Here is a 57671-nt window from a genome sequence, read left to right on the forward strand (position 1 = left end):
ATTAGGTATCCGGACTATTTTTACAAAGGTCACTGTGAAAATCTTGCATTAAGATTAAGCCAGCACAATTCGTTTCATACCAAATCAAATAAGTATTATGCCCCTTTTAAAATAGTACAGTACGAGTGTTTTGATTCCAGGGACGAAGCAATAATCAAAGAGAAATATTGGAAGACGGCTGCTGGCCGGAGATCTCTGAATAAAATTTTGATGTCAAATTCTGTCAATTCAAAGTAAAAACTAATTTTATCAACCGAAATATTGGAAAACTGCGCCAGGAACGAGATATTTGCAATCCAAATTTGGTCCCGTAGTTCAATGCCTGCCCGACTGACGTCATTCAGGCGGGGATAGAATAGAAGTTTCCTAAACCACCTAAACCAATATTCATATGTTCTTCGCGTATGTTCTTCAAAGCATTAGGTATCCGGACTATTTTTACAAAGGTCACTGTGAAAATCTTGAAGTAAGATTAAGCCAGCACAATTCGTTTCATACCAAATCAAATAAGTATTATGCCCCTTTTAAAATAGTACACTACGAGTGTTTTGATTCCAGGGACGAAGCAATAATCAAAGAGAAATATTGGAAGACTGCTGCTGGCCGGAGATCTCTGAATAAAATTTTGATGTCAAATTCTGTCAATTCAAAGTAAAAACTAATTTTATCAACCGAAATATTGGAAAACTGCGCCAGGAACGAGATATTTGCAATCCAAATTTGGTCCCGTAGTTCAATGGATAGAATAGAAGTTTCCTAAACTTTAGATACAAGTTCGATTCTTGTCGGGACTACCTCACCGGAAAGGCACAAATTCTTGTTGCTTTTCCGGTTTTTTATTACTCGCCAAAAGACAACCGGCCAGTTAAAGCGATAATTCAACTCACCCCCCGAATTCCTCAAATTTCCTATCTTTCTATATGCATCAAGAATTCCAACCTCCAGAAGAGCTACAGGATGCCATAAAATGCTTTTGGTACGAGCGAAGAGACTACGGAAAAGAACCGTCTGGTTTTGAGGTAACACCTGACGGCTATGCGGAAATTATTTTTTACTTCGGGAGTCTTTATATTTCTGATCATGAAGGCTTGCAATCATTGCCATCTCCATTTATGATGGGGCTGCTCAATCAGCCCGTTCATTTTTATACGGAAAACCGGTTAGAGATCATTGCTATCAGGTGCTTTCCGTGGACAGTATTCGATTTGCTCGGATTACCGGCAGGAAAAAAGGCGGTGCATGTATTCGAGCATCCTATCGCCCAACTTCATCCAAAGTTGGATAAATTGATCAGGGCAGATAAGATAGATGAGGCGGTGAACGAGGTAAAACAATACTTCATTAATGCGCGGTTACATGTTGCTGTTGATAGTATGCTTTTTAAAGCAGGAGCGGCCATGAGAAAAGCAAATGGCACTATGCAGGTCAGTCAGGTTGCAATGGCGGCTCATGCGACGGTTCGTACATTAGAAAGGAATTTCAAGCAATCTTCTGGTCACACTGTTAAGGACGTTTCCGCACTGATGCGCTTTGAGCAGGTGCGAAATCAATTGTGGAATTATCCGGATACCAATCTTGCCGGCCTGGCGCTGGAGTTAAATTATGCAGATCAATCACATCTAAGCAGGGAATTCAAACGTTATAGTGGTACAACACCCGGCGCATTCGCGCGAAAAGCAAAGAAAAGACAAGCTGCCGTCAGCAATGATTTTGTCGCGTTTGTACAATCCTAAGGAAGCAGCCTCGCCGAATTTTGCGTTTCAATCATTATATATGAACGAAATACGTGAAAGCAAGAAATCCTTAGAAAATCATTCTATTTACGATGTCATCATTTCCGGCGCAGGACCTGTAGGGCTATTCCTGGCCTGTGAACTGGCGTTGGCCAACTGTTCTGTCCTGATACTTGAAAAGGCTGAAAGCCCGGACTCTCCTCTGAAAAAACTTCCATTCGGAATGCGGGGATTATCTGCGCCCTCTATTGAAGCCCTTTACCGCCGTGGGTTATTAAACGAACTTGAAATACATAAATATCTCAAAAATCCTCATCAGAATGCTAAACAAGGTCCGCGTCGCCAGGTGGGACATTTCGCCGGCATTCCATTTTACGACAGTGATATAGATACTTCACAATGGAAATACCGGCTGTCCAGCTCAACAGACACCGGTTTGATCTCTGAAATAGAAGAGCTTGAAACTTTACTCACCCGTCGGGCAAAATCTCTGGGTGTGGTAATCAAACGCGGGTTTGCTGTTACGGACTTTGATCAAACCGAAGACGAAGTGGTTGTTCAGTCAAATAATCAACCTTTCAAAAGTAAATGGCTGGTGGGTTGTGATGGAAGCCGCAGTATTGTTCGCAAGATTGGCGGGTTTGAGTTCGCGGGCACAGAGCCGGAATTTACCGGGTACACGGCTAAAGTGGATATCGCAGATCCGGAAAAGCTTAGTCCGGGCCGGAACATGACACCAACAGGCATGTATTTACAATCTCAACCTGGTTATATCATGATCCAGGATTTTGATGGTGGGGCTTTTCATAATTCAGAAAAGCCGGTAACTCTCGAACACATTCAGAAAGTGCTGCGGTATATTTCGAATACCGACGTTACAATCAGCTCTCTGCATATCGCGACCACGTGGACGGACCGCGCAAGACAGGCAACAACTTACCGCAAAAGGCGCGTATTGCTGGCTGGCGATGCGGCGCACATTCATTCACCGCTGGGAGGTCAGGGACTTAATCTTGGTTTGGGCGATGCTATGAATCTTGGCTGGAAGCTCGCCGCAACCATACAAGGGAAAGCGCCTGAAGGTTTGCTGGACAGTTATCAGACTGAACGGCATCCGGTTGGAGCAAAAGTGCTGGAATGGTCGCGCGCCCAGGTTGCGATCATGCGGCCAAACCCACATGCCCGTGCACTGAATGCGATCGTCTGCGATCTGATGAATACGCGGGACGGTGCTACTTATTTTGCCGGACGGGTCTGGGGAATTTATACTCACTACGATCTCGGTAGTGATCACTCTCTTGTAGGACACAGCGTGCCCAACTTTGAGCTGGAAGACGGTACAACCATTGGTGAGTTAATGCATAATGGTAAGGGGATATTGCTTGATTTTAATTGGAATACATCACTGAGATCCGTGGCAAATAAATATGGCGGCCAGATGAAGTATGTTTCAGGCTATCCGAAAGAACAATTAGGGTTGAGCGCCCTATTGATACGCCCTGATGGAGTAGTTGCGTGGGCTACTGAAAATGATTATGATGAACTGCAAAATGCTGCCGGGCGTTGGTTCACAGCCCCGGTTTGCCAGCTCCTTAAATTAACATTAAAAAATTCAAGAAAAGATAACCTGTAAGCGTTTGGCAATAGTGACATCTCGGATAATTTCGGGTTTTATCTCTAATAATATATAGTAAATTATGTCACTGAAAAAGATGCTTTGTATTGCTGCCCTGCTGCTGGGTGCAAGACCTGGATGGGCACAAGATATTAATTCGGTTGAACGCAACAGGGTGAAATTACCCAATGGATGGTCGCTCACTCCAGTGGGCAAAAGCCTACCACTGGGAGATCTTCCCTTAAATATCGCCGTGAGTAAAAATCACCGGTATGCCGCCGTTACCAACAATGGACAGAGTACGCAAAGCATTCAACTGTTGGATGCAAAGAATGACAAAGAACTGGACAACGTGATGATCAGCAAGGCCTGGGGTGGTCTGGCCTTCAGCGATGACGAGAAAAGCCTTTATGCTTCAGGAGGCGACAATAACTGGATCATTCGTTATTCAATTATCAGTGACAAACTTGTCGCCAGCGATACTATCAGGTTAGGGGATGCATGGAGCAAGCAAAAAAATGCGGTTTCTATTTCTCCTACAGGTCTGGCTCTGAATGATCGGAAAGGAATCTTATACGTCGTGACTAAAGAAGATAACAGCCTTTATCTCATTGATGTGAAAACGAAAACTATTCAACAGAAAATTGCACTGGGTACAGATGCCTACACCTGTCTGTTGAACGCTGATCAGTCAAAGCTGTACATCAGCCTTTGGGGCGCGGATAAAGTAGCTGTATTTGATACAAAAAAGAATGCGCTGACAGATTCTATTGCGGTCGGCGACAATCCCAACGACCTGTGTCTCTCCAAAAACGGGCGATACCTGTATGTCGCCAATGCCAATGATAACACAGTCTCCCTGGTCGATCTGAAAAAGAACAAGGTGCTTGAAACATTGAATACAGCCGTATATCCGACGGAATTGAGCGGAACAACAAGTAACTCTGTTGCCTTGTCTGACGACAGCAAAACATTATACGTCGCCAATGCCGATAACAACTGTCTCGCCGTATTCGATGTGAGCAATCCCGGATCAAGCCGGTCACGCGGTTTTGTGCCCACGGGCTGGTACCCGAGTGTTGTCCGGGTTATAGATCACAAACTATACGTTGCCAATGCCAAAGGCTTTTCGTCGTTACCCAATCCTCATGGTCCTAATCCGGTAGCAAAAAAACAAGCGGTTCTTCTTCACGAAGGTGACAGCACAAAGCCGCAGAAAGTTCAGTATATCGGTGGTGGATGGATGATGGGTTCCTTGAGCATCATTCCTGCCCCTACAGAAAAAGACCTGTCTGTTTACTCGCAGGCAGTCTATCACAATACTCCTTATCACAAAGAACAGGAGGTTACTGCTGACGGGGAGGCGGGTAACCCTGTCCCCAACAAAACCGGCGGAAGCTCTCCTGTCAAATATGTTTTCTATATTCTGCAGGAGAACCGGACCTACGACCAGGTATTGTCAGACATGCCGCATGGTAATGGAGATACCAGTCTCCTGTTATTCGGAAGAAAAGTAACGCCAAACCACCATGCACTTGCTGATGAGTTTGTGCTGCTGGATAATTTTTATGTTGACGGAGAAGTAAGCGCTGATGGACATAACTGGAGCATGGGTGCTTATGCAACGGACTACAACGAAAAGAACTGGCCTACCAGCTATGGTGGCAGGGGAAAAGGAGCAGTAAGCAACACAGCCGGAAACAAATTATATATTTGGGATCAGGCTAACCGGTATAATGTTTCTTATCGCACTTACGGAGAGTTTGTGAACGCCGATAATACAGCCAGGCTTCCTGTGTTGAAAGACCATTACACCCCTGAGTATCCCACACGTGATCTAAGAGATCCGGATACCATGCGCTACAGGATCTGGGAAAAGGATTTCGATTCCCTGCTGGCTCAGAATGCGTTGCCGAGGATCTCTACCTTGCGTATGCTTTCCGATCATACAGAAGGGACAGCTCCGGGCAGGCCAACACCGTTTGCGCATGTGGCAGATAATGACCTTGCTGTGGGGAAACTGGTAGAACACATCAGCAAAAGCCCAATATGGGAGAACAGCGTGATATTTATCGTAGAAGATGATGCGCAGAACGGTCCGGATCATGTGGATGCACACCGTACTACAGCATATCTTGCGGGTGGTTACGTGAAGCGTAATTATATAGATCATACCATGTATTCAACATCATCCATGCTACGGACGATGGAACTGATCCTTGGCCTTCCGCCAATGACGCAATATGATGCTGCCGCTACTCCCATGTGGCGTTGTTTCAGCAAAACACCAAACAATACTCCTTTCAAAAGCCTGCCTTCCAATATTGATCTCAATGAGGTTAACCCGAAGGGCACCAAACTGGCAGCTATGTCAAGGGGATTGAATCTGTCGGAAATAGACAGCGCTCCCGACGAACTCATGAATGCGATGATTTGGAAGTCTGTTAAGGGTGAACATGTTACCGTGCCTACACCGGTACGTGCTGCATTTGTAAATACTATTAAAGAAGACAGGGACGACGATTAATGATTCTTAGTCTCTTCTTCAAAGACAATAAATTCCCACAGGTGCTAATACCTGTGGGATTTTTTTTGCAATCGAAAAATGCTTTCAGCAATCACCAGACTATCTGTCCCGGGCTGCTTCACCTATCCCGCCTCTTTTAGTTGACAATAAAACGCAGCGCCATTTGCCGTTCTTACTTTAATTTTTGATATTTTACTTGTCAATTGTTTGTTCAATTGTTCAATGATACGTAACAATCACTCATATGAAAAGACGAAATTTTCTACGCGCATCGGGTTTATTTCCTTTTGTAGCCGGAAATCTTGCAAATAGTTTTCCTTCTAATGGCGCAGAATTACAAAACGGATTAAAGAGTCCCCAACCTGTTTCGCGCGATTTCTTTTACAAACCGGAAGATGCGTGGGCCGCAGATTTCATTCCCATGTATGCCGAAGGAAAATTTCAGTTGTTTTATTTGCTCGATTGGAGGAATGGCGAAAAGTACGGAGAAGGAACGCCCTGGTACAGATTATCAACAACGGATTTTGTTTCGTTTGAAGAGCACGGACAGGTACTTCCACGAGGTACAAAAGAACAACAGGATCTGTATGTTTTTACGGGAAGCGCGTTGAAAGGCCATGATAACAAATACCATATATTTTATACGGGGCACAATCATCACCTTGCCGAGTCAGGGAAACCTGCGCAGGGAGTAATGCACGCTGTGAGTGATGATTTGCAGCACTGGACAAAAATTCCTGAACAAACATTTTTTGCTCCGTCTGATAACTATGAGAAAAACGACTGGCGCGATCCCTTTGTTTTTTTTAATGAGGAGACAAAAGAATACAACATGTTGCTGGCCGCGAGATTGAATAAAGGAATGCCACGTCGCCGCGGCATTACAGGGCTTTGCACTTCTAAGGACCTGGTAAAGTGGGAAGTGAAAGAACCTTTTTATATGCCTAACCAGTTTATTACGCATGAATGTCCTGACCTGTTTAAAATAGGTGATTGGTGGTATCTTCTCTTCTCGGAGTATTGCGATGTGTATGCTACAAGATATCGCATGAGCCGTTCTTTGAAAGGGCCATGGCTAACACCCAAACAGGACACCTTCGATGGCCACGCTTTTTATGCAGCTAAAACTGCTTCGGATGGCAATAACAGATTCATTTTTGGATGGAATCCGACGCGTAGCGACAACGCGGACAATGGGGATTGGAACTGGGGCGGAAATCTTGTCGTGCACCAGGTTATTCAACAACCCAATGGCGAACTGACGGTTCGCGCGCCTGAGACCGTTCGCAAAGCATTTAGTAAGCCTGTACAACAGGAATTTAAATCTGGTACTGGCGAAGTAATTGGCGCGAAGAAAGAAATAGAGATTAAAGCTGATGGAATATTTAATGCCGTTGCAGCAGGTAAAATGCCAGCTACCTGCAGAATAAGTACCAACGTTGTATTTGATAAAGCACCGAGGAGCTTTGGTTGCATACTTCGCGGTAGTGATGATTTTGATAAGGGCTATTATATTCGCCTGGAGCCAGATAGAAGCAGACTTGTGTTTGATGTGTGGCCGAGACGGGTCGCAACAACGCCTTATATGGCCGATTTGGAGCGGCTGGTAACATTTGAGCAGGGCTCGCCCGTTTCTATTGAAATATTTATTGACGGCAACAAGGGAGTTGTATATGTGAACAATCAGGTTGCGATGAATTTCCGGGCTTATGATCTTCCGGAAGGTAATTGGGGATTTTTTGTAACGGAAGGAACTGCGAGGTTTAAGGATATTGAATTGTCGACGTTGTAGTAAAAATTAAATCTAAATAAGATCTCTCAATTCGCAGTACTGATTAATGCAATCCCGGAGGGATGAAATTATTATAGAAAATATATGGAATCGTTCAAAAACCCCGAAGGGGTGACACCTCAAAAATGCCACCCCTTCGGGGTTTTAATAATTTGTTTTACTCATTGCTATAATAATTTCATCCCTTCGGGATTGGGTCACAGTACAACCTGGTTTTCCAGCTTATGAATTCTTTATTCGTAAAATTGAATATTTTCATAATGTGGTTCATCCTTACTCCATCATCTCACTCAACTCAAGCCAGCGCATTTCTTTTTCAGCTAACAGGTTTTCAATTTCACTCATCCTGTTGCCGAGTTTTGTTATTTCCTCAAAGCTGATGTTGCCACCCATTTTCTCGGTGATTGTTTTTTTCTCTTCTTCCAGCGCGGGTAGCTCTTTTTCCAGGTCTTCGAATTCACGCTTTTCTTTGTAAGATAGCTTTTTCTTTGCCGGAGCGCTGGTTTGCGTTTTGGGAGCTACTGTTTCTTCTGCCTTAACGGTGATGGCTTGCTGTTTCTTTTCCTCTTCTTTTTGCCACAAGCGGTATTGCGTGTAGTTCCCCGGAAAATCGCGCACTTCACCTTCTCCTTCAAACACAAATAAGTGATCAACCAGTCTGTCCATAAAATAACGGTCGTGTGATACAATCAGCACACATCCCTGGTATTCGCTTAAAAAGTTTTCGAGCACCGCCAGCGTAGGAAGATCAAGATCATTGGTGGGCTCATCCAATATTAAGAAGTTGGGATTTCTGAAAAGTATAGTCAGCAATTGCAAGCGTTTCTTTTCACCGCCACTTAATGCACTTAGATAAGTGTACTGTTTTTCCGGCGCAAATAGAAACAATTCCAGGAACTGCGCCGCACTTAAGCTGCCTCCCCTGGCTAATGGAAAACTTTCGGCAAAAGATTTCACATATTCAATTACCCGCATATCTTCTTTTATCTCTAAACCCTGTTGGGAGAAATTACCGAAGATGATGGTATCACCAACGTTTATTTTGCCGCTGTCAGCGGGCTCTAATCCCTGCAAAATATTCAGGAATGTACTCTTACCCACACCATTTTTTCCAATAACACCAATGCGCTCTCCTTTGCTGAAAGTATAATCGAAGCCTTTAAGAATAGTTTTATCTCCGTAGCTTTTATACACTTTTTTCATCTCTATGATCTTGCCCCCTAATCTGCTCATCTTCATCTGCAATTGTAGCTGCGCATCTTCAATCCGCTGTTTGGCACGGGCTTCTACGTCATAAAAATTATCAATTCGGCTTTTTGATTTTGTTGTTCTGGCCTTTGGCTGCTTGCGCATCCATTCCAGCTCTTTACGGTATTCATTCCGGGCTTTGTCAATACTGGCCTGTTCGCTTTCTATACGTGCGGCTTTCTTTTCCATGTAGTTTTCGTAGTCGCCTTTATATACGTACATGTTCTCGCGCTCCAGCTCCCAGATCTCATCGCACACTGCATCAAGAAAATAACGGTCGTGCGTTACAAGCAATAGCGTAACATTTTCCTGGTTAAGATAATGCTCCAGCCATTCGATCATTTCAACGTCAAGATGGTTGGTGGGTTCATCCATCATCAGCATTGTATGCTTATGCTCAAAGCCAATATCGATCAATGTTTTTGCAAGAGATACCCTTTTGCGCTGACCACCGCTTAAAGTGCTTACCTGGCTTTGAAGATGGTGAATGTTCAGCTTGCCCAATATTTGCTGCACTTTCGATTCAAAATCCCAGGCGCCAAGCTCATCCATTTTTGCAATAGCATCAGCAATGGCATCTCCGTTATTCTGCTCCACGGCGTCCTCATAATTACTGATAGCTTTCATCACAGGATGGCTTGAGCTGAAGATGTTCTCCAGCACATTCTTATTTTCATCAAAATGCGGATCCTGTTCAAACAAGGCAACGGTAACGTCTTTATGTACCCAAAGTTTGCCCTCATCAGGTGTTTCTTTTCCTGAAAGTATTTTCAATAAAGTACTTTTTCCCACACCATTGCGGGCAATCAAAGCTATTTTGTCTCCTTCATTTATGTGGAACGAAATATTTCTGAACAGGGGCGTTACGCCGAAACTTTTAGTCAGTCCTTCTGCTGATACATAATGCATGCGGCAAAGATAATGGATGGCGAATAAGATAAAACGTGAATTGCCGGAACCATGTTTATCAGTTCCTTAGGTTGTTTTTCAGCGTGCACCCCATGATTGCGCGTACATTTTAAACCGCCTGCATTACTTTCTTGCCTTATATTTATTGCCGTAATTATGTAAAACATCTTTTTAAGTTATTGAAACCAGTATGAAAAAAATATCGTTGCTTCTCCTTATTGCTTTAGCGGGATTTATGATTAAGGCAAATGCGCAGGACCAAAAAGCAGAATCATTCACAGGCGCTACCGCGCATAAAAAGCATTATCAAGCTGTGTATCAATTGAATAATGATGACGAAAAAGTGATTAAGGCAACACTAAAAAATATTAATAATGCTTTGGAAGATCCGAGGTTAAAAGGCAAGCTGGAAATAGAGCTCGTGGTGCATGGCGGCGGCGTTGCTGTCTTTAAAAAAGACAAGCCTTATGAGCAACAGCTAAAAGATCTTCAGGCAAAAGGCGTAATTCTTGCGCAATGCCTCAATACCATGAAGGAGCGAAACATCAGCAAAGAAGAATTGTTTGATTTTATTTCGTTCGTACCAAGTGGCAACGGTGAAATCATCATTCGTCAACAGGAAGGCTGGGCTGTAGTACATCCTTAACTTCATCAGAAATAACAACATTTGAATAAACGCTATGTGGATGTAGTTGTACCTGCGGGTATTGCTGCATCCTTTTTTATTTTTGCCCTGTCCATACATTTTAAAAGATCAAATATTTGGGAAGGCAGGCACGCAAGATGCGATAACGAAATTTGTTATCTGGCTACATCGGACTTGTTCTTTTGCCCGCCATTCTTAGCTCTTAGCGGAATATTTTTTTTGTTTACACTCACTGAACCCATATTTTTATTTGAAATAAACCAACACTGCGACTGTGGAGAATTTTAAAGAATTTATTATTGAGGGGCGGGATGCCTTTGTTCCATGTTTATCTCTTGACTGCGTTATTTTCGGATTTCACAGTGGCCAATTGAAGATATTATTATTGAAAATGCGATATGATGAGCTTTGGGCGCTCCCTGGTGGTTTTGTTTATAAAGATGAAGATGTTGATGCCGCGGCTGCAAGAATTCTGCGTGAAAGAACAGGTATTAAAGATATCTTCCTCCAACAATTGCATGTTTTCGGAGATCCTAACAGGTCTGATTCAAAACGTAATAAGAACATCCTTGAAAAAGATGGTTTTGAAAACGGTCAGGGTGATTGGCTTACCGAACGTTTTATAACCGTAGGGTATTATGCGCTGGTGGATTTTTCGAAAGTTGAACTTGCGATTGATTATTCATCTGAAATATGCGAATGGCAGGATCTTACAAGCATCCCGAGTCTTATAATGGATCATAGCTGCATCCTTAAAACTGCACTGGAAAGATTAAGAAAAGAAATAAACTATCAGCCCATTGGATTAAACCTGTTGCCTGCAAAGTTCACCATGCCTGAGCTTCAAAGTTTGTATGAAGCCATTTTAGGTAAGAAACTCGACCGCCGGAATTTTCAGCGACGCATGCTGGGATATGGTCTCGTTAACCGCCTTACGGAGACACGCAAAGGCGGCGCTCATAAAGCTCCGTACCTGTATACTTTCAACAATGAAAAATACAAGCAAGCGCTTGAGGAAGGATTGCAAGGCGGATGGTAGAAGGAACAAGTACGAAGTATGAGGTACGTAAGTGCATCATAAGTACGAATTACGAAGTACACAGGCGTATGAGCCTGATGAAATTAAAACGCGTTTAATGGGACGAATGTTTGTAAGCATCGTCAGCTTTCAGGGATGCCCGTTTGAGTGAGGTAATGATGTCTTATATAGTATTTCCGACGTAGCAGGCGTTGAGGCATTAGGATGAGGCAACGCCCTAAGAATTGAAATCATTTATTCCAGCATATTTCAAGTTTATCCTGTTCGAATGCAGCCTGCCTGAACCGTAAAAGCAGCCGGTTATTAGGAAAAAACAAAAAAAATGGTATAACTTATAACTTCTTTTTTTCGTAATAGCTCTACTACCAACATGGAACCTATTTTTTTAACCAAAAAACAGTTCTATGTCATTCAATCTTATCGAGTCCGTAAAAGGTTTAATTAGTGGTGATCTTATATCGAAAGCCGCATCAACTCTTGGCGAAAGCGAAGGTGGAATACAAAAACTGATAAACGGAGCCGTACCGGTATCAATAGCCTCAATGATTCAAAATGCCACTAATAGTTCTGATGGCGGCGCTGGTTTGCTGGATACGGCCAGGCAGGTTTCACGTAGTGGTGTGCTTGGAAACCCGGGCAGCCTGTTTAGTGGAAATACAAGCTCGGTTCCTGGCCTGAGTGGTATTATGGAAAGTTTATTTGACGGTAATTTTAATTCTATAAGTAATGCGCTGTCGTCCTTTGCCGGCGTTCGTTCTTCATCTGCGTCATCAATCCTGAGCATGGTTGTTCCTGTTGTGCTGGGTGTTTTTGGAAAGCATGCGATTGACAACAATCTTTCTGCAACAGACGCAACTTCTTTTCTGGCAAGCCAAAAATTATCATTGCTATCTTCTCTTCCACCAGGACTTGACGTTGCGGGAATGCTTGGTATCAGCAGCCTTAGCTCGCTCGGTTCAAAGATTAGCGGAGGTGCGACAACTGTTGCAGATACTGCTCAGCAAACCGTTGATTACGCTGCTGGTCCTGTTAAGAAAGGAGACAACTGGGTTATGCCTTTATTGCTTGTGCTTATTGCAGCTGCACTCATTTGGTACTTTTTGAAAGGCAATAATAAAGCTTCTTCCGGGGCCGTGACTGTGGATACAACTACCGTTGTTACGCCGCCTGTTACAACGCCAATACTAACATTGACTCGTATAAAGGTGAGGTTGCCAAACGGGAAAATGCTGAATGCATACACCGGTGGAATAGAGGACAAACTGGTTGCTTACCTGAATTCAAATGAAGCTGTGAGCAAAGACAAATGGTTTGATTTTGATAATGTGAATTTTAAAACGGGAACCACCGGGCTAACAGACTCAAGTCAACAACAGATTCAAAATATTGCAGAGATACTGAAGGCCTATCCTAAGGTTAAAGTAAAGGTCGGCGGTTACACAGATAAAACAGGCGATTCAATTGCTAATCAAAAATTATCCCAAAGTCGCGCCGAAACCATAGCCAGTGCTATAAAAACAGCGGGAGCAAATGCCCAACAGGTAGTAGGTGCTGAAGGTTATGGATCTCACTTCGCCACTGTAGATGCCAGTGCGTCAGACGAAGCAAGAAAAGTGGACAGACGCATGGCGTTGAATGTAAGAGAGAAGTGACGAAATTAAGAATGTGCGAATGTGCGAATTTGCAAATATGTAAATGAGGAGGCGGTAAGTTACACCGGTCCACTGAAGACACTCAATTGCACAGCGTATGAGGTGCAATTGTACGCTGTGCCTCCCCATGTAAAAAAACGCGGTTAAAAAATTTAGAATGTTATGAATGGTGAACAGGTTTAAGCCTTTCACTATTCACCATTCACCATTGACTATTCACTATTCACGTTTTTCTAATTTCCTTCGTTCATTTCCTCCTTTCTAAATTTCTCAATAACCACTCCTTCAAAGGCACCGTTGTTGAGATTTAATGAGCCATCCGCATCAAAGAAGTAGCTGATTGCATAAGTGATAGGTGAGGAGTCGGTGGGATTTGTGCCTTGTATCTGAAGTGTGCTGTCGTTTAAAATTTGATAAGATCCGATGAAATTATATCCATTATCATCATTGTTCTTTCGATAGTATTTACCGTCAGAAAACCGTACCTGGATATTGGCTTTTATTGTCTGCCAATAGAATGGGCCGCCCCAATAATCATTTGTATAAGCGCTGGTCCGTAACCAGTCGCCGCTAATCTCTTTTGAGGATGCCTTTCTTTCAACACCACTTTTGGAACAGGAAATTATCATGCAACTAATTACAAGCAGAAGTGTGAGCATCTTTTTCATTAACAAGCTTTAATGCATGACGCAGGAACTTTTCTTTTCATTGCAACAGAAGGATTATTTTTTTCTGCCTTTAGCCTGCTTTATCATAGAAGTGTTAATTGCCATGATACGCCAAATTTATCTGATAGCCATCCGAATTTCTTGCTGAAAGGATAAGGTCCTAATGGCATTAATACCTGTCCGTTAGCAGATAGCGCCGCAAAAACTTTGTCAATTTCTTCTTCCGTCTCGCACTTTACATACAGCGAGATGGATGGTGTGAAGGTAAATCCGTGTGATACAAAGCTGTCTATGCACATAAACTCCTGTCCGTTAAGAGAAAATGTTGCGTGTTTAACAGTTCCTTCTTTGCCTTGCTCACCTGCGCCATAGCGGGATATGTCGACAATACCAGAGTTGCTAAACAATGAAGTATAAAAGTTCATAGCTTCTTCAGCCTTTCCTTCAAACATTAAAAAAGTGGTGATCTTTTGCATATAGCAGGATGATTTTGTCAAATTGCTTTACTGCTGCATTTCAGGTACATAACGAAATGCAACAACGCCCGAATCAAATACTCTTGTTTCTTTTAGCGTTAGCGGCAGTCTTTTGTCAAGATTCCTGAACAAAGGGTTTCCTCCACCCAGCACTACTGGATGCACTTTGATCCAGTATTCATCTATCAAGCCGTACTCCGTCAAAGTTTGGGCTAAGCCGGCGCCTCCAAAAATAACCATGTCCTTTCCCGGTTGTCGCTTGTGTTTATCCATTTCTTCACGAACGTTTTTGCTGATGATCTCTGTGTTTGGCCAAAACGCTTTCTTTAACGTAGTTGAAAATACAATTTTTGGTGTTTTATCTATCCAGTGAGAAAAACTGACCTCATGTTCCGAACTGGAAGGGCTACTTGCTGCGGCTGGCCAAAATTTTACAAATCCCTCATAGGTAACACGGCCAATTAAAGCTGTATCCACATTGCTCAGCAGATCGTTTACAAAATGCCAGGCTTCATCATTAACAGGAAACCAATCCATTTCTCCATTCGGACCATTGGTAAAACCATCCAGTGATGTATTCATCAATAAGAACACTTTTCTCATACAAAAGCTTTTTTTGCAAAGGTCCTTTCAACGAAAATTTTAGCATCAAGAGAAAATTGCCCGGGCCCGGTTAACAAAAGGGAGACGGCGAGACCAAGAAACATTAACGGCAATTCAAACGCATGCCCGCCTGTTAAATTTACAAAGGGATCTCCGAACACAACGGCATGAAAATAAACCGCGACACCCATCGTACAACCAATACCAAAAGAAGCAAGCGGAGTTAACAGGCCGAGTATCCATGCAATACCGCCGCAGAATTCAGATATGGCTGCAAGTACCTGGAAGAATGCCGGGATGGAAATTGGCGCGCCTGCAGGAACCCACGAATCAGGATGTTGAATTTTGAGCCATCCATGGATGATAAAAGCTGTACCGGCAATAAGCCTGAGGATCAGTAGAGCCAGCGATGCGGTGATCGACTGACTTTTCGGAATGAAAATATTACTTCTCATGTTACATGACATTTAAGTGAAAAAGATCATTTTTTAAAACATAGTTCAGTAACACAACACCATTACTGAATGTCATTGCGTTGGTAAGCTTCAGGTCCAGTCGTTTATTCAGATTATCAAACAAGGGAATTCCTTCACCTATTGCAACAGGATTAACCCAAATACGATATTCATCAATTAAGCCCAGCTCTATAAATGTGTATACAATGCCCACGCCACCCCACATGATGATGTCCTTACCTGCCTGCATTTTAAGTGTTAAAATTTCCTCTCTGATGTCTTTTCCTGCCAACCGGGAATTATTCCATTCCAGTGTAGTCAGCGTGTTCGAAAAAACAATTTTGGAGTATGCATTCATTCTTTGTGCAAACTCCATATCCTTCCTGTTACTGTCCGGATCTGTAAATGCCTGGGGCCAATAAGCCGCCATGCTCTGGTAGGCAACCCGTCCCAACAATATTGTATCCACATCTCTCAGTTGTTGCAATGCATATTCTCCCATCTCATCGTTCCATATTGAAAAATGCCAGTCCAATTCCCCATGAGGACCCGACATAAAGCCATCCAACGTTATATTAACGGACAGAATTATTTTTCGCATTTGCTGACACTTACTAAGTATGTTCATTTTCGTGGGGACCGGATGAATGAATGGTTCTGAATCCCAAATGGAATCAGATGATATCTTTAATGCTCTTTTCATTTTAAGACAATAAGCATTGATGCAGCTCCTTTAAGCATCCTAAAGGAACAAGTCAATAAAACGCAAGCCCATGTTTGGCTGTATAGCCAGGCAAGCATGTTCACGTTGTTAATTAATTCTTCATCCGGATTAGTCTATTTCATTGAGTGAGCTTTTTCTGTCGCGTTATTAAGAAACCGTTTGGTTGCAAATTTAAATGAAACCGTTTGGTTTCGCAAATATTTTCGCAAATTTTTAATGGCTGATTTTAAAGAACGCGTGAATTGAAAAAATAGCTGACTCAGGCTTTAGGTTTGTAACAGAGTAACACGTTGCCAGATGAAAAGTTACGTACATTGATTAACTGTAACAGATACCGGTGTTGAATGCCTTCAAAAATTGTTTTGCCGCCGCCAAGAATAACAGGGTTAACCAAAATATGAAATTCATCAATCAGATTCAGATCCATAAAAGTTAAGGCCAGGCCGGAACTTGCCAGCAAAAGAATGTTTCCTCCGGGCATATTCTTCAAGTGCCTGGCCTCTTCCTTTATGTTGTCCCTAATTAACCGTGTGTTTTCCCAGGAAACCGTATTCAATGTGCGGGAAAAAACTATTTTTTGTAAGTCTCTCATTTTGCCGGCAACAAAGGGATCCAGTTCAAAAGCTTTGGCAGCTGGCCAAAAGCTCTGCATCAGTTCGTATGTTTTTCTGCCGAACAGCAATGTATCTGCGTTATTAAACAGTTCCTCTTCATATGCCTTAAATCCACCTTTTGTATTATGCCAGTCCAGTTTTTTATCCGGTCCTTCATAATAGCCATCCAGCGATATCAGCATTTGAAAAATAACCTTTCTCATGATACATATTTATTCTGCCTGAACGTAAATAGACTTGATCACCCGGTTGTTATACAATTCTTGTGGAAGACTGTATATTGTGGATATTCTTTAGAAAGAAAGCTGCACGCTTCTCTCGGCTTTTGTATGTTCCACTTTCTTTCCAAGAAAATAAACAACCAGCATAAATGCAAGAACAATAATTGGAGGGATAGTTAATGCAAAGCCATCCCCGGCATACGCACGTGAAGCTGCAGCACCAATGAAATTGATTGTGAAGCCTGCATATGCCCACTCTTTTATTGTTTGATATTTTGTTTGCAAAATGGCGATGACACCAAAAATTTTTGCAATACCAAAGATAGATAACACATATTCCGGATAACCCAGATGTTGCATAACAACTTTACCTGCTTCAGCTCTTGTTATGCCTCCAATAGCATCCATAAACATTGCTGCTGCAAAAAGACCGGTTAGTGACCAGTAAACGATTTTAGTGGTTTTATTGCTCATAAAATCAGTTTTATTGTTGAGGAATTTAGTTGCGTTGATTGTAATCGTAGTTAACCATCCAATGAATACCGAACTTGTCTGTAAACATTCCGAAGTATGCACCCCAGAACATTTTATTCATTGGTACTGTAACATTACCGCCGGCCGAAAGGCCGTTAAATAAATGATTGGCTTCGTCTTCACTTTCCGGCGCCAGCGATAAATAGAAATTGTTGCCTGATTGTAGTCCGCTGCCCATGGGCCCAATTGCGTCTGTTGCCATCAACACATTTCCTTTGCCAATAGGCAGCGAAATATGCATGAGCTTATTTGCATCTTCTTCACAAACTTTACCTGCTTCCGGTGTGTCTTTAAAGCGTTGTACAGCAGTAAATTCGCCGCCAAACACTGACTTGTAAAAATTAAAGGCTTCTTCTGCGTTGCCAGGGAAATTTAAGTAAGGATTGATCGTTGCCATTTTCGGTTTTTTTTTGATTAATTACTTTTGATTGCTGATGCAAACCTACTCACACGTCTGAAAATTATTCGGGTGGTACCACGGCAATATGAGGGGTTGATTACGACAATTGATTTCTTTACCTTTATCCCTCAAACAAAACCTGCTAACGTAATTTTTCTTCGGCCTGATGCTAACCTTTATTGTGCTTATGGCCAACAAATAATAAAAGCTAAGCGATGAAACATATCTCGATTCTTGTCCCGAAAGGCAATTCAAGCCTTACCAATATTGATGGTACGCAACAAATATTTGCCGAGACAAATGGCATATTGGCAAGTATGGATCAGGAGCCTTTGTTTGAAATTCAATTGGTAGGTTTGGAGCATAATACCATTCAACGTAATGGGACGGTTACCATTGATCCGGATGTTCTTATTGGCGATGTAAAGAAAACAGATCTGATCATTATACCTGCAATGTTTGGAGATCCGTCTAATGTTAATGAACGCAATGCAGATTTTATTCCCTGGATCATTGATCAACACAGCAGAGGTGCAGAGGTGGCAAGCTTTTGCATTGGTGCGTTCTTTCTTGCTGCAACAGGACTGCTGAAGGGCAAGCAATGTGCAACGCATTGGAGAATGGCGAACGATTTTAGAAGATTATATCCTGATATTAACCTGGTTGATGGAAAGATAATGACTGCGGAAGATGGCATTTACACAAGCGGCGGTGCATATTCATATTTGAACCTGGTTATTTACCTGATCGAAAAATACGCGGGACGCAGCGTTGCAATTCTTATTGCAAAAGCTTTTATGATTGATATAGATAAACATAGTCAATCACCTTTTATAATGTTTGAAGGGCAAAAGGCGCATGAAGATGAACCGGTGAAAAAGGCTCAGGAATTTATTGAGAAAAATTTTGATGATAAGATCACCGTGGATCAGTTAGCAAGCATGCTGGCACTTGGAAGGCGAAGTCTTGAACGCAGGTTTAAGAAAGCAACCGCGAATACAGTGACCGAATATATTCAGCGTGTGAAAATTGAAGCAGCTAAAAAAGGATTTGAGACAAGTATGAAAAACATTAATGAGGTGATGTATGAAGTTGGCTATTCAGATATTAAAGCGTTTAGAACTGTATTCAGAAAAGTTACGGGGCTTTCTCCTGTGGAATATAAAAACAAGTATAATAAAACGTTAATGAGTGCTTAAGAAGATATTGTGGCAGCGGCTTCCACGATTGGAGCGAGCAATTTTGTCTGTTCAGCGTTTTTTATAAGGGCCTTATTTAACGTCAAAATATTTGGCGATTAACTATGTCAAAACATTATGCTTATGATTGATTATTGTCACAATCGCCCCGTAAAAATGCCGTAATTACACCCGCTAAATCATGGATCACACTATATTTTTGTAGTGGCAAGCTAACAGAACACCTTATTAGTATTGATTATGATAGAAGTTTTTAAAACCAATGTGATTAATCGAACTGATGCAGACAGGCTGATTGAAGCCATTCACAAGCTTTACACGGAGCATAAGGCAACTTTTGATCTGGAAGATTGCGATAAAATACTTCGCGTAAAATCAATCGGAGATGTATATGCCGATGATATTATTGAATTGGTGAAAGACTTTGGTTTTAATGCTGAAGTTTTGCCAGACGAATTAGCACCGGCTCGTTCATACTTCTATTACGCAGGGTTGTAATTAAAAGAACTAATGCATGAGGCAAGCGATAACTTCCAGTACAATCACCAATATGCCCGAATATGTACGAACTGAATGTAATCTTATCCAGGGTCCTTCAAAATTTCTTCTTTGTAATGAGATCGATTGTTCAGTCGCTATCCTCCAATTAAAATTATCCAGTTTCTTGTTTAATGGAATATTGCCCAAAGCTGTAATACCAAAAACACCCACCACATACAGTACCAGTGAAGCCAGCAGCAAATAGAATCTTGCAGACAACTGCTGATCATAGCTTAGGTACACGCAAAGCGGAAGTAGTAACAATGTTCCGGTAAAACTTACAAAAAATGCAGGGTTTAATATGGCCCTGTTAAAGGATTGCATGGCTTCGATGTAACTATTATCAGGCAATTTTTTCAACCCCGGAATAACAGAACATGACCATGCGTAAAATAGCCCGCCTGCCAGTGATGATACTACGGTCGTTAATAGCAAAACAATATCGATAAGTGTAAACATTGCCATAATAAGTATTAAATTTAGTGAACGATATTGTTAATCGGAAGCCCGGAATAAATCCTAAAAAAATGGAAAGAGAAAACCTTTACTTCGTTGCGATAATTCCACCACAAGAAATATGCGACGAAATAACTGCATTCAGACAAGATTTCGCACAACACTATAACAGCCGGGCAGCGCTAAAAGTTGTTCCCCATATTACATTGAAGACACCTTTTAAACTGGTGTCAGACGCACATACACAAATTATTTCGTGGTTTAAAGATTTAGTAGTTAGCGAGGAGCCATTTAAAATTGAGCTCAGGAATTTTGGCGCGTTTCATAATAAGTATAAGCCGGTGGTTTTTGTACATCCCGAGCTAACCCAACCGTTAAAACAGCTTCAAAAGACAATACTTGATAGCTTTCTTGATTATTTTCCATTTGTTCAAATTCCGGAAGTTGAATTTAAATTCAAGCCGCATGTTACGGTCGCCTACAGGGATCTTCAGCCAGAGGAATTTTACAAAGCATGGCAGGTTTACAAAACAAAAGAATATCAAGCCGAATTCCTGGTGGAAAATTTTCATTTATTGCAGCATGACGGGAAGAAATGGAATGTTGTGGAGAGTTATGAGATTTGAGTAAAGATGAATATGGAATATGATGTGGAAAAAGATCTCGTAATTGTTAAGGTATCTAGAATATCTTGCAAGAAGTTCTTTGATCACGTTTTTGCGTGCACCCACTATTTGAAGCGTATTAAGTTATGCAACCTTTATGGTTTGAAACCGGCGCCGTACGGGAGGCCGCCGAAAAAAATATTATCCGATTAAATTAGAAGGTAAAGAAATTGCGTCTATCATGGGTTAAGGGGTTTAGTGTACGGGGCAATATTGCCATTAAACCAAACTCATGCACAATGTCAAAACAAAGAGACATTAAACTTAGACGTCTGCAAAAACAACTTGTAAAGATCGCATCAAAGAACGGTCGCAAATTTTCGAGAACCGAACATGAAGCTCTTTTTAATTTGTATTCTTTAATTGAAAATCTCGAAGGCAAAAGTTATAAAAACTATCGGCATTCGAAATTACTTTGGGCGATACTACAATTAATATCGACGCTTTTTGCGAAGCTTGTGTTAAGCAAGTGGTTCAACCTCTAATTTTTATTACAGTTATGGTTAGTACTTATAGGCACTTATTTTATAGTTTAAAGATTGACAAAAACGAACCTAAAGCAATCCTTGCCGATCTAAATAACTATTATTATCATAATAGAAAGGCCAAGATGAAATTTGGACGGCCACAGGAACAAAATGGCGAAATAAAGTACAGAGATTTATATCCCAGTATTCATGAGTTAAAAACTATTCAAAAAAAGATAAATGTTTTTTTACAAAAGATTCAACTTCCGGATTATGTTTATGGATCCGTGAAAGGAAGAAATAATATTATGAATGCTGAAGTTCATTTCGGAAATAAATATTTCTTGTTAGTTGATCTAAAAAACTATTTCACCAAGATTAGTCATCATCAAGTTTTTGATACATTTTTATACTTTGGTTTTTCCCACGACGTAGCTCGGATGCTTACTCAATTAACAACGTATAACGGATGTCTTCCGCAAGGTGCACCAACCTCACCAGTTATTGCAAATCTTGTATTTGTAAAAACGGGACTGAAGCTATTTGATAAGGCTCAGCTAAATAACCTGACATTTACAACATATCTGGATGATCTCACATTTTCATCAAGAAATGATTTTAAAGAATTGATTCCGGAGATACTTCAGGAAATAAAATCCAACAGATTCTTTTTGAATTACAACAAAATACGTTACCGAAAAGACTTTGCAGAAGTGACAGGAGTTCTTTTGTCTCCTAAAGGCATGACTGTTGAATCAGATATGCAAGAACGTTCAAAGGAGAGCAGGGCAACAAAAAATTACACAGATAGAGTTAAAGCCAGCGGACAAGCGGCATTGAAAAAATTAAACTCACAGCGAAGCCGTTAATAAAAAAGTAAATTCGAGAATTACAATTGCACAAAGAATTTACATGTGTTCCCCAATTTAGAATAGATGCATTATTTTTAGCCCTACTTGTTGATTGAGCAATTTAGAACTCAACAGCATAAATTATATGAGATACCTACCACTAACCGCTTTTCTTTATCTTGCTTCACTTTCCTTTTGCCTTTCCCAAAACATCATTCCAAAAAGAATTAATGACAGCACCTTTCTTACATCTGACAATGTTGCCTTATATCTTAAAGTTTCCGGACATGGAGAACCGTGCATCTTTGTCCATGGCGGACCCGGTGCGTGGAGCAAATCGTTTGAAATGCTGGGCGGCAATGCACTGGAACAACAGCTAACAATGTACTATTATGATCAACGCGGTTGTGGGCGTTCCCGATCTCCGGCCAATAATGACTATTCTATGGAGAGAATGATCGATGACATTGAAAACATTCGTGCAATAACTAAATCCAACAAAATATATCTTGTGGCACACTCTTTTGGAGGCGTGCTGGCATTTAATTATGCTAAAAAATATCCGGAACATGTTAAGGGGCTTATTCTGCTTAACTCAACGCTTTATGTAAATAATTCACTTTTAAACCAGGTTGCGTTTATTAACACCTTGCTCAAACAAAACTTTCCAATAAAGGATAGCGATTCTGTATTGCAAAATTTTCTGGCAGCAAAGAAACTGCTTAGAGAAAAGAATATGGAATACAAAATGCTCTCAGATAACAAAGCAACTGTTGAACAGCTGGACAGCATTGATGCTGAAACCCGTAATTATTCTTTCGCACAAAAAGCATTTGCAATGCCCGGATACTTTGGTGATTTTACAAAAGCAACATCCGGGGTAAATGTGCCGGTGCTTGTTATTTCCGGCACAAGGGATCATAATATCGGACCGGATCATTATAAGCTCTTTAAGTTCCCCAATCAACAAATAAAGATCATTGAAGGCGGTCATGTGCTCTATTATGAAAATAATGCAGTATTCAAAAAAGCCATCTTTGATTTTGTGAAATAAAAGTGCCTCTGAAAATTGATGCGAAAATCAATTCATTCTTCTCTTAGGCTATTGACAGGATTGGCGCTTGCAGCGCGAATAACCTGCAGGTTTATTGTAAGGGCAGCAAGCAACAATACAGCGCCTGCAACAAGTACAAACATGCTCCATTCAATTTGAACGCGAAAGGCAAATTCTTGCAGCCATAAATGAATGCCCCACCATGTGAGTGGCATTGCTATTGCAATACTCAATAGCACGAGTGCAATCATTTCTTTTGAGAGTAACAATAAAATATTTTTAACAGAAGCTCCCAGTAGTTTTCTGATACCTATCTCTTTGGTACGCCGTTCGGTAACAAATGCAGTAACTCCAGCTAAACCCATTACGGAGATTATAATGGCAACAACTGCAAAAATGGATATCAGCCTTCCCATTTGTTTATCTGACTTATAAAGCCCTTGCAAATGATCGTCCAGGAATTTCCAGCTAAATTCCTGACCCGGTAAATTTCTTTTCCATTCTGTTTCAATCAGTGTAAGTGTTCGGCTCATTTCGTGCATATCCAATCTTAAAGAGAGTTCCGGGAAATAATATTCATATTGGTAACTCAAGCAAAGAGGCTCAACGGCCTGATGAAGAGAACCAAAATTAAAATCGTCCACCACTCCAATGATCGTTCCCAATGAATCTTCAAATCCATATCGGAGGCCTTTGCCTACAAGGCTACTTATTGAGGTGTCGGTGGAATTGTACGACATTAATTTATTTGCCAGCGTTTTATTGATGATGTATGAACGGCCATTTCTGTCATCTCCAAACTCCTTTGAAAAATCGCGACCCGCAAGAAAACGGATCTTATAAAAAGTCAGGTAATTGAAATCTACGAACATATTGTAACTGCTCAGCTTTGCACTGCCGTTGTTGAGGGAAAAAACCAGCTCATTTTGATCAGTCGTACTACCTAATCTTCGTAAGGCGCCGGTAACGCCCGTTACGCCCGGCAATTCTCTCAGGATTTGCATTAGGTTTTCTTCCTTTTGCCGGTCTGCATAACTCACGGGAACAACAATTACGGCCCGCTGATCAAAACCCAGGTTGTATTCACGCATGAATTGGAGTTGCCTGAGAATAACTATCGAGCCAAGCAATAAACATGTTGCAATGGAAAACTGCAGAACGACTAACACATTTCTGAATGGAGAATGATATTTAACTGAAAACTTGCCTTTTAATGCTCCTATTACATCGATCCCGGCGATGGCCAATGCGGGAATAATGCCAGCGACTATACCTGTTCCCAATATGGCAATTAGCGCGATAAATATCCATTGAGGTATAGAGAATACGGAAAAATCAATTTGCTGCCCGATTAGATTGTTTAGAGAAGGCGTTATTAAAAAGCTGCACAATAATGCCAAACTACATGCTAACAGTGCAAAAACAATTGTTTCGCAAAAGAACCGCAATAAGATTTCACGGTGAGTTGCTCCGATCGCTTTGCGAATGCCAACTTCCTTTACGCGCGTAAATAACCTGGCTGTGTTTAAATTAACATAGTTGACTACTGCCAGCAACATAACAAAAAGGCCAACTAACGACAAAAGAGGTAAATAGCTGCCGTCAAACCTGTCGGAATTGATTGCATCATAATGTATGTCGCCAGATCTTAAATGGACATCTTCCAATGGTTGTAAAAACAATTGAGGAGCAGGTGAGGAGGTACTTTTGACATGTCGATGAATAAAGCCCGGCAGCTTGTTTTCAATGGTTGACAAGGCCGCATTATCCTCCAGTTTTAGATATGTGAATACCCACGGTTGAGTCCAGTTGGCGTTCCACTCCGGTTTTATATCAGTGGACGCTGAGTAAACTGCATCAAACTGCAAATGTGACTGGGTAATGACATCCGGAAGAATGCCGGTAACAGTAAAATGTTGTGTGTCGCGCCCTTCGTGGTCCACACGCATGCCGATGGGGCTGGCAGATCCGAATAAACGCCTGGCAAGACTGGCGGAAAGAACGATGCTTCCCGGCTCCTGTAACGCAAAGCTTTCATTGCCTTTAACAAGATGTAGGTTCCAAAATTCGAAGAAGTTACTATCAGCTCCTACTAATGTTGCCATTGTTCCTGTTCTATCCGCCTTTTGCAACGGCACTTTGTCCCATGTAATAATGCGCATGTAAGCTTTTATTCCGGGAACTTCATTTTTCAAAGCAGGGCCGGTGGGGAAAAATGTTTTGGCAATCTTTTGCGGACCACTCTCATTATTTTCAGCCTGAATGGTGCACAAGCGAGAAATATGATTGCCATATTTTTTGTCATATCCTTTCTGGAACCGGACAAACATAAAGACAAGCAAACACACAGCCATGCCTAGTGCTAAGCCAAACAAATTGATGCAAGTGTAGCTTTTGAAGCGCCACATATTCCGGAGAATTATTTTAGCATAGTTTTTCAGCATGCTGAATGTTTTCTCCAAAATTGATTCAATGTAAAGAAGCTGCTGAGCAAATTACATCAAATGCAGGGATCGCTTGATGTGTTGTTAGCATCTCAATCCTCCCTGCTTCCATCATCCGCCATTCTCACCATTTTGGGTGTGAATTTCGCTACTATATCAACCAGCTCCGTCTGCGCTGCCATTACCGTATTAATATCTTTGTAAGCCATTGGCGCTTCATCCAGTCCTGCACCGATTAACATTACATCATGTTCTTTCAGCACTGCATGCATTTGATCCTTCGTGATGTTTTTGATAGCTGCAGTGCGGCTCATTTGTCGGCCAGCCCCATGGGATGCGGAGTTGATGGAGCTTTCATCGCCTTTACCTCGCACCAGGAATCCCGGGGCTGTCATTGAGCCCGGAATAATCCCGAGAACACCCTTTCCTGCAGGTGTAGCACCTTTGCGGTGAACAATAGTCTCTTCACCATTGTGTATTTCTTTCCATGCAAAGTTGTGGTGATTTTCCACTTTTGCCAGCACGTTGCCACCAATTGCGTTGATCATTTTTTGGTGAATGACTTCGTGACATGCAGATGCATAATCTCCCGCAAGATTCATCGCCATCCAGTATTCCTGACCTTCGGCAGTATTCATATCAAAGTAAGCCAGGTTCTTCGCCTCATCCGGAAGTTTGCACAACTCTTTCGCGAGTTTCGTGTAATGCCCCGCAATGGTTGCGCCTAATCCTCTTGATCCAGAGTGGGAAAGTAATGCTATATATCGGCCTTTATCAACATTTAGCATTTCATCATGTTCATTGAATTCAATTATGCCCCATTCTACAAAATGGTTGCCGCCTCCTGATGTTCCTAATTGAGCATAAGCACGGTCATGCAGTTGTTTTATAAAGGGGGTAAGGTTGAATTCTTTACTATCCAATACTGCATGATCAGCTTTTTCTTTTCCTTTAAAGCCGTTGCCTGCGCCGAATTTTGTTTGGGCAATCAGTTCACGTTTGAATTTGGCAACGTTATCATGAAAGTGTTGTTCCGGAATGTCAAAAATCGTAAGTGCCATCCTGCACCCAATGTCAACCCCCACGCCGTACGGAATGATGGCATTTTTAGTTGCCAACACACCGCCGATAGGCAAGCCATATCCCTGGTGCGCATCGGGCATTAAGGCGCCCGCTGCGGTTACAGGAAGTTTCATTGCCGTGTTCATTTGTTTTGTTGCACCTTCCTCAATAAATTCAGCTCCATAAATTTTATAGTCAGCCGGATTTGCAATCAGGGGGATGGTTTCATTCTTCGGTGTGGTTACTTCTTCGATCATCGCTTTTGCAAGCGGTTCCATTATTTCATCATCCAAAAAGTTTTCCGGATAATCCCTCGCTTTTTTCATGACCGCCAATACTTCTTTCCTGTCTTTGTCCTCAAATTTTGTTGTCGCTATTTCAAGCGCCAGTCCCAGGATCGATCCTTCTTTATAACCGATCGCTAAAAGATCGGCGCCTGTTATTTTTGTGTTCATTGTTGTTGTGTTTTTAAACGGGTACGCATTTAGTTGTATAGTATCTCTCGCATATTTACCAGCAATTGTTCCGCCAGATTTGTGTCTGGTTGGTCAGGTAGTGCTGATGTTTTGAAAGCGTCTTCTATTTTCTGCATAAGATCATTTGCCATCGATAAAAGATCCTCATAATCAAAATCTCCGGCTTTAATAGCAAGGAGCTCATCTCTGTTTTGTCTTCTTACATGTATGGTTTTGTATAAGGCTATTTCTTCTGCCATTTGCAACAAGCGTATGGTATGCATCATGTTTTTTGCATCATAAGGCTTTCCGTGTTTTTGGTTAGTTAGATAGCGTTCGTCATTTCTTTTTCCTACCCAATCCCAATACTCCTTATAATCTTTACAGTAGATTGAATATGCTTCTGCATTAAAGAATAAGTGCGTCTTAACTTCTTCGCCTTTAGGGACAGAGGACAGGCAAACTTCATTCGCCATCTCACTACTTACAATTCCGCGATATTTATGTGAGAACTTTTTATCATAATACAAAGCATAAACACCTTTGGTATGCGCGATATTAACAAGGCCACAATTTTCCTGTGAGATGTTTTGCTCTTTCAGCCATTCCTTTAAAGGCATCGATCCGTTACCCGCTAGAACATGACAGAAGTCTAATACAGATTTTCTTTCCAGCTCTACCGGATTTACAATTTTCTTTTTAAGTCCGCGTGCTTTTTTTATTTGCGCCACTGCATATCCACCGAAAGTTTCCTTGCACATTTTTGACAGGAATATTTCCTGTTTTATCTTATTCATCATAGGATGCTGTTGCAGTATGCAATCTTTCGGGCTTGAAAGTAGTTCCAGGATGTTCGGGTTGTTTTTTTGTAATAGCTCTATAAATCTCCCGAGCTCATAGTAAACTACATCATTGGTTTTGTTACTGACTTGCGGTATGTAAGTTGTGCCATAAAATTTGTTTTTGGGCAAATAATAAACACCCTTTATGTCAGTGTCTGATTTTTCTGTTGCCAGCCCATATGCCCTGCTACCACTTACACATTCCAACAGTATCAGATCGTCTGTTTTTAAATCGTTGATTGTCATTTTCAGCTATTGTTTCAGTGAAAAAATCGTTTAATGGTTTAGGATCGAAATATTCTTTTGGCAAATGAGCTGACGCATTCATGCAATAATCAAGCTCAAGGAATATATAGTTTAAAAGGTTTCCATTTATTTTAACCAGCTGACCTTCATTTGCTTTGGCTTTTATTCCGATAAGGATAAAAACCAGCTTGTGTACGTCTTGCGGTAAAAGATCCATTAATGGAAACATTTCCATCGGTGCGATGCACTTACGTTCAAGGCACCATTTTGCCGCGAGCAATGGCCTCAGGATATAAAACAGCTTTTTTATTTTTATCTCTGCATCAGCAGTTATACTTTCAAGCGCGCCTCTTGCGATGCCAAGATAATGATGAATATTTTTACGCTGATTGAAATACAGCGCACACAATTCAAATAACGCTTGTTTAAAGTCTCCTTTCTCAAAATATATAACTGGCGATTGTAGCCACTCAAAAGGAGTTGTATTTGAGTTTAATATTAGTCGGAGTGCCTTTTGCAGATCCCAGCCATAGATGTCCAGATCGTTATTGATTGGAAAGCTAAGTTGATCTGCTTTTGGCACTATTGATAAATAAGATGACTGCGAACGTGCATATATGAAACGCACATCATAGTCGCTATCGGGCGACGCAAATCCCCAGCCTCTGCTGCCGGATTCGCAGGCATACAATATTTCTATACCGTTTTCTTTTTCTATCTCTTGCAGCTTACTTAGTATTTCTGCTCTCATCATTTTCAATTTTAGTTTTGTCTGCCCATAAACTCAAGTCTTTTACATGTAAACAGAAGCAAGGCAACAATTCGAAAAGAGGTTTCTTTATAATGCTCTAACCAGCTGAGCTATCGTGAGACTTATTGCATCACGAGCAGGGTTCGAACCTGCGACCCTTATATTTGGTTCGAAGTATCTCTTTTCTACGGCACTTGCCTGGGTTTAAGGCCAGTTAAAGATGTAAGGTAAAATGCGAATAAAGTACGTGGTGCGCTACCGATTACGCCATCATAGACTATAGTCCATGAACAGGATTCGAACCTGCAACCTCCCGATCCTAAGTCGAAGTAACCCTATTCTACGACACTTACAATATTGTTATTATATAGACCTTGTTTGATAAAATATCCGGGTAAAAAATGAAAAGGCACTTTTAAATTTGCTCTACCAACTGAGCTACAATGCTTGTAAGACAATGGCAGGATTCGAACCTGCGACACAATACTCGAAGAAATCCTTTTCCACGACACCAGATAATATTTTAAAAAAATCAGGGCGATGGATTGCAAGAGTGCCAGAGGGATTCGAACCCTCACTGCCGTAAGGCTTTCAACCGTCGAAGTAGCTCTTGCATACGGCACCTGAAATAGTATAGCAGAGTAAATGCGAAACGGGTAATGGGGCTGCACCCATTGCGGATCACGCTATTCCTCCCCTTAATGGTGCGAAGTAACCCGTTTCTACGACATCCGTTTTTATCTTTCAAAGTTCTTATCAATAGGTGCGCTGCCATATTGCAACGCACCGCATCTAAATTTCTATTTTTTCAATTACTTCAATTGCATTCGCTCCGTTTTCCATTGCGTCGATTACTTCAAACACCTTATCGTTCCAGCCTGCAATCAAATACACGTCGTGTTGTTCAATTCTCAAAGGTGCATTGCCATGTCCTGCAAGGTCGAATACATACAGTTTTGCTTCGGGGGCTATTTTTTTGTAGATACTCCATTGATAGCTTAATGTGTTTTCACCGGCTTGGTTATTTGTTTTGCTGTCCCACATCTGAATGTCGGTAAACAACATTATTTTGTTCGCCTTATACCGTCTGGATATAAGATCTTTCAACACCAAAAATCCATTCGTTGAGTAACCAACTTCACCCTCTCTTTTATAGAAAGCGTCAACATTAGCCAGGATGCCCGTTGAAGGCAAGGATACTATTTTCCATCTATCACCAAACATGCCGCTTATTACATTGTCGCATTTAGATTGCAATAACATTCCGAGCAATAAGCCGATGTCATACAGCAATATTTTGCTCTTTGCAGAAACTGGCGTTTGCATTGAGCCAGACACATCACATCCAATCACAACTTTAGTATCAAGCTCGAATCCTTTCATGTTTTTAACACTTAATCGCAATCCCTTCTCCAACGCCTTCATAACGTATGATGTATAACCTGAATTGACAGCTTTCAATTCTCTGTAGGCGGCCAGAAATCTAAACGGAAGTTGCTTTGAATTAGCTACGGCAATGCTGGTTGTTAAGTACTCGCATACCGCTTTTATATGCGTTTTGCTTACTTCGCATTCCAGTATATTTCTCAGGTTTCTGAGGATCGCCATATAACCAATCCTTTTGCTATCTATCAATTCCTCCCATTTTACTCTGACAGCCTCTTTCTTTGCCTTTTCTGTTTCGAACTTTTGCTGGCCAAGTGCAGATAATTCGGTTTCCCATGTGTAAGGTATGGCCAGCTCGTCGGCGGCTATTTTGTTGAAAAGCATTTGCTGAGCTTCGTCTTTGGCTCTTGGGTGAACAAGAAACAATACGTCCCTCAATTTTACCGCGGCGTTTCTATTATACTTCGCAAACTGGTATTCATCGAAGTTGTTGAATGATGCTGCTAGTCCTTTTTGTATTTGTTTAGAAACTTTGTTCAGTTTTTTGATTCCTTTCCTGTCGTTCGCAATTTGATAATAGGACAGCATTTCCGTTATCTCATCCGGTCTCTTTACAATTTTTTCAACCGTTTTTCCAACAAGGCCATCGCCTGTATGAATTTTTGCAAGCTCAGTTGCCAAAACCACCGGTGCGGTACGCAAATTCATTTCTTGCCTGGCATATACCGCAAGTTTTGCAACGAAGGTTGCGTTAACTTTTGGCATCAGACTTTTGATCCTGTCCAGCGTGTTATCTGCGTTTTCGTAAAACCCGTCATTAAGCATGGTGGTGGCAATAGCAGAATAGAGTTCCATTTCAGGAGTCAAAGTATAAGCTTTAGCACCCTCATGGTTTACTGTTGCCATTTTGTCTTTAGTTCTGAAATTGAATCTCATAAAAACTGTTTTCTCGTTTTGACATAGCAAAAATGCATGGGCCACTGCGCAGCAGATTTGCGCAGTTGAAAATATTTTTGAAAAGGGTTGATAAATGCTTTACTGTAAAGGGTTGTAGCGTGAAAATATTTTTTCTGTAGAAAATATTTCCTCGCCCTGCGCAGATGTATTGCGTAGATATTTTGAACTTCTTTACATTTGAACGATAGATTTATAAAATGGCAATAAATAAACTTGCATTAATCCGCTATAAAACAATAGATGACTGTCTGAGAAATCGCAGGAGAAAATGGACGCTTGAAGATTTGATCGACAAGGTATCGGCCGTTTTATATGAATGCGAAGGCATAACTACTGGTGTAAGCAAAAGAACCATTCAGGCGGATCTTCAGTTAATGCGTAGTGACAAGCTGGGTTATAATGCGCCAATTGTAGTCACGGACAAAAAATATTATTCCTACGACGATATAGCTTACAGCATCACCAACGCACCGGTTAACGATGCTGATATTGACAAAATGAAAGAGATTGTTGGTGTATTAAAGCAATTTAACGGGTTCAATTATTTTGATGAAATGAGCGAGTTGATCGCAAGGCTGGAGAATAATTTATATACTTCAACCAGGCAAAGCCGGAATTGTATTCAGTTTGAGGATAACAAGCTCTTAAAAGGCTTGCACAATATTACGCCGCTTTATCAGGCAATTTTAAATGAGCGCGCTTTGCTGTTGGAGTATAAATCGTTTAAGGCCCAGGATTCACAGCAAAAGATCTATTTTCCATATCTTTTGAAAGAGTATAGAAACCGGTGGTTTTTAATAGCAAAACCCAAAAAAGGAAACCTGCTGATTACACTGGCACTGGATAGGATCATAGAATTTCAGGAATTGCCCAACGAGAAGTTTGTTGCCCATGACGGTGTGGATTTTGAACGGTACTTCGACGATTTGCTTGGTGTGACTAAATCTGAGAAAGATCGTGCATTTAAAGTGATCTTGCATGTGAATAAATATCATGCTCCTTATATACTCACGAAACCTCTTCATAAATCGCAGGTGATTTTGAAAGAGGATGAAAGCGGCGTTATTATCCGCATTGATGTGGTGTTGAATTTTGAGTTGGAAAGAGAAATTCTGGGCTTTGGCGAATGTATGAAAGTATTGGCGCCGAGAATTTTACAGGGTAGAATAAAAAAGCGGCTCCTGAAAGCCGCTGATGCATATGGAGATGATAATGCAGATTAATTTGGATATTACGCCCTCCTGAATCCGATAATTTCAACCTGTTTAGGCTGGTAAGTGCGTTCATTGGGGTTAGTAATCTCAGCGATGGTCATAGGCTCTGTTATTCGTTTAGCAAAGCCCAAATGATCGCTGAGCTTTTGTGCTTTTTTGACTCCCAGCTTGCCGAACTCATACCTTGCTATCAGTCTGCCCTTGCGCATTAACGCCTCATCAATCAACGTTATTGAACTGTTGAAAGTGCAGACAAGTTGCACATTAAGAAAGTCCGATAACAAACCATCGGAAATGTTCAACAAATTGGACACAGATGAGCTGTTGTTCGATTTTCTGTCCATAATAATATTTTCCGCATCCTCGATCACTATTACGCAGTTGGGATTTTCGATCAACAGATCCATAAACTCCGGGTTCATCAGATTGCCAGCGACACTGGGAGACAAAAACAAAATTTTCTTTTTGATCTTACCAATCAGGTAACGCAGATAAGTGGTTTTGCCGGTGCCCGGCAATCCATGCAGCAATACGATGCCCTTATCCTGTTTTTTATTGAGCCTTTTACGTATGATGTCATCCACATCTTTGAAATCATCTTCGTAATACAGGTCAATATCAAGTTTTGTGCGTTTAATTTCCATCGGTTTTAGATCGAAAGAAGAACGGTTTTGAACAATCAGATTTATTTCCAACGGTTCTCTGCGTTGCTTTTCCTTGAATTTGTTGCAAAGCGTAACAAGATCATTTATAAAATTTGTGTTGATCCCGTTATGCAATATTTCGCAATAGTCTTCATCTATATCGAGGATGATCTGATTGTTTAGCACTATGAGTATCTTGTCAAATTCAAAACCCTTTTTCTTTCTCCTGTACCATCTGTAAACATATTCGTTCCTGATAAGCGAGGCATATTTTTTTTTTGATCTCCTGATGCAATTTTTCGCCATCAATGTGACCAATGTAATCCTGGCACGGCAATGCATGAAAGCATTGCAGGTACAGGATATTTCTATCTATATAATTACTGCCAAACACACCATTTGCATTGAGCGTGGTTTGGGTAAACAAATTTTCCATAATAGTCTTAAATAGTTGTAATAGCTTAAGGCATTGCAATATCCCATACTCGTCATTGCTGGCAATACCATGCAATTGCCAGCAATGACAGAGCTGGCTACATAATTTGTTGCTTTTAAAGTCGCAGATACATAAGCATTCCTGGTCAACGATATTGCACGCGAGATCGTCTCAAGGCTTTGCACTACACACTGTAAAAATTAAATTAAAGCTGAACAGAATTGTTCTCTTGTAGTCGTTTCGGTTTATATATTCACAAGAAGTAACATAGATGTAAGTTTAAAGGGTGCAAAGGTATAGTTTTTTTGAAACAGCGAAAATAATTTTCATTTTGATGCGCGATGCAGATGAAGTGCATGACTAAAGAATGGATTGTAAATGATTTTGCTGAGCCGGTTTATGGCTTATTTTTACTCATCTACTTTTTAATTGCATGAACAAAACCATTCTCATTCTCGGTGCTAATTCAGATGTAGCAAAAGAATGTATTCAGCTATATACCAGCGAAGGAAATTATGTAATAGCAGCATCCCGCAGCACGGATGCTTTGCATGAATTCGTTGCTCAGCGAAATATTGATAGTAATAAAATAGCAATTCTATACTTTGATGCGGTAGATTTTGACAGTCATCAACCATTCTACGATGCGTTGCCGACAAAACCTCATATAGTTCTATATGCAGCAGGATATCTTAAGAATAATGAGGAAGCATTACGTAATTGGCAAGGCAGCTTTCAAATGATGAAAGTGCATTATTGTGGTGCAGTATCCATCCTGAATATTATTGCAATGGATGTCTCGAATGATAAACTCGAGCGCATTATAGGATTATCATCATTATCCGGTGTGCGCGGACGAAAAAGCAATTTTGTCTACGGTAGTACCAAGTCAGCTTTCACGCAATACCTGGCAGGATTGCGTCAATATTTATTTCCAAGAAAGATAAAAGTAAATGTTGTTGTGGCCGGATACATTCGCAGCAAAATGACCGCTGGATTAGATCTTCCTGAATCTCTCATGCTGGAACCTTCATTCATCGCCAGAGCTGTCGTTAATGCTGGCAATCAATTCACCATTGTTCCAGGATTTAAATGGAAGATGATCTATCATATTTTAAGATTAATGCCGGAGAAGCTTGTTGCAAAATTACCGTGATCTCAATGTACGATGTACGATGTACGATGTGGGAGAAGGCGTGAGGCTGAAGGACAAGCATGTGAGAGAAAGTACGAATTACGAGGTACGAAGTACGAGGGTGCAGCAGCTCGTTTTTTCTTTGAGCTGGTTGATGCCTTAAATAATTTCAGTGTCAAGTAAAATAGTGTTGTTTTCCCGCTCTGATAAGCCTCCAGCCTTCGCAGCCTTACTATATCGCTTGTAGCGATAAAAAAAATCGCCGGAGGCGATCGCTGACTATCTCCAAAGTCTTCAAAAGTCAATAAAACAAAACCGCGCAGCCAAAGCCACGCGGAAATTATTTTTGGAATAAAAATTTTTGAAAATAATCGTTACCCATTCGCTTCAATCAGCTGATAGCTGATAGCTGACAGCTCCCTACAGCCACCCCAACTCCAACTTTGCCTCTTCACTCATCATTTCTTTATCCCATGGCGGATCGAATACCAGGTGGATGTGCACATCATTCACGCCCTCAATTTCCCGGATCTTTGATTCGGCGTCAAAAATTATTTCATTGGCTGCGGGACAAGCCGGTGCAGTCAGCGTCATAGTTACAGTGACGTTGTTGTCTTCAACCTTGATGTTATACACCAATCCAAGATCATACACATTTACGGGAATCTCGGGATCGTAGACGGTCCGCAATGCTTCTTCAACTTTATCTCTCAACATGGTTAACCGTTATTTTGGGTGTTTAATTCTTTTACCTGGTAAGCAACGGCATAAGCTTTCATTTGCTTCAGCATAGAGAGTAGTCCGTTAGAACGCGTAGGAGAAAGATGACTGTTAAGGCCAATTGCATTCACAAAGTACAAGTCCGAATCGGCAATCTCTTTAGGTGTATGCTCAGATAAAACCTTTATCACCATGCTGATCAGTCCTTTTGTAATTATGGCGTCGCTGTCTGCAGTAAAAAACACTTTGCCATCCTTATATTCAGAATGTAACCAAACCCTCGACTGGCAACCTTTAATCAGGTTATCATCAGTTTTATATTGATCATCGATTAACGGCAGTTCCTTTCCTAACTGAATAATCGCTTCATACTTATCCATCCAGTCGCCGTATAATTCAAACTCTTCTATTATTTCGTCCTGTTGTTCGTTGATTGTCATTGTAAAGCTTTGAGCTGCCAGCTATTAGCTTTCAGCCATGAAAAGTCAAAATTCAAAAGTCAAAAATCAAAACTTCATTGTGCGGTCAGTATTCAATTAAATAACCTCGTTTTAGCGGTTCAAAATCTTCGTTAGAAACTTCCCTCATTCGCACATTCGCAAATTTTCACATCCGCACATTCTCCTGCACATTTCATTTTCAATTTTCAATTCTCCATTGTCCATTAACTCAGCATCATCACCGCCTTCTCAATTCCCGCAGCCAGCAGATCCACTTCCTCTTTCGTATTGTAAAAAGCAAATGATGCTCTAACGGTACCCGGAATGCCGAAGAAATCCATAACAGGTTGCGTGCAGTGGTGTCCCGTTCTTACAGCGATGCCTTGTTTATCAAGAATGTCGCCCGTGTCAAAAGGATGAATATCTCTTACAAGAAAAGAAACGAGGCTGGCATGTTCTTTTGCATTGCCTATAAAACGAAGACCATCAACTTCCGACAATTTCTTCATGGCATATTTCAAAAGCTCATGTTCTGCCTGCTGGATATTTTCCAGTCCGAGGTTGTTGACATAGTCAATCGCTGCTGAAAGACCAATGGCGCCGGCAACATCGGGTGTGCCTGCTTCAAATTTGTAAGGAAGATCGTTGTAGATTGTCTTCGCAAATGTTACGGTTTTAATCATGTCGCCTCCGCCCTGGTAAGGCGGCATTTTGTTCAGCCATTCTTCCTTTCCGTACAAAACGCCAATCCCTGTCGGTCCGTAAATTTTATGTCCGGAAAAAGCAATAAAATCAACATCCAGCTCCTGCACATCAATCGGCACGTGCTGAATAGCCTGGGCCACATCCAGCAATACCGGAATATTTTTAGCATGGGCCTGGTTGATAATTTCTTTTACCGGGTTAATAGTGCCAAGTGAATTTGAGATATATGTTACTGAAACAATTTTTACTTTATCTGTCAACAAAGAAGCAAATTCATCCATCAGTAATTCCCCGTTTGTATTCATCGGAATTACTTTTAAAACAGCTTCTTTGTCCTCACAGATCATTTGCCAGGGAACAATATTTGAGTGATGTTCCATCGCCGAGATCAATACTTCGTCTCCTTTCTTTAAAGCCAGTTTTCCAAAACTGCTTGCCACCAGGTTAATGCTCTCGGTAGTACCGCGTGTAAAGATCACTTCGTGGTCATGCTTGGCATTAATAAAAGACGCCACTTTTTTTCTGGCTGCTTCATAAGCTTCTGTTGCAACCTGGCTCAGCAAGTGTACACCACGGTGTACGTTGCTGTTGTATTCCTTGTAATAATTGTCAAGTGTTTCCAGCACCTGCACAGGCTTTTGCGAAGTAGCTCCGTTATCCAGGTATACCAGTCTTTTCCCATAGACTTTAGCGTCCAGTATGGGGAAGTCTTTTCTTATCTCTTCTATATTTAATTCTGCACTCATAATATATCTGTTATAACGGTTAGAAAAATTGTTTACGCAAACTCGGTTCCGTTAGGCCCTTACAGAAGCCGAAGAAAGTTTGCTGTAAATAAGCTGTTGCACGTATTGCTTAACTGCTTCATTGTCTATTTTTTCTGTAACATCGAATGCGAAAGCCTCAACCAGCAATTTTCTTGCGGCGGTTTCGCTAATGCCTCTCGAACGCAAATAGAACAATGATTCCGGGTTAAACTGTCCGATTGTACAACCATGACTACATTTTACATCGTCTGCAAAAATCTCCAGCTGAGGTTTTGCGTACACCTGCGCTTTGTCGCTCAGCAATAAATTGTTGTTTTGCTGGTATGCATTTGTTTGCTGTGCATCCTGCGCCACAAAAACCTTTCCATTGAATACAGCTTTACCCGTATCCATAATTACACCTTTATATAATTCGTTGCTTTGGCAAGATGGGTGCAGATGCTGAATCGCTGTATGATTATCTGTCAACTGATGATCAGCTACCAGGTATAAACCATACAAATGTGTTTCAGTGGCGGTTCCGTTCAGCGATATTTCCAGGTTGTTACGCACCAGGTCGGCGCCCGGAAGTGTACAGGTGAAATTGTCGTAACGGCTGCTGCGTTGCTGATCCACATGATTGTAATGAAGCCATCTTTCATTATTGTTATGGCTCTGGATTGTATGATGAACCAAGTGTGCATTTTCCTGGATCAGCAATTCAAGCACACTGTTCGTCAGGGTAACGGTCTCATCTTTTATGCCGGCGCTTCTTTCTATGATTTCAGCTTTGGCATTTCTGTTAACCACTATAAAATGTCTTGGCTGAAAGAACGCGTCTTTATCAGAAGTATATAAATGAAGAATCAGCAGCGGTTTATCAAGCACACTATTCTTCTTCACTTCAACAAAATAACCGTCAGAGAAGAATGCCGTATTTAAAGCAACAAGTGCATTCACACCAACATGACTATTATTGCTGATATGGTCAATAAAGAAGGATTCGTTGATGATGTTGCGCAATGGCTGAACGGTCACCAGGTCTTCTGTCGGTAAATCAGACAGGTCCATGCGGATGCTGCCATTTACCAAAACAAGCTGGTAAGTATCCAGTCCTGGTATCTTCTGTTCATTGATGGCCTGCTGCAGGCTATCGGTATCAATTCCGGCAGGGTGCACATCAAAGCTTAAATCAAGAAAGGGAACCAGGTTGGTAAAGCGCCAGTCTTCTTCTTTTATAGAAGGAAATCCTTTTGCTCTGAATATAGAAAATGCGTTGTTCCGTAATTGTGTTAAACGGTCACTGGCTGCAGTGTCCTGAGTAAACTGATGCTTCGTCTCAAATTCGTCTGCCAGCCTGTTATAAAAAGATGTTGCCACTTGTGTTGCCATAGTAAATTATTGGGTAGATGATGCGTGAACAGGAGTTTCTTCTTTGAGCCAGTCATAGCCTCTTTCTTCCAGTTCAAGCGCCAGTTCTTTAGTACCGGATTTTACAATTTTTCCATCGTATAAAACATGCACCACATCAGGCACAATATATTCCAGCAAGCGCTGGTAGTGTGTGATAAGAACAAATGCATTGTTTGCTGCACGTAATTTATTTACACCGTTAGAAACAATGCGTAAAGCATCAATATCCAGCCCCGAGTCAGTCTCGTCAAGAATATTTAATTTAGGTTCCAGCATTGCAAGCTGAAAGATCTCGTTACGCTTTTTCTCACCACCTGAAAACCCTTCATTTAAAGAACGGTTTGCCAGTTTGGCATCAAACTCTACCAGTTGTTGTTTTTCTTTCGTCAGCTTCAAAAATTCCTTCGCTGTTAATGGCGGCAGGTTATGATATTCGCGAATCTCGCTAAGCGCCGTTTTAAGAAAGTTGATGTTTGACACACCAGGAATTTCCACCGGGTATTGGAATGCCAGGAAGATACCTTCTCTTGCGCGTTCTTCCGGTTTCATATCCAGCACATTTTTACCATCAAGCCACACTTCACCTTCGGTTACTTCATAGTTTTCTCTTCCTGCCAGTACTGAAGCAAGAGAACTTTTACCTGAACCATTAGGTCCCATAATTGCATGCACTTCTCCCGCATTCACCTGTAAGTCTATTCCTTTCAGGATCTCTTTGCCGTCAATATTTGCATGTAAGTTTTTTATTGTTAACATGTCCGTAATAAAATTTTTTAGCTATCAGCTGTCAGCTATTAGCTATCAGCTTGTTTATATTTAGAATTATGTTCGTCCTATTTAATGCCTTTTGTAGATCCTGCGTCTATTATGTCGTACATTGTTATCTGCCTGTGTCTTTTAAGATCAATTACGTTGTTGCACCTAACGCACTTCGTACTTCGTAGCTCGTACTTTGCACCACATCATACATCTAAAATCGTACATCGTACATTACCCCACGCTTCCTTCCAGCGTCAGCGACAACAGCTTCTGCGCTTCAACCGCAAACTCCATCGGCAGTTGGTTCAATACTTCTTTCGCATAGCCATTTACAATCAGTGCTACTGCTTTTTCTGTATCAATACCACGCTGGTTAAGATAGAAGATCTGATCTTCCCCAATTTTGGATGTGGTTGCTTCATGCTCTATTGTTACCGTGTTGTTTTTAGATTCAATGTAAGGAAACGTATGGGCGCCACAGCGGTCGCCGATCAGCAATGAATCGCATTGCGTGAAGTTGCGCGAATAGTTTGCTTTGTTGCCCACCTGAACTAAGCCACGATAGCTGTTTTGTCCCTGGCCTGCGGAAATACCCTTGGAGATAATTCTGCTTTTGGTATTTGCGCCAATATGATGCATTTTGGTACCGGTGTCCGCGATTTGTTTGTTCTTCGTCACAGCTACGGAATAAAACTCACCGACGGAATGTTCGCCAATCAGCAACACACTTGGATATTTCCATGTAATGGCAGAACCGGTTTCAACCTGTGTCCAGGATATTTTAGAACGGTCACCGCGACATGCACCTCTTTTTGTAACGAAATTGTATATACCACCGTTGCCTTCTTTATCGCCCGGATACCAGTTTTGCACGGTTGAATATTTGATCTCGGCATCTTTCAATGCAATCAGTTCAACCACTGCAGCATGAAGCTGGTTCTCGTCGCGCATTGGTGCGGTACATCCTTCCAGGTAACTCACATAACTGCCTTCATCTGCGATGATCAGGGTACGTTCAAACTGGCCGGTATTTTCTGTATTTATCCTGAAGTAGGTAGAAAGCTCCATCGGGCATCTTACACCTTTAGGAATGTACACGAACGAACCATCAGAAAACACGGCTGAATTGAGCGATGCAAAAATGTTGTCTGAATGTGGAACTACACTACCCAGGTACTTTTGTACCAGCTCAGGATGATGTTGAACAGCTTCGCTGATGGAGCAGAAGATGATGCCCAGCTTATTCAGGTGCTCTTTGTAGGTTGTTGCAACGGAAATACTGTCAAATACAGCATCTACCGCAACGCCGGCCAGTGCTTTTTGTTCTGATAAAGGAATGCCCAGTTTTTCGAATGTTTTTAACAATTCGGGATCCACTTCATCAAGACTGTTGTACTTAGCTTTTTGCTTTGGTGCGGCGTAGTAAGATATTTTCTGATAGTCTATCTCCGGCATTTTAAAGTTCTGCCAGTGCGGCTGTTCCTGTTTCAAAAAAGCTTTAAAACCTTTCAGGCGCCATTCCAGCAACCAGTCAGGTTCATTCTTTTTTGCAGAGATCATGCGCACAATATCTTCATTGAGCCCCGGAGGCGCAATTTCCATATCAATATCGGTCACAAACCCATATTCATATTCGCTGTTTGCAAGCTGTTCTAATATATTGTTATCGTTATCCATAATTTCTGTAAAATTATACGGCAAAACTTTCGCCACAGCTACACGTTCTGCTGGCATTGGGGTTATTAAAAAACAAGCCTTTTCCATTCAGGCCACCTGAATAGTCTAGTTCTGTACCGTAGAGGTATAAAAGGCTCTTCATATCCACCACTATTTTAATGCCTTTGTCCTCAAAAGTTTCATCGCCGGTGCGCAGGGCGTCATCAAATTTCAATTCATATTCCAGTCCCGAACATCCGCCGCCTTTTACTCCGACCCTTACAAAATGATTTCCTTCGGGAAATTGTTCCTCCAAGAGTCTGCTGATAAATGTTTGTGCATTCGATGATACTGTGATCATATTATTCAATTTAAGTATCAATAATCCGCCAAAGAGAAAAATACCGAACCTGGGTTGTAGAGAGATCTGTAATTGTACCTGCTGTTAGTGATAACAACAAAATTCAGGCAAAGTTTCAGAAAAGAAGGCAACAAATTAAAGTTATCATCATTGTTTTGCCGTCGTATTTTTTACTTTGTGCATTGCCAAAATTACTACCTTCGACTAATAAAACAAGTAAAAACTTGGAAAATCATTTTAACAGGGCATACACAACACTCAGTCAAACAGGCGAGCGTTTTCTTTATGTGATGAAGACGAACGGCCCGCAGTCCGCAGCAGCGCTGGCTAAAGCGGCGGGCATTACTGTAGAAGGGGCCCGTTTACAATTAGTTAAATTAACGGAGGATGGCTTTGTTATTTCACAATCGGTGTCAGCCGGGGTGGGCAGGCCAACCATGCAATACAGTTTAACACCCAGGGGTTTTGCTTATTTTCCTGATGCACACACTGACCTCACTGTCCAATTGTTGCAGACGATTCAGGGGGTTTTGGGCCCGCAGGCTGTGACTTCTGTTTTAAATGAAAGAGAAAAAGCACTTGATAATAAGTATGCCGCCGAAATAAAGCAGGAATTGCCATTGGAAGAGAAACTAACCAGCCTCGCACGGGTAAAAACGCAGGAAGGTTATATGGCTGAGTGGAGAAAGGAAAATGATGACTATCTTTTCATAGAAAATCATTGCCCTATATGCATGGCTGCAAAACAGTGTGCTGGATTGTGCGAAGCGGAACTAAATAGTCTGAAAAAAGCATTGGGCAATGGAACTAACATTGAAAGAACAGAACATATAATTGATGGTTCACGCCGGTGCGTTTACATTGTAAGACAGTAAGATCGTAAGACAGTAAGACAGTAAGACAGTAAGATCGTAAGACAGTAAGATCGTAAGACGGGTAAGAGAAGGCGGCCATTGCAAAACAACAGAGATATGGCTAAGAACAGGGCACAAAGAATAGTACGTTCGCCAAATTACAAACAGGGATCTTTCCAAAACATTTCTCTAACACCTGTGATGGCAGAAAATGCCAACTATTACAAAGTGTTGAAAGAAGCGATCAGGCGCCCGGGATCGGTTCGTCCTTCTAAAAAACTCCCTTCAATAAAAACAGATCTCCGCTCAATACATTCAGAAAAACCGGTAATTGTCTGGTTTGGACACTCCTCCTATTTTATACATGTTGCAGGTACTAATATTTTGGTTGATCCGGTTTTGAGTGGTCACGCTTCTCCTTTTAAATTCATGGTGAAGGCTTTTGATGGAACGGATATTTACGAGACGGAAGATTTTCCTCCGATTGATATAATGTTGATCACGCATAACCACTATGATCACCTGGATAAAAAGATCATGCAGAAAATGATGCCTGCCACCAAGGCTTTTTACACATCGCTTGGTGTGGGTGAGGATTTGGAAAAATGCGGGATTGATCCGGAAGCTATTCACGAACTGGATTGGTGGGAAACTGTGACGGCTAGTGATGATACAAAAATTACAGCGACGCCTGCACGCCATTTTTCCGGTCGTGGCCTGAAGCGTGGTGGATCTTTGTGGTCGTCATTTGTATTGCAGATAAAGGGATATAAGATCTATATAGGTGGCGATTCTGGCTATGATGAGCATTTTAAAAAGATAGGGGAGAAGTTTGGTCCGTTTGACATTGCAATGCTCGAGTGCGGACAATACAATCCCGCCTGGCCTTACATACACATGATGCCTGAACAGACAGTGCAGGCCGCAGTTGATCTTCACACAAGACTATTGCTACCGGTGCATTGGGGAAAGTTTGCACTGGCCAACCACCCATGGAACGAACCCATTGAAAGGGCATTAAAAGCCGCCGGGGAAAAACATATAAATATTACCACCCCGAAAATTGGAGAACCGGTTGTGATTGGAGAGGAGTACCCGAAGAGTGAGTGGTGGAAAGTGTGAGAGCAAGTACGAGGTACGAAGCCTGCCCGCATTAGTACATTCAGGCGGGTACGAAGTACTTAATTCGAGCAGCTTATTTTTTTGCAGCATCGTAAAAGCCCAATATTCCTCTTGTTCAAATAATTTATGGGCAATCCCGAAGGGATGAAATTATTATAGACCAAGAACGTAAGTCCTCACCAAACCCTGAAAGGGTGACATTATTATAGCCTAAAATATATAGCAGCAGTAAACTCCGAAGGAGTGACATTATCGCCCTTCGCTCTGCTATATTATTTATGTCAGTTTATTGGTTCCTTAATCGTTTGTCGTTCTATAATGCCACCCCGTTGGGGTTAGTTTGTATGTGCTCTATTTTCTATAAGAATGTCATCCCTTCGGGATTTATTGCAATTTGACGGGTTAAATGCGGATTTTTTTTAGCTTGGAGTGTTCAGTTCGGTTTGGTTGAATTTTATGTTTTTGCAACAGCGTAAAAAGCCAATGTCCATTTTATAGCGATGCAACGATTCTTCAATGATTCCGATAAAGGCCTTTTCAAATTTATGAACGTCCATAGTAATCAGGAGTTTTTTTATCAACGTCTCAACGGAACGAGAACCTGTTTCACCTAAATACTTCGTAACTCGTACCTCGTACTTTGACTCGCAGGATCTCACAAAAAAAGTAACCAGTCCCAATTTATCCCTATCTTTAATCATCAGATGATATGATGAATTCGATAAAATCACCATTAAAACGAAAGAGCCTGGCGGACGAAGTTGCAGAAAGGCTGCAGCAGGATATCAGCGCTGGCAATTATTCTATCGGCGAAAAATTGCCAACGGAGCCGGAGTTAATGCAGCAATTTGGCGTGGGGAGATCTTCAATAAGAGAAGCGGTGAGAATATTGGCGAATGCTGGTTTTATTACGGTTCAACAAGGGCTTGGCACTTTTGTGGCGTCAAAACAGGCAACCAATGATGCGCTCGCTAAAAAGATGCAAAAGGCTCAGTTTGAAGACTTGAATGAAGTCCGTTCGCTATTGGAGGTGAAGATTGCAGGTAAGGCGGCTTTAAAGCGCACTACTGCCGATATAATACAAATGAAGGCCTTTCTAAAACAAAGGAAGATTGCTGGCAAACAGAATAAACCTGAAGCATGTATTCAGGCAGATATTGATTTCCATACAAGCATAGCTGTCGCATCACAAAATGAGATCCTGGTTGAATTGTATAAAACTATTGCAACACATCTTAAACAATCTTTCATTGAGCGGTATAACGACACTACTGCTTTTGTGGAAACACAAGGTTTGCACGAATCACTTTTGCAGAGCATCATTGATAAAGATGAAAAGAAGGCATTTGCCTTTGCTACACGGATAACAACACGTTGATTTTTTAAAACATCTGATGATTAGACCTATAATTAACACATGATGAAAAATGTAATTGAAAAAGAAGAAATTGAAGTATCACAACAATTGGTGCACAACACGGTGTTCCCGGTATTAATTGCATTGAGTTTTACACATTTATTAAACGATACTATGCAATCGCTGATTCCGGCAATTTATCCGCTGGTAAAGGATTCACTGCGATTGAACTTTTCACAGATTGGTTTAATTACGCTTACTTTCCAGCTGTCCGCTTCTTTGCTGCAACCGCTGGTTGGATTGTATACCGACAAACGCCCACAGCCATTTTCTCTCGCAATCGGAATGAGCTTTACATTGGCGGGACTTGTTTGTTTATCGCTGGCCAATAGTTTTCCGCTTGTGTTGGTTTCAGTTGGGTTAGTTGGTGTCGGCTCCGCGGTATTTCATCCTGAGGCATCAAGGTTAGCGTATATGGCTTCGGGCGGGAGACACGGCATGGCGCAATCCCTGTTCCAGGTAGGCGGCAATGCCGGAAGTTCTTTGGGGCCACTACTGGCTGCGGCAATCATTGTTCCGCTTGGTCAGTTTCATGTGATTTGGTTTTCACTTGTAGCACTTCTTGCGATTATCGTGATGCTTAAGATCAGTCAGTGGTACAAGAAGAATACGCATCGCATAAAGCCCAAAAAAGCTGCGGGCACAACAACTCATATGCAACTATCCAAAGGCAAAATAACATTTTCCCTTGCCATTCTTATTGTGCTTATTTTCTCCAAGTACTTTTATATGGCGAGTATCAGCAGTTATTATACATTCTATCTAATGGATAAGTTTCATGTCACTGTTCAGCAATCGCAGGTGTATTTGTTTGTTTTTCTTTTTGCTGTTGCTGCCGGTACATTTATCGGCGGTCCGTTGGGTGATAAGATCGGTCGAAAATATGTAATCTGGTTATCCATATTAGGCGTCGCCCCGTTTGCGTTACTCATGCCGCATGTTAATCTTTTCTGGACTTGTGTGCTCAGCGTATTCATTGGTGTAATTCTTTCGTCTGCATTCTCAGCTATTCTTGTCTATGCACAGGAACTCGTACCCGGGAAAGTGGGAATGATTGCGGGCCTGTTCTTTGGACTTGCATTTGGTATGGGCGGCATTGGATCTGCGTTGTTGGGTAAACTGGCTGATAAAACAAGTATCAACTATGTGTACCAGGTTTGCTCATTTTTACCGCTGATCGGATTGCTGACAGGGTTCTTGCCTAATTTGGAAAAGGGAAAAAGAGCTATGCAAAAAGCTTAATGATTTGGAATAATAATAAAAAAGCCTGAAGCATAGATGCGCTTCAGGCTTTTTATTGATATGATTTGCTATTTGTGTTTTGTAAACTGGATAATGAGAAAAGCAGGAGGAGACACAGAGTGCACAGAGTTGCTCCCGGCAATTCATTGTCAATTTTCAATTCTCCATTTTCAATTATCAATGCGGTAATTTGTTTCGTATTTTTCCATAAACCCATGTGCCCGCAATCGCACTGAGTAATGTAATTGCTACTACAGTTGCGCCGGCTCCAACCTGTGCGAATAATGGCCCGGGACAAGCACCGGTCATGGCCCAGCCAAATCCAAACAGCAGGCCGCCATAGATCTGTCCCTTATTGAATTTTTTTGTGTGAAAAACAATGGGCTCGCCGTAAATGGTTTTGATCTTCAATTTTTTGATCAGGAATACAGAGATCATTCCCACTACTACTGCGCTACCTATCACACCATACATGTGAAAGGATTGCAGGCGAAACATTTCCTGTATGCGGAACCAACTTACAACTTCCGATTTAACGAGAATGATCCCGAAAATTACACCGGCTACCAGGTATTTGATATTGTGATACCATTTATGTTGTAATGCACTTTCATTAATGCAAATCGTATCTAAAGAACGTACTTCAAAATCTGTATTTTCCATTTTATCCTTTTAAGTGAAATTTCAATTGAAAAAGCTTAAAGCCTAAAGCGCAAAGCTTAAAACTTCAGTCCCTTATAATCTAAGTATTACCGGTAGTATTAGGTTAGCCATGATAAATCCACCGGCCATAAAGCATATAGTAGCTATCAATGAAGGCCATTGCAAAGTGGATAATCCCATAATTGCGTGACCGCTTGTACAACCTCCTGCATATCTTGTTCCGAAGCCTACGAAAAATCCGCCGACTACCATTAACAAAATACCTTTCACTGTAAATAGACTATGCCAGCTGATGATATCCTTTGGAACGAGTGAACTATAATCTGTAATACCATATTGTGTCAGTTCAGTTGCTAATTTAGGATTCACCACAACCGGATTGGGATCTGCAAAAAAGTTTGCAGCAATCATACCGCCGAAAAAAATGCCCAGAATAAAAAACAGGTTCCATATTTCTTTCTTCCAGTCATATTGAAAGAATGGAATTTTTGATGGCAGACATGCAGCACAGATATGCCGTAATGACGATGAAATACCGAAAAATTTATTGCCGAATATTAGCAATACCGGCACCGTTAAGCCAATGAGCGGACCTGCGATATACCAGGGCCATGGATTTGAAATAGACATATTAATTAATAGTTGACAATTGAAAATTGATAATTCCAGCCTGACTGAATCGTTCGGCAGGGAAAATTAACGATGAATTACTTATAACTCCCAGGTTTTTGAAGATGACCATAAGTAGCTTGCTTCATCAACGTACTTCTAATTTCGTACTTATTTATCGTTTGTTGTTGGAATATTTGTCTGGCTGATTGTGCTGAAACCTCCTTTTACCTCTGTGAAGTTTCTATAGCCGCGCGCCTGTAATATGCTTGCCGCCATCATACTCCTGTAACCTCCGGCACAATGAAGATAAAAGTGTTGAAACGGATCAATTTTATTTATCCAATCATTTATGTTTGCAAGTGGTTTGTTGGTCGCATTTTGTATGTGACCGTCATCGAATTCACTCTCTTTGCGCACGTCAATGATCTTTGCACTTGGTGAATATTTTCTGTTTAGCTCATCAGCATCAATTTGTTGAATGCTATCCACTTCTTTTCCTGCCTTTAACCAGGCTTCAAAACCACCCTTTAAATGTCCGGCAATATTGTCAAATCCAACACGACTTAACCTTGTTACAACTTCTTCAACTGTACCAGGATCTGATACCAGGAGCAATGGTTGTTTAACATCAACCACAAGTGTCCCAACCCACGGTGCAAAGTCTCCGTCAATTCCTATATTGATGGATTGAGGGATGAATGCTTTTGCAAATGCACCAGCACTTCTTGTATCAATTACCAGTGCTCCGGTACTTTCTGCAATTGTCTCGAACTCTTCTGTAGATAAAGCGGTCAGGCCGCGGTTTAACACGTCGTCAAATGAGCTGTAGCCTTTTTTATTAAGCGCCACATTTAATGGAAAATAGGCAGGCGGAGGTAGCAATCCGTCTGTCACAGCTTTTACGAATGATTGTTTATCAGGTTGATTCAATGCATAGTTTGTTGCTTTTTGATGACCGAGCGTATCAACGGTTTCTTTTAGCATATTCTTACCACAGGCAGAACCGGCACCGTGTGCAGGATAAACAATGATGTCATCACTGAGTGGAATTATTTTATTCATCAGGCTGTCGTACAGCATTCCGGCAAGATCTTCTTTGGAAAGATTGTCTGCTTTCTGCGCCAGGTCAGGGCGGCCTACATCTCCCAGGAAAAGTGTATCGCCGCTGAAAATGGCGTGTTCTTTACCCTGTTCATCAATCAACAAATAAGTCGTGCTTTCCATCGTGTGACCCGGTGTGTGTAATGCCTTGAGGGTTACGCTGCCAATCCTGAACTCCTGGCCATCTTTTGCGGTGATGGCATCAAATTCAGGCTTTGCCGTTGGTCCGTATATGATAGATGCGCCTGTCTTTCTGCTCAGGTCCAGGTGGCCCGAAACAAAGTCTGCATGAAAATGCGTTTCAAAAATGTATTTGATCTTTACGCCATCTTTATTTGCTCTGTCAATATAGGGCTGAACTTCGCGCAGCGGATCTACAATTGCAGCTTCTCCTTCTGAAGTAATGTAATAAGCACCTTGTGCCAGGCATCCCGTGTATATCTGTTCTATATTCATATTCCTTCTATTTAGGTTATTGGATCTTTTTATAACGTAACAATAGGTTTTAATTCTTCAAACAAAATGATCGTTGCCAGTACCAAAACAAATACGCCAAATCCTTTTTTCAGTTTTGTGCCATCTGCTTTTTTTGCAATCAGCTTGCCGATAGCAATGCCTGCTAACGCAAGCAGACTAAATGGCAATAAAAAATGCCAGTCCGGATGTAGCCCATTTTCCAGGTCTCCGGCAAAACCTGATAAAGAATTGATGGCAATGATCAGCAACGATGTATTGATAGCAATTTTTGTATCAAGTCCGGCAAACAGAATCAGTGCCGGGATAATTAAGAAGCCGCCGCCGGCCCCAACCAAACCGGCCAGTATTCCCACCGCTATTCCGGAAATAATCACAACTGCATAGTTAACAGAAACACTGGTTGCGTCTACCTTTTTCTCCGGTCGTATCATCGCAATGCCTGCTACCACCATGAAAACCGCAAACAAAAGCATTAAGCCATTTGATTTTGTTATTTCAAAACCGCCCAACGAAAACCAGTATGCCGGTAACGCGGGCAACAAAAATTTTCTGGTAATAAATACGGTAATAAATGATGCTATTATGAACGATAAACCTGTCTTGAAATCCACCTTTTTTTCCAGTGCCGAAATGCAGCCGCCAAATAACGAGGTAGTTCCGACTATGAATAAAGAATACGCCGTTGCTGTTGCCGGTTCTATTCCCGCAAAGTACACAAGTACAGGCACCGTTAGTATGCTTCCTCCTGCTCCGATGAGACCAAGCGAAACGCCAATAAGTGATGCAAGAACAAAGGAGAGGATCATCATTTTCTTTCGTATTGATTAACAATACAAAGTTCCATAAATGAATCTGCCCCTACGGTTACTTTTGTTACATAGCGTTTTTGCTCAAAATAAAATGGATCGGGATCAGGCTCATTTGCCGGCAGCAACTTCGTCAGATAATTCAATTTTGTTGCGTCCGAGTGAAACTTTACCGGCTTCCTCCAATTGTTTGAGTAATCTCGATACCACAACTCTCGCGGTGCCCAGTTCGTTGGCCAGCTGTTCATGTGTAATGGAAAGGGTATTGCTCTTTGTAAGTGCGGCCTTTTTGTGGAGGAGCGTGAGAAGACGTTCGTCAACTTTTTTAAATGCAACAGCATTTACTACTTCCAGCAATTCTTCAAATCTCTTGTGATACAGCCGGAAAATATAATCCAGCCATTGCGGATATTCTTTAATGAATTTATTTACATGATCAATTGGCAAAAACAGTATTTCTGCATCTTCTTCCACAACGGCCCGTACTTTACTCGTTTCCTGGTGCATGCCACCCAAAAACGACATAATGCAACTTTCTCCGGCCTTTATGTAATACAATAATATCTCTCGCCCCTCTTCATCGGTGCGCATTACACGGATGCTACCTTTTGCTACAATTGGGATGGCTCTGACATATGCATTCTCCTGAAGAATAATATCTCCTTCCTTAAATTTTTTGATCATGCTGTACTCATAAAGCTTTTCCCTGAGTTCAGGAGAAGACTGAAACGCCGGCAAACTGTTTACATGGTCCATCCTGCAAAGTTAGCAACCGTTGTTGGGATGTTGTTTTAACGAAATGAAAAACTCAATTCCTACTGACATAAGGCTGTCACTCTGAGGAAGTTATTTTGTCTTCCTGTTTAGACAGACAATAACTGCAAATTTTTTAATATGACCTGGAAATCACTGAATAACCTGATCTATGGCTTTATCCGTTTTGTGTGGAAGACAACAGTGATTCTTGTAGAGTCATTGCTGTGGTAGTACATGATTCAACACAGTTCTCTTAAACTATGCACGAGCATTCAGGTCAAAAATAAACCTGCCAATTTTCCCGCTTTCGAGAACGAAGTCAGCCTTAAACTTTTGCAACGCATGGTGGGGCATGTAGCTGACCTCTGATTCATCCGGGTCCTGAACAATGGTTAATCCCCCATTATCTTTTATAATCTTCAGGCCGTCGCCTCCATCGGCATTGGCGCCGGAAAGCAATATCCCAACCAGGTGTTCATGAAAGGTTGCCGATGCAGACTTAAAAACCACATCTATGCTTGGACGGCTGTGATGGATCTTTTCCGAATAGTCCAGCGCGAAGGTTTTGTCTTTTTCAATCAACACATGGTAATCTGCCGGGCACAGGTAAATATACCCGGATTCTATCGTCTCTTTCTCTTCAACCTCTTTTACTTTCAGGTTACTTTTAACAGAAAGCAGTTCGTCTAAAGCCGATTCGAAATTTACATTCCTGTGCAAGACGATCAGAAACGGCACAGGAAATTCTGCCGGGATATATTTAAAGATCTTAAATATTACCTGCAGACTTCCGGCGGAGCCTCCGATCACGATCAGTTGAATATCCCTGTTCACTTTAATTTCTTCCAGATTTTTTCTTTTGGATCTACCTGTTTGTAGCTGCCGGCAATAGATGAAAATCGCAATGATTCTTTCGATCCCAAAGCAAGAAATCCAAAAAGCTCAAGGCTGTTGTCAAACACACGCAGTACTTTAGCCTGTAGATCCTTTTCGAAATATATTAGTACGTTTCTGCAAAAAATAAGCTGGAATGAATTGAATGAGGAATCTGAAACAAGATTGTGTGTAGAAAAAACCATTCGCCTGCTTAATGATTCGTCAAATTTCGCCAAATTATAGTTTGCAGTATAGTATGATGAGAAATCGTTGGTGCCGCCGGATGTCAGGTAGTTTGTTGAGTATTGCTGCATCTGGCTTATCGGAAAGATCCCCTTACGGGCTTTTTCCAACACGACCGGATTAATATCAGTACCGTACAATAGTGATTTTTGCAATAATCCTGCCTCTTTTAACAGGATGGCCATGGAGTAAACCTCTTCCCCGGTTGCACAGCCCGCATGCCAGATACGGATAAACGGATACGTAGCAAGTACCGGAATGATCTTCTCCCTCACAGTTTTGTAGAAATAAGGATCACGCAACATTTCTGTTACGTTTACGCTTATTTCCTGAACGGCATGTTTAAAATAGACGGGATCTGTTTGGATACGTGCAGAGAAATCTCCAAAGCTTTTAAACTTATCCATCAGGTAAAGCCTGTGTAATCTTCGTGTTAATGAAGCTTTGGAATATTCTGTAAAGTCGTAGCCATAAATATCCAGTATATCATTTAGGAGATTGTCTATTTCTTTATCGCCAAAGTTAATTTCCACAGCAGGTTAATTTAAATATTGACCCAGAAGCTTAAGCAAAATATCCACATCAATGGGCTTTGAAACGTAACCACTTGCACCTGCGGCCAGGCATTTTTCCTTGTCGCCCACCATTGCCTGAGCGGTTACAGCTATAATAGGCAAATCGGTAAAGGCATCATCTCTTCTGATAATTTCAATGGCCTCATAACCATCCATATCCGGCATCATCATATCCATTAGTACAACGCCTATGCCGGGCTCGTTTTTCAAAAGAATAATCCCATCCTGTGCACTGGCAGCCGCCAGGCATTGATAACCCTTTGTTTTTAAAGTTGCATTCAAGGCAAAGATGTTTTTACTGTCATCATCTATGATCAGTATTTTTTTACTCATATAACCAACATTTGCTTTTTCGTTTTTGTTGCTTAGCTCCAAAACTTTCATATTAAACAGAAATAAGGTTAAGCAGTATAATCTTTAGCGTATTATTTTTCATATAGCCATATGCGCAGCAACGAAATAAGCTGATCGGTATCAACCGGCTTTGAAATATAGTCAGACGCACCCACCTGTATACATTTTTCACGGTCTCCCATCATGGCTTTTGCCGTTACGGCTATTATCGGAATTTTTTTCCAGCTCCCGTTTTTCCTGATCTGCGTAATGGTTTCAAAACCGTCCATTTCAGGCATCATAATATCCATCAGTATAATATCTATGTCTGCGTTTTCCTGCAAAGCCTGTAATGCTTCCTTACCATCCATTGCCGAAATTGTCTGCATTTTATGTTTTTCGAGCGCCTTTGTTAGCGAAAAAATATTTCTTACATCATCATCAGCAACCAGTACTTTTTTATTTTTCAGCACATCATCCAGCGATCCCAGTTTCTTACTTATTCTTGCACTGTGTTTTTGTTCTTCCATAAGATGAAGGAACAGTGAAACTTCATCCAGAATGCGCTGATAGGAATGTGCAGTTTTAACAACGATCGAATCTGCATATTGCCTGATGCGTGACTCTTCAGATTTGGATAAACTTTTTCCTGTAAAGATAATCACCGGCACATTATCCAGGTCTGCATTGCGTTTAACGGCATCAAGCGTTTCGTATGCTTTTGAATCAGGAATGCCCATATCAAGAATTACACAGTCAATTTCTTTCTTCTTTAATGCCTGCATGCTTCCGCTGATGTCGGTAGATATCTCCGAATTTACGTCATAGGTTGAAAGGAAATAAGAAAGCGCCTTTGCATGTTTGGCATTGTCTTCAACAATAATAACCTTCTTGGCGTCTTTCTTTATTACATATTCCAGCTTTTCAAAAATGTGTCCCATCTTTTCATAATCAACAGGCTTCGTAATAAAATCAACCGCACCGCGCATCAGGCTTTCTTTTTTCTGTTCAAATGAAGACAGCATGTGCACGGGAATATGTCTTGTGTGAATATCTTTTTTCAATTCATCTATCACTTGCAAGCCATCCTTTACCGGTAACTGGATATCCAGCAGGATGCCGATAGGCTTGAAAGTCCTGGCCAGCTCAATAGCTTCATCCCCTCTAACTGTTACAATGCCTTTATATCCTTTTTGCCTGGTGAAATCCAGCAATATCTTGGCAAAAGCCGTATCATCTTCTACAATCAGTATTGCTTTATCCAATGTTGTAATACCTCCTCTGTCGTCCGGTATTTCTTCAGGTATTACAGATGTTGTATAGTTTAATAAAGTTGCTGTTTGCCTTTCAGTTTCCGGTTCATAATATTCATCCATGTCTGCAACTTCTTCATCAGTGCTTAAAATATCCTGACCCGCCGCACTCTTAACCGCTGCAACGTTTTTGTTCATTGGTATACTTAATGTAAATGTGCTTCCCTTTCCCGGTTCGCTTTCAAGGCTTATATCGCCGGAAAGCAATATGGCTAACTGGCGGCTGATAGACAAGCCCAGGCCTGTGCCGCCATATTTTCTTTTTGTTGATCCATCAGCCTGTTGAAATGCTTCAAATACAAGCTGCTGTTTTTCTTTGGCAATGCCAATGCCGGTATCTTCTACTGTGAAATCAATATACCCTCCCTGTTGTGATGGTTGAAGGGAAAGCGTTATGTGGCCGGCATGCGTAAACTTTAAAGAATTTGAGATAAGGTTTTTCAGGATCTGATCCACACGCATCCTGTCGCTTTCGATATGCGCCGGTAACTCCTTGCTGATATTAACGATAAAGTCAACATTCTTTTCCCTGGCAAGTGGCTGGAACAACATTTTCAGCGTGTTGGTAATTTCTTCCAAAGAAATATGTTCATATTCCAGTTCCATTTTGCCTGATTCGATCTTTGACAGATCGAGGATCTCGTCTATTAACTGGAGCAATCCTTTACCCGAGCTTTGTATAACACGTGCATATTCAACCTGATCCGACAATAAATTCTGATCACTGTTTTCCACAAGCAGACGCGATAGCAAAAGAATTGAGTTTAGCGGTGTCCGCAGCTCATGTGACATGTTGGCAAGAAATTCTGATTTGTACCGTGCATTCAGCGCGAGTTCTTCTGCTTTCTTTTGTATTTCGAGATTGCGGATAACAATCAGGTGATTTTTTTCTTCCAGCAAACGTGATCTTTCTTCCAGCTCCTGGTTTGTTTCCTGTAGTTCTTCCTGTTGTACTTTCAATTCCTCTTCCGATGTTTGAAGTTTCTCGGCCTGTGCTTCCAGCTCGGTATTCAGATTTTCCATCTCTGAATGTTGTGACTGAAGTTCTTCTGCCTGTGCCTGAGTTTCTTCCAGTAGTTCTTTTAATCTTAACCTGTTTAAGGCAGTATTTAAAGCAATACCAATGTTTTCGGAACTGCGGTGCAAAAAATCAATGTCTGTTCCGGAAAAATCATCGAGCGAGCCGAGTTCTATCGCGCCAATTATTCTTCTTTCGAAATAAATTGGAAATGCCAGGATGCTTTTGGGACGAATGTTTATAGCACCGGTGTTGATATACAGATCTTCATTTACGTTCTGCAGCAATATTTCTTTCTTACTTGAAATGCTTTGCCACAACAGGCCTTCTCCGGATTTTAGCGTTTCTTTCTCTGGTTCGGGTCTGAAGCCATAACTGTTTCTATAAATCAACATATTGTCCTGAAGCATATACAAAATACCGATCTGGCTGTTTGTATAAGTGCAGATAAAATCAATAACATCATAACACAGTTCATCCAGGCCCTGTTCGCCAACCATTCTTTCATTCAGCCGTGCAATTCCTTTTTCAAGCCACTCATTCTCGGATATGGTGTCGAAAGAACATTGAAGAGAAGCTGCCATCTTGTTGAGCGATCCGGCAAGGCTACCAAGGTTGTCTTTTTCTGAGGCATTTAAACGAAGGCTGAAGTCTCCGTTGGAGATGTTTTGCGCAATGTTTTCTATAATGGTTATCCTATCGTAAATTTCTTTTTCTTTCTTATTGAGTTCATTATTTAGCAGGGTTTTTTCTTCATAATCATCACTCACTCTTTTGTAAAAGAACACTGTAATAACGATGGATAACAATGCCGCAATAACAATCAGCATGGGCGTGAAGAACGACAGGCGGTTCATTTTATCCGTTCTTTCGGTCAACAGCCTGCGTTCATTATCCTGCATGTTTTTTACAAGGATCTGCATCTCATCCATTGATTCTTTCCCTTCACGCAATTTTGAAAAATCCGGAGCCTTGTTTGCTTTTTCGTCATCAATTGTTTGCTGCATGATCTTAAACCGTTTGGAAACAATTGAGTTGACTTTGTTTGCATTAATCTGTTGGGCGGGGTTGTCCAGCGTTAATTGCTTGAAATTATCAATGGCTGCTCTGACTCTTCCATACGCTCCGTTGTAAGGTTCAAGAAATTCAGTATTATGCGTTATCAGGTAACCACGTTGACCAGTTTCCGCATCCTTCATATTGGTGAGAATGTTCTGGGTTTCTTGTATAACTTTTTCCGTGTGGTTTACCAATTCTGCGGTACTGGTAAAATTTTTTATAGAAATATATGAAGCCGTTGAGCTGATAATTAAAAGAAAGAGAGACAAACCAAATCCTATCTGTAAATTCCTTTTGAAATCGTTTTTCATAAATATTAAGGTTGTGTTTTTCCAGCCAGGTAATTATATAACGGAATAGTAAAATGGAAGGATGAGCCTTCCCCCAGTGTGCTATCAACACCGTATTCAAAATGATGTCTTTCAAGAATTTCGGCGCAGATATATAATCCTATTCCTAGCCCCTGAAAATTACCGACAGTTTTCTCTACTCTATAAAACTTTTTAAATATATTTTGTTGATCTTCCTCAGAAACGCCGATGCCATGATCCCGTATGAAGATCTTGATTTGATTTTTAGTAGTTGCCACCTCAACAAGAATTTCTTTGTTTACAGGGGAGTATTTAACAGCGTTTGCAAGGAAGTTTAATACAACCTGCTCAAGCCGCATTTCGTCTCCATAAATAAACCTGTTCGCATTGCCCCTCCGATGGATGTGGTAATCAGGGTGCGTTTGCCGCATCATTTCAATGGCGTTCGTCAGCATACTTTCACAATTGAATTCCTGCATATTGTATTTCAGCTTGCCGCTCTCAATTTTTGAAATGTCAAGCAGATCAACTACCAGGTTATTCAGTTTTTTTATTTGGTTCAGGGTGCGGTCTATATATGTTTTCGCTGAACTGTTTCCATCTACGCTTTGATCGAGCAATTGTATATAACCCTTAATGCTTGTTAGCGGTGTTTTTAGTTCGTGACTGGCTATACTGATAAATTCATCTTTTTTCTTAACCGCCTGTTTTTGATCTTCAATATCTGTAAACGTTCCAACCCATTTCACAATGTTATTGGCTTCTTTTACCGGCAGTACCCGCAGCAGATGATAGCGATAATCATTTTTATCGCGCATTTTTACACGTACCTCCATTTCCAGCGGCTTGCCGCTTTTTACTGTTCTTTCTATTTCATCCTGGATATTACCATCATCGGGATGTGCGACAGGAAATTCTTTTTCTGAAAGCGAATAGTTCAGCCATTGGCTGTTGTTGTATTCAAGCGTGCCATCGGATTTAGTAGTGAATGCAATTTGGGGTATTGATTCAAGAATGGATTTCATTTCCTTCGCTTTTTCATTCATCTCTGATTCGGCCTTTTTCCTGAACTCAATCTCGTCTCTAAGATTATTCTGCATTTCGTTCAACTGCCGCTTTTGTTCATACAGCCGGTAAAACGTTTTTACTTTAAGCAGCAATATGTCCGGATCGATGGGTTTTATGATATAGTCTATACCTCCGGAAGTATAACCTTTGGTGATGAATTTTTTATCGGTGTTGACTGCGGAAAGAAAAATGATCGGGATATCCTTCGACTTACTGTAGCCGGAAATAGTTTCTGCCACCTCAAAACCATCCATGCCAGGCATCTGAACGTCGAGAATGATAAGCGCATATTGGTTCTTAAGAACTTTTTTTAGAGCCTCTTCACCACTTAAAGCTGTATCTGATGGAAAGTTGTGTAATGCCAG

53 protein-coding genes and 1 tRNA gene (2 of these 54 running past the window's edge) are annotated in these 57671 nt (G+C 41.3%); 21 read left to right on the top strand and 33 right to left on the bottom strand.

The window, feature by feature from the left end:
- The 7 genes from QTN47_RS22185 to QTN47_RS22215 all read left to right on the top strand — a co-directional run.
- On the top strand, nucleotides 1-237 hold the 3' portion of the coding sequence (locus QTN47_RS22185; protein ID WP_369331627.1) for a GIY-YIG nuclease family protein. Its footprint begins 27 nt before the window's first position; 237 of the gene's 264 nt are visible here — the last part of the coding sequence; its start codon lies off the left edge, out of view; its stop codon occupies nucleotides 235-237.
- A gap of 154 nt (nucleotides 238-391) precedes the next feature.
- The gene (locus tag QTN47_RS22190; RefSeq protein ID WP_369331628.1) at nucleotides 392-655 is read left to right on the top strand and encodes a GIY-YIG nuclease family protein; all 264 of its coding nucleotides are present in this window, start codon (nucleotides 392-394) and stop codon (nucleotides 653-655) included.
- 67 nt (nucleotides 656-722) lie between these two features.
- A tRNA-Arg gene (locus QTN47_RS22195) sits at nucleotides 723-794 on the top strand.
- A gap of 126 nt (nucleotides 795-920) precedes the next feature.
- Entirely contained in the window at nucleotides 921-1733 is an 813-nt protein-coding gene (locus QTN47_RS22200; RefSeq protein WP_369331629.1) for a helix-turn-helix domain-containing protein, read from the top strand.
- 40 nt (nucleotides 1734-1773) lie between these two features.
- On the top strand, nucleotides 1774-3366 hold the full coding sequence (locus QTN47_RS22205) for an FAD-dependent monooxygenase (protein ID WP_369331630.1): 1593 nt from the start codon (nucleotides 1774-1776) through the stop codon (nucleotides 3364-3366).
- Nucleotides 3367-3430: 64 nt separating this feature from the next.
- The gene (locus QTN47_RS22210; RefSeq protein ID WP_369331631.1) at nucleotides 3431-5875 is read left to right on the top strand and encodes a bifunctional YncE family protein/alkaline phosphatase family protein; all 2445 of its coding nucleotides are present in this window, start codon (nucleotides 3431-3433) and stop codon (nucleotides 5873-5875) included.
- Between the two features lie 244 nt (nucleotides 5876-6119).
- Nucleotides 6120-7667, top strand: coding sequence for a family 43 glycosylhydrolase (locus tag QTN47_RS22215; protein ID WP_369331632.1), 1548 nt, complete (start codon nucleotides 6120-6122; stop codon nucleotides 7665-7667).
- Between the two features lie 273 nt (nucleotides 7668-7940).
- Here the strand turns inward: QTN47_RS22215 and QTN47_RS22220 are convergent, their stop codons facing one another.
- Entirely contained in the window at nucleotides 7941-9824 is a 1884-nt protein-coding gene (locus QTN47_RS22220; protein ID WP_369331633.1) for an ABC-F family ATP-binding cassette domain-containing protein, read from the bottom strand.
- A 190-nt stretch (nucleotides 9825-10014) separates the two neighbouring features.
- On the opposite strand from QTN47_RS22220, the gene QTN47_RS22225 reads away from it, so the two are divergent.
- The 3 genes from QTN47_RS22225 to QTN47_RS22235 all read left to right on the top strand — a co-directional run bounded on the left by QTN47_RS22225 (nucleotide 10015) and on the right by QTN47_RS22235 (nucleotide 13161).
- Nucleotides 10015-10470, top strand: coding sequence for a DsrE family protein (locus QTN47_RS22225; protein WP_369331634.1), 456 nt, complete (start codon nucleotides 10015-10017; stop codon nucleotides 10468-10470).
- 274 nt (nucleotides 10471-10744) lie between these two features.
- Nucleotides 10745-11509: an NUDIX hydrolase gene (locus tag QTN47_RS22230; RefSeq protein WP_369331635.1), complete on the top strand. Its 765-nt coding sequence runs from the start codon at nucleotides 10745-10747 to the stop codon at nucleotides 11507-11509.
- 404 nt (nucleotides 11510-11913) lie between these two features.
- Complete coding sequence (locus tag QTN47_RS22235; RefSeq protein WP_369331636.1) at nucleotides 11914-13161, top strand: OmpA family protein; 1248 nt, start codon at nucleotides 11914-11916, stop codon at nucleotides 13159-13161.
- Between the two features lie 233 nt (nucleotides 13162-13394).
- Here QTN47_RS22235 and QTN47_RS22240 read toward each other — a convergent pair whose 3' ends face one another.
- From QTN47_RS22240 to QTN47_RS22275, 8 genes are all read right to left on the bottom strand, one after another.
- Nucleotides 13395-13829 (bottom strand): hypothetical protein, encoded by a 435-nt coding sequence (locus QTN47_RS22240; RefSeq protein WP_369331637.1) that lies wholly within the window; start codon nucleotides 13827-13829, stop codon nucleotides 13395-13397.
- 83 nt (nucleotides 13830-13912) lie between these two features.
- The gene (locus tag QTN47_RS22245; protein ID WP_369331638.1) at nucleotides 13913-14305 is read right to left on the bottom strand and encodes a VOC family protein; all 393 of its coding nucleotides are present in this window, start codon (nucleotides 14303-14305) and stop codon (nucleotides 13913-13915) included.
- A gap of 27 nt (nucleotides 14306-14332) precedes the next feature.
- Entirely contained in the window at nucleotides 14333-14908 is a 576-nt protein-coding gene (locus tag QTN47_RS22250; protein WP_369331639.1) for a dihydrofolate reductase family protein, read from the bottom strand.
- The gene (locus QTN47_RS22255; RefSeq protein WP_369331640.1) at nucleotides 14905-15363 is read right to left on the bottom strand and encodes a DoxX family protein; all 459 of its coding nucleotides are present in this window, start codon (nucleotides 15361-15363) and stop codon (nucleotides 14905-14907) included. The genes QTN47_RS22250 and QTN47_RS22255 overlap by 4 nt, the downstream gene beginning before the upstream one ends.
- A gap of 1 nt (nucleotide 15364) precedes the next feature.
- Nucleotides 15365-15964 carry a dihydrofolate reductase family protein gene (locus QTN47_RS22260; protein ID WP_369331641.1) on the bottom strand — a complete coding sequence of 200 codons (600 nt, stop codon included), beginning with the start codon at nucleotides 15962-15964 and terminating at the stop codon, nucleotides 15365-15367.
- Between the two features lie 382 nt (nucleotides 15965-16346).
- Nucleotides 16347-16904, bottom strand: a complete 558-nt coding sequence (locus QTN47_RS22265) for a dihydrofolate reductase family protein (protein ID WP_369331642.1) — start codon at nucleotides 16902-16904, stop codon at nucleotides 16347-16349.
- Nucleotides 16905-16994: 90 nt separating this feature from the next.
- Entirely contained in the window at nucleotides 16995-17396 is a 402-nt protein-coding gene (locus tag QTN47_RS22270; RefSeq protein ID WP_369331643.1) for a DoxX family protein, read from the bottom strand.
- 25 nt (nucleotides 17397-17421) lie between these two features.
- A complete protein-coding gene (locus QTN47_RS22275; RefSeq protein WP_369331644.1) occupies nucleotides 17422-17853 on the bottom strand; it encodes a VOC family protein in 432 nt (143 codons plus the stop codon).
- Nucleotides 17854-18071: 218 nt separating this feature from the next.
- On the opposite strand from QTN47_RS22275, the gene QTN47_RS22280 reads away from it, so the two are divergent.
- Nucleotides 18072-19055, top strand: a complete 984-nt coding sequence (locus QTN47_RS22280; RefSeq protein WP_369331645.1) for a GlxA family transcriptional regulator — start codon at nucleotides 18072-18074, stop codon at nucleotides 19053-19055.
- Nucleotides 19056-19295: 240 nt separating this feature from the next.
- A complete protein-coding gene (locus QTN47_RS22285) occupies nucleotides 19296-19553 on the top strand; it encodes a hypothetical protein (RefSeq protein ID WP_369331646.1) in 258 nt (85 codons plus the stop codon).
- 9 nt (nucleotides 19554-19562) lie between these two features.
- On the opposite strand, the gene QTN47_RS22290 is transcribed toward QTN47_RS22285, so the two are convergent.
- Nucleotides 19563-20060, bottom strand: a complete 498-nt coding sequence (locus QTN47_RS22290) for an anthrone oxygenase family protein (protein ID WP_369331647.1) — start codon at nucleotides 20058-20060, stop codon at nucleotides 19563-19565.
- Between the two features lie 62 nt (nucleotides 20061-20122).
- Here QTN47_RS22290 and QTN47_RS22295 point away from each other — a divergent pair, with 62 nt between their 5' ends.
- From QTN47_RS22295 to QTN47_RS22305, 3 genes are all read left to right on the top strand, one after another.
- A complete protein-coding gene (locus QTN47_RS22295) occupies nucleotides 20123-20677 on the top strand; it encodes a 2'-5' RNA ligase family protein (protein ID WP_369331648.1) in 555 nt (184 codons plus the stop codon).
- A gap of 454 nt (nucleotides 20678-21131) precedes the next feature.
- Entirely contained in the window at nucleotides 21132-22052 is a 921-nt protein-coding gene (locus QTN47_RS22300) for a reverse transcriptase family protein (protein ID WP_369331649.1), read from the top strand.
- Between the two features lie 127 nt (nucleotides 22053-22179).
- Nucleotides 22180-23088 (top strand): alpha/beta fold hydrolase, encoded by a 909-nt coding sequence (locus QTN47_RS22305; RefSeq protein WP_369331650.1) that lies wholly within the window; start codon nucleotides 22180-22182, stop codon nucleotides 23086-23088.
- A gap of 32 nt (nucleotides 23089-23120) precedes the next feature.
- Here the strand turns inward: QTN47_RS22305 and QTN47_RS22310 are convergent, their stop codons facing one another.
- The 5 genes from QTN47_RS22310 to QTN47_RS22330 form a co-directional block, all read right to left on the bottom strand.
- Nucleotides 23121-25532 (bottom strand): ABC transporter permease, encoded by a 2412-nt coding sequence (locus tag QTN47_RS22310; RefSeq protein ID WP_369331651.1) that lies wholly within the window; start codon nucleotides 25530-25532, stop codon nucleotides 23121-23123.
- A 92-nt stretch (nucleotides 25533-25624) separates the two neighbouring features.
- Complete coding sequence (locus QTN47_RS22315) at nucleotides 25625-27049, bottom strand: RtcB family protein (protein ID WP_369331652.1); 1425 nt, start codon at nucleotides 27047-27049, stop codon at nucleotides 25625-25627.
- Between the two features lie 29 nt (nucleotides 27050-27078).
- Complete coding sequence (locus QTN47_RS22320; RefSeq protein ID WP_369331653.1) at nucleotides 27079-28137, bottom strand: DNA polymerase beta superfamily protein; 1059 nt, start codon at nucleotides 28135-28137, stop codon at nucleotides 27079-27081.
- Nucleotides 28079-28891, bottom strand: coding sequence for a nucleotidyltransferase domain-containing protein (locus QTN47_RS22325; RefSeq protein ID WP_369331654.1), 813 nt, complete (start codon nucleotides 28889-28891; stop codon nucleotides 28079-28081). Before QTN47_RS22325 ends, QTN47_RS22320 begins: the two co-directional genes overlap by 59 nt.
- A gap of 789 nt (nucleotides 28892-29680) precedes the next feature.
- A complete protein-coding gene (locus QTN47_RS22330; protein ID WP_369331655.1) occupies nucleotides 29681-31210 on the bottom strand; it encodes a TROVE domain-containing protein in 1530 nt (509 codons plus the stop codon).
- 218 nt (nucleotides 31211-31428) lie between these two features.
- Between QTN47_RS22330 and QTN47_RS22335 the strand changes: the two genes are divergently transcribed.
- On the top strand, nucleotides 31429-32454 hold the full coding sequence (locus tag QTN47_RS22335) for a helix-turn-helix transcriptional regulator (RefSeq protein WP_369331656.1): 1026 nt from the start codon (nucleotides 31429-31431) through the stop codon (nucleotides 32452-32454).
- Between the two features lie 8 nt (nucleotides 32455-32462).
- Here QTN47_RS22335 and QTN47_RS22340 read toward each other — a convergent pair whose 3' ends face one another.
- The gene (locus QTN47_RS22340; RefSeq protein ID WP_369331657.1) at nucleotides 32463-33395 is read right to left on the bottom strand and encodes an AAA family ATPase; all 933 of its coding nucleotides are present in this window, start codon (nucleotides 33393-33395) and stop codon (nucleotides 32463-32465) included.
- A gap of 563 nt (nucleotides 33396-33958) precedes the next feature.
- Between QTN47_RS22340 and QTN47_RS22345 the strand changes: the two genes are divergently transcribed.
- The gene (locus QTN47_RS22345; protein ID WP_369331658.1) at nucleotides 33959-34681 is read left to right on the top strand and encodes an SDR family NAD(P)-dependent oxidoreductase; all 723 of its coding nucleotides are present in this window, start codon (nucleotides 33959-33961) and stop codon (nucleotides 34679-34681) included.
- A gap of 399 nt (nucleotides 34682-35080) precedes the next feature.
- Here the strand turns inward: QTN47_RS22345 and QTN47_RS22350 are convergent, their stop codons facing one another.
- The 7 genes from QTN47_RS22350 to QTN47_RS22380 form a co-directional block, all read right to left on the bottom strand.
- Nucleotides 35081-35377, bottom strand: a complete 297-nt coding sequence (locus QTN47_RS22350; RefSeq protein ID WP_369331659.1) for a metal-sulfur cluster assembly factor — start codon at nucleotides 35375-35377, stop codon at nucleotides 35081-35083.
- A 2-nt stretch (nucleotides 35378-35379) separates the two neighbouring features.
- Nucleotides 35380-35820, bottom strand: coding sequence for a SufE family protein (locus QTN47_RS22355; RefSeq protein ID WP_369331660.1), 441 nt, complete (start codon nucleotides 35818-35820; stop codon nucleotides 35380-35382).
- Nucleotides 35821-36044: 224 nt separating this feature from the next.
- Complete coding sequence (locus QTN47_RS22360) at nucleotides 36045-37271, bottom strand: aminotransferase class V-fold PLP-dependent enzyme (RefSeq protein WP_369331661.1); 1227 nt, start codon at nucleotides 37269-37271, stop codon at nucleotides 36045-36047.
- Between the two features lie 51 nt (nucleotides 37272-37322).
- Nucleotides 37323-38663 (bottom strand): Fe-S cluster assembly protein SufD, encoded by a 1341-nt coding sequence (sufD, locus tag QTN47_RS22365; RefSeq protein ID WP_369331662.1) that lies wholly within the window; start codon nucleotides 38661-38663, stop codon nucleotides 37323-37325.
- A gap of 6 nt (nucleotides 38664-38669) precedes the next feature.
- Nucleotides 38670-39440 (bottom strand): Fe-S cluster assembly ATPase SufC, encoded by a 771-nt coding sequence (gene sufC, locus QTN47_RS22370; protein WP_369331663.1) that lies wholly within the window; start codon nucleotides 39438-39440, stop codon nucleotides 38670-38672.
- 234 nt (nucleotides 39441-39674) lie between these two features.
- Nucleotides 39675-41177 carry a Fe-S cluster assembly protein SufB gene (gene sufB, locus QTN47_RS22375; protein WP_439100192.1) on the bottom strand — a complete coding sequence of 501 codons (1503 nt, stop codon included), beginning with the start codon at nucleotides 41175-41177 and terminating at the stop codon, nucleotides 39675-39677.
- Nucleotides 41134-41460: a HesB/IscA family protein gene (locus tag QTN47_RS22380; protein WP_369331664.1), complete on the bottom strand. Its 327-nt coding sequence runs from the start codon at nucleotides 41458-41460 to the stop codon at nucleotides 41134-41136. The genes sufB and QTN47_RS22380 overlap by 44 nt, the downstream gene beginning before the upstream one ends.
- 224 nt (nucleotides 41461-41684) lie before the next feature.
- Between QTN47_RS22380 and QTN47_RS22385 the strand changes: the two genes are divergently transcribed.
- The 4 genes from QTN47_RS22385 (at nucleotide 41685) to QTN47_RS22400 (ending at nucleotide 46095) form a co-directional block, all read left to right on the top strand.
- Nucleotides 41685-42335, top strand: coding sequence for a helix-turn-helix transcriptional regulator (locus QTN47_RS22385; protein WP_369331665.1), 651 nt, complete (start codon nucleotides 41685-41687; stop codon nucleotides 42333-42335).
- Between the two features lie 96 nt (nucleotides 42336-42431).
- Nucleotides 42432-43436, top strand: a complete 1005-nt coding sequence (locus QTN47_RS22390; protein ID WP_369331666.1) for an MBL fold metallo-hydrolase — start codon at nucleotides 42432-42434, stop codon at nucleotides 43434-43436.
- A gap of 709 nt (nucleotides 43437-44145) precedes the next feature.
- Complete coding sequence (locus QTN47_RS22395) at nucleotides 44146-44814, top strand: FadR/GntR family transcriptional regulator (protein WP_369331667.1); 669 nt, start codon at nucleotides 44146-44148, stop codon at nucleotides 44812-44814.
- A 39-nt stretch (nucleotides 44815-44853) separates the two neighbouring features.
- A complete protein-coding gene (locus QTN47_RS22400) occupies nucleotides 44854-46095 on the top strand; it encodes an MFS transporter (RefSeq protein ID WP_369331668.1) in 1242 nt (413 codons plus the stop codon).
- A 177-nt stretch (nucleotides 46096-46272) separates the two neighbouring features.
- On the opposite strand, the gene QTN47_RS22405 is transcribed toward QTN47_RS22400, so the two are convergent.
- The 10 genes from QTN47_RS22405 to QTN47_RS22450 form a co-directional block, all read right to left on the bottom strand.
- Nucleotides 46273-46758 (bottom strand): YeeE/YedE family protein, encoded by a 486-nt coding sequence (locus tag QTN47_RS22405; protein ID WP_369331669.1) that lies wholly within the window; start codon nucleotides 46756-46758, stop codon nucleotides 46273-46275.
- 72 nt (nucleotides 46759-46830) lie between these two features.
- Entirely contained in the window at nucleotides 46831-47388 is a 558-nt protein-coding gene (locus tag QTN47_RS22410; protein WP_369331670.1) for a YeeE/YedE family protein, read from the bottom strand.
- A gap of 150 nt (nucleotides 47389-47538) precedes the next feature.
- Nucleotides 47539-48927, bottom strand: a complete 1389-nt coding sequence (locus QTN47_RS22415) for an MBL fold metallo-hydrolase (protein ID WP_369331671.1) — start codon at nucleotides 48925-48927, stop codon at nucleotides 47539-47541.
- Nucleotides 48928-48956: 29 nt separating this feature from the next.
- Entirely contained in the window at nucleotides 48957-49757 is an 801-nt protein-coding gene (locus QTN47_RS22420) for a sulfite exporter TauE/SafE family protein (protein ID WP_369331672.1), read from the bottom strand.
- Between the two features lie 108 nt (nucleotides 49758-49865).
- Entirely contained in the window at nucleotides 49866-50510 is a 645-nt protein-coding gene (locus tag QTN47_RS22425) for a Crp/Fnr family transcriptional regulator (RefSeq protein WP_369331673.1), read from the bottom strand.
- Between the two features lie 258 nt (nucleotides 50511-50768).
- Nucleotides 50769-51344 (bottom strand): chemotaxis protein CheB, encoded by a 576-nt coding sequence (locus tag QTN47_RS22430; RefSeq protein ID WP_369331674.1) that lies wholly within the window; start codon nucleotides 51342-51344, stop codon nucleotides 50769-50771.
- Entirely contained in the window at nucleotides 51341-52162 is an 822-nt protein-coding gene (locus QTN47_RS22435) for a CheR family methyltransferase (RefSeq protein ID WP_369331675.1), read from the bottom strand. The genes QTN47_RS22430 and QTN47_RS22435 overlap by 4 nt, the downstream gene beginning before the upstream one ends.
- Nucleotides 52163-52168: 6 nt before the next feature.
- Nucleotides 52169-52537 carry a response regulator gene (locus tag QTN47_RS22440; protein ID WP_369331676.1) on the bottom strand — a complete coding sequence of 123 codons (369 nt, stop codon included), beginning with the start codon at nucleotides 52535-52537 and terminating at the stop codon, nucleotides 52169-52171.
- A gap of 92 nt (nucleotides 52538-52629) precedes the next feature.
- Complete coding sequence (locus tag QTN47_RS22445) at nucleotides 52630-56238, bottom strand: response regulator (RefSeq protein ID WP_369331677.1); 3609 nt, start codon at nucleotides 56236-56238, stop codon at nucleotides 52630-52632.
- Nucleotides 56239-56243: 5 nt separating this feature from the next.
- On the bottom strand, nucleotides 56244-57671 hold the 3' portion of the coding sequence (locus QTN47_RS22450) for a hybrid sensor histidine kinase/response regulator (RefSeq protein ID WP_369331678.1). The gene runs 54 nt beyond the window's last position; the window shows 1428 of its 1482 coding nt (coding positions 55-1482); its start codon lies off the right edge, out of view; it ends in the stop codon at nucleotides 56244-56246.

Source organism: Danxiaibacter flavus (assembly GCF_041060425.1).
Taxonomy (GTDB): Bacteria; Bacteroidota; Bacteroidia; order Chitinophagales; family Chitinophagaceae; genus Danxiaibacter; species Danxiaibacter flavus.

What these genes read in the sequence shown, in the direction of transcription:
- QTN47_RS22335 (WP_369331656.1), top strand. Translation starts at nt 31,429, where the DNA reads ATGGCAATAAATAAACTTGCATTAATCCGCTATAAAACAATAGATGAC.
- QTN47_RS22190 (WP_369331628.1), top strand. Translation starts at nt 392, where the DNA reads ATGTTCTTCGCGTATGTTCTTCAAAGCATTAGGTATCCGGACTATTTT.
- QTN47_RS22380 (WP_369331664.1), bottom strand. Translation starts at nt 41,460, where the DNA reads ATGATCACAGTATCATCGAATGCACAAACATTTATCAGCAGACTCTTG.
- QTN47_RS22220 (WP_369331633.1), bottom strand. Translation starts at nt 9,824, where the DNA reads ATGCATTATGTATCAGCAGAAGGACTGACTAAAAGTTTCGGCGTAACG.
- QTN47_RS22355 (WP_369331660.1), bottom strand. Translation starts at nt 35,820, where the DNA reads ATGACAATCAACGAACAACAGGACGAAATAATAGAAGAGTTTGAATTA.
- QTN47_RS22395 (WP_369331667.1), top strand. Translation starts at nt 44,146, where the DNA reads ATGATGAATTCGATAAAATCACCATTAAAACGAAAGAGCCTGGCGGAC.
- QTN47_RS22440 (WP_369331676.1), bottom strand. Translation starts at nt 52,537, where the DNA reads ATGAGTAAAAAAATACTGATCATAGATGATGACAGTAAAAACATCTTT.
- QTN47_RS22420 (WP_369331672.1), bottom strand. Translation starts at nt 49,757, where the DNA reads ATGATGATCCTCTCCTTTGTTCTTGCATCACTTATTGGCGTTTCGCTT.
- QTN47_RS22350 (WP_369331659.1), bottom strand. Translation starts at nt 35,377, where the DNA reads ATGTTGAGAGATAAAGTTGAAGAAGCATTGCGGACCGTCTACGATCCC.
- QTN47_RS22295 (WP_369331648.1), top strand. Translation starts at nt 20,123, where the DNA reads ATGGAAAGAGAAAACCTTTACTTCGTTGCGATAATTCCACCACAAGAA.
- QTN47_RS22320 (WP_369331653.1), bottom strand. Translation starts at nt 28,137, where the DNA reads ATGACAATCAACGATTTAAAAACAGACGATCTGATACTGTTGGAATGT.
- sufB (WP_439100192.1), bottom strand. Translation starts at nt 41,177, where the DNA reads ATGCCAGCAGAACGTGTAGCTGTGGCGAAAGTTTTGCCGTATAATTTT.
- QTN47_RS22290 (WP_369331647.1), bottom strand. Translation starts at nt 20,060, where the DNA reads ATGGCAATGTTTACACTTATCGATATTGTTTTGCTATTAACGACCGTA.
- QTN47_RS22245 (WP_369331638.1), bottom strand. Translation starts at nt 14,305, where the DNA reads ATGCAAAAGATCACCACTTTTTTAATGTTTGAAGGAAAGGCTGAAGAA.
- QTN47_RS22250 (WP_369331639.1), bottom strand. Translation starts at nt 14,908, where the DNA reads ATGAGAAAAGTGTTCTTATTGATGAATACATCACTGGATGGTTTTACC.
- QTN47_RS22260 (WP_369331641.1), bottom strand. Translation starts at nt 15,964, where the DNA reads ATGCGAAAAATAATTCTGTCCGTTAATATAACGTTGGATGGCTTTATG.
- QTN47_RS22280 (WP_369331645.1), top strand. Translation starts at nt 18,072, where the DNA reads ATGAAACATATCTCGATTCTTGTCCCGAAAGGCAATTCAAGCCTTACC.
- QTN47_RS22345 (WP_369331658.1), top strand. Translation starts at nt 33,959, where the DNA reads ATGAACAAAACCATTCTCATTCTCGGTGCTAATTCAGATGTAGCAAAA.
- QTN47_RS22330 (WP_369331655.1), bottom strand. Translation starts at nt 31,210, where the DNA reads ATGAGATTCAATTTCAGAACTAAAGACAAAATGGCAACAGTAAACCAT.
- QTN47_RS22415 (WP_369331671.1), bottom strand. Translation starts at nt 48,927, where the DNA reads ATGAATATAGAACAGATATACACGGGATGCCTGGCACAAGGTGCTTAT.
- QTN47_RS22405 (WP_369331669.1), bottom strand. Translation starts at nt 46,758, where the DNA reads ATGGAAAATACAGATTTTGAAGTACGTTCTTTAGATACGATTTGCATT.
- QTN47_RS22215 (WP_369331632.1), top strand. Translation starts at nt 6,120, where the DNA reads ATGAAAAGACGAAATTTTCTACGCGCATCGGGTTTATTTCCTTTTGTA.
- QTN47_RS22325 (WP_369331654.1), bottom strand. Translation starts at nt 28,891, where the DNA reads ATGATGAGAGCAGAAATACTAAGTAAGCTGCAAGAGATAGAAAAAGAA.
- QTN47_RS22400 (WP_369331668.1), top strand. Translation starts at nt 44,854, where the DNA reads ATGATGAAAAATGTAATTGAAAAAGAAGAAATTGAAGTATCACAACAA.
- QTN47_RS22390 (WP_369331666.1), top strand. Translation starts at nt 42,432, where the DNA reads ATGGCTAAGAACAGGGCACAAAGAATAGTACGTTCGCCAAATTACAAA.
- QTN47_RS22425 (WP_369331673.1), bottom strand. Translation starts at nt 50,510, where the DNA reads ATGGACCATGTAAACAGTTTGCCGGCGTTTCAGTCTTCTCCTGAACTC.
- QTN47_RS22265 (WP_369331642.1), bottom strand. Translation starts at nt 16,904, where the DNA reads ATGAGAAAGGTTATTTTTCAAATGCTGATATCGCTGGATGGCTATTAT.
- QTN47_RS22445 (WP_369331677.1), bottom strand. Translation starts at nt 56,238, where the DNA reads ATGAAAAACGATTTCAAAAGGAATTTACAGATAGGATTTGGTTTGTCT.
- QTN47_RS22200 (WP_369331629.1), top strand. Translation starts at nt 921, where the DNA reads ATGCATCAAGAATTCCAACCTCCAGAAGAGCTACAGGATGCCATAAAA.
- QTN47_RS22310 (WP_369331651.1), bottom strand. Translation starts at nt 25,532, where the DNA reads ATGCTGAAAAACTATGCTAAAATAATTCTCCGGAATATGTGGCGCTTC.
- QTN47_RS22315 (WP_369331652.1), bottom strand. Translation starts at nt 27,049, where the DNA reads ATGAACACAAAAATAACAGGCGCCGATCTTTTAGCGATCGGTTATAAA.
- QTN47_RS22410 (WP_369331670.1), bottom strand. Translation starts at nt 47,388, where the DNA reads ATGTCTATTTCAAATCCATGGCCCTGGTATATCGCAGGTCCGCTCATT.
- QTN47_RS22205 (WP_369331630.1), top strand. Translation starts at nt 1,774, where the DNA reads ATGAACGAAATACGTGAAAGCAAGAAATCCTTAGAAAATCATTCTATT.
- QTN47_RS22305 (WP_369331650.1), top strand. Translation starts at nt 22,180, where the DNA reads ATGAGATACCTACCACTAACCGCTTTTCTTTATCTTGCTTCACTTTCC.
- sufC (WP_369331663.1), bottom strand. Translation starts at nt 39,440, where the DNA reads ATGTTAACAATAAAAAACTTACATGCAAATATTGACGGCAAAGAGATC.
- QTN47_RS22255 (WP_369331640.1), bottom strand. Translation starts at nt 15,363, where the DNA reads ATGAGAAGTAATATTTTCATTCCGAAAAGTCAGTCGATCACCGCATCG.
- QTN47_RS22340 (WP_369331657.1), bottom strand. Translation starts at nt 33,395, where the DNA reads ATGGCGAAAAATTGCATCAGGAGATCAAAAAAAAAATATGCCTCGCTT.
- QTN47_RS22240 (WP_369331637.1), bottom strand. Translation starts at nt 13,829, where the DNA reads ATGAAAAAGATGCTCACACTTCTGCTTGTAATTAGTTGCATGATAATT.
- QTN47_RS22275 (WP_369331644.1), bottom strand. Translation starts at nt 17,853, where the DNA reads ATGGCAACGATCAATCCTTACTTAAATTTCCCTGGCAACGCAGAAGAA.
- QTN47_RS22270 (WP_369331643.1), bottom strand. Translation starts at nt 17,396, where the DNA reads ATGAGCAATAAAACCACTAAAATCGTTTACTGGTCACTAACCGGTCTT.
- QTN47_RS22360 (WP_369331661.1), bottom strand. Translation starts at nt 37,271, where the DNA reads ATGAGTGCAGAATTAAATATAGAAGAGATAAGAAAAGACTTCCCCATA.
- QTN47_RS22210 (WP_369331631.1), top strand. Translation starts at nt 3,431, where the DNA reads ATGTCACTGAAAAAGATGCTTTGTATTGCTGCCCTGCTGCTGGGTGCA.
- QTN47_RS22235 (WP_369331636.1), top strand. Translation starts at nt 11,914, where the DNA reads ATGTCATTCAATCTTATCGAGTCCGTAAAAGGTTTAATTAGTGGTGAT.
- sufD (WP_369331662.1), bottom strand. Translation starts at nt 38,663, where the DNA reads ATGGCAACACAAGTGGCAACATCTTTTTATAACAGGCTGGCAGACGAA.
- QTN47_RS22285 (WP_369331646.1), top strand. Translation starts at nt 19,296, where the DNA reads ATGATAGAAGTTTTTAAAACCAATGTGATTAATCGAACTGATGCAGAC.
- QTN47_RS22225 (WP_369331634.1), top strand. Translation starts at nt 10,015, where the DNA reads ATGAAAAAAATATCGTTGCTTCTCCTTATTGCTTTAGCGGGATTTATG.